At 63.4% G+C, this 56743-nt stretch carries 53 protein-coding genes (2 of these 53 only partly in view); 36 read left to right on the top strand and 17 right to left on the bottom strand.

The window, feature by feature from the left end:
• Window positions 1-1316: the 5' portion of a GMC family oxidoreductase gene (locus J3474_RS21390; RefSeq protein ID WP_207095540.1), read on the bottom strand. The gene continues 298 nt to the left of window position 1, outside the view; only the first 1316 of its 1614 coding nucleotides appear in the window; the start codon lies at window positions 1314-1316; its stop codon lies off the left edge, out of view.
• A 235-nt stretch (window positions 1317-1551) separates the two neighbouring features.
• On the opposite strand from J3474_RS21390, the gene J3474_RS21385 reads away from it, so the two are divergent.
• From J3474_RS21385 to J3474_RS21375, 3 genes are all read left to right on the top strand, one after another.
• Window positions 1552-1689, top strand: a complete 138-nt coding sequence (locus J3474_RS21385; protein WP_207095539.1) for a hypothetical protein — start codon at window positions 1552-1554, stop codon at window positions 1687-1689.
• Between the two features lie 674 nt (window positions 1690-2363).
• The gene (locus J3474_RS21380; protein WP_242528543.1) at window positions 2364-4409 is read left to right on the top strand and encodes an acyltransferase family protein; all 2046 of its coding nucleotides are present in this window, start codon (window positions 2364-2366) and stop codon (window positions 4407-4409) included.
• Window positions 4410-4828: 419 nt separating this feature from the next.
• Entirely contained in the window at window positions 4829-5353 is a 525-nt protein-coding gene (locus J3474_RS21375) for a MarR family winged helix-turn-helix transcriptional regulator (protein ID WP_207095538.1), read from the top strand.
• Window positions 5354-5460: 107 nt separating this feature from the next.
• On the opposite strand, the gene J3474_RS21370 is transcribed toward J3474_RS21375, so the two are convergent.
• Window positions 5461-6879, bottom strand: coding sequence for a PLP-dependent aminotransferase family protein (locus tag J3474_RS21370; protein ID WP_207095537.1), 1419 nt, complete (start codon window positions 6877-6879; stop codon window positions 5461-5463).
• A 65-nt stretch (window positions 6880-6944) separates the two neighbouring features.
• On the opposite strand from J3474_RS21370, the gene J3474_RS21365 reads away from it, so the two are divergent.
• Together J3474_RS21365 and J3474_RS21360 are read left to right on the top strand one after the other, a co-directional pair.
• On the top strand, window positions 6945-7415 hold the full coding sequence (locus tag J3474_RS21365; protein WP_207095536.1) for a DUF983 domain-containing protein: 471 nt from the start codon (window positions 6945-6947) through the stop codon (window positions 7413-7415).
• Window positions 7408-7713: a hypothetical protein gene (locus J3474_RS21360; protein WP_207095535.1), complete on the top strand. Its 306-nt coding sequence runs from the start codon at window positions 7408-7410 to the stop codon at window positions 7711-7713. The genes J3474_RS21365 and J3474_RS21360 overlap by 8 nt, the downstream gene beginning before the upstream one ends.
• 283 nt (window positions 7714-7996) lie before the next feature.
• On the opposite strand, the gene J3474_RS21355 is transcribed toward J3474_RS21360, so the two are convergent.
• Entirely contained in the window at window positions 7997-8290 is a 294-nt protein-coding gene (locus J3474_RS21355; protein ID WP_242528542.1) for a hypothetical protein, read from the bottom strand.
• Between the two features lie 50 nt (window positions 8291-8340).
• Here J3474_RS21355 and J3474_RS21350 point away from each other — a divergent pair, with 50 nt between their 5' ends.
• Genes J3474_RS21350 through J3474_RS21340 form a run of 3 tightly spaced genes read left to right on the top strand, consistent with a single transcriptional unit; the run spans window position 8341 to window position 14376 of the window.
• Window positions 8341-10698, top strand: coding sequence for an arylsulfatase (locus tag J3474_RS21350; protein WP_207095534.1), 2358 nt, complete (start codon window positions 8341-8343; stop codon window positions 10696-10698).
• A gap of 34 nt (window positions 10699-10732) precedes the next feature.
• Window positions 10733-12010 (top strand): TetR/AcrR family transcriptional regulator, encoded by a 1278-nt coding sequence (locus J3474_RS21345; protein WP_207095533.1) that lies wholly within the window; start codon window positions 10733-10735, stop codon window positions 12008-12010.
• A gap of 50 nt (window positions 12011-12060) precedes the next feature.
• A complete protein-coding gene (locus tag J3474_RS21340; RefSeq protein WP_207095532.1) occupies window positions 12061-14376 on the top strand; it encodes an arylsulfatase in 2316 nt (771 codons plus the stop codon).
• Window positions 14377-14495: 119 nt separating this feature from the next.
• Here the strand turns inward: J3474_RS21340 and J3474_RS21335 are convergent, their stop codons facing one another.
• Both J3474_RS21335 and J3474_RS21330 read right to left on the bottom strand, forming a co-directional pair.
• Window positions 14496-14876, bottom strand: a complete 381-nt coding sequence (locus J3474_RS21335) for a UrcA family protein (RefSeq protein ID WP_041558541.1) — start codon at window positions 14874-14876, stop codon at window positions 14496-14498.
• Window positions 14877-15032: 156 nt separating this feature from the next.
• Complete coding sequence (locus J3474_RS21330) at window positions 15033-15581, bottom strand: cupin domain-containing protein (protein WP_207095531.1); 549 nt, start codon at window positions 15579-15581, stop codon at window positions 15033-15035.
• A 266-nt stretch (window positions 15582-15847) separates the two neighbouring features.
• On the opposite strand from J3474_RS21330, the gene hisD reads away from it, so the two are divergent.
• Entirely contained in the window at window positions 15848-17179 is a 1332-nt protein-coding gene (gene hisD / locus J3474_RS21325) for a histidinol dehydrogenase (protein ID WP_207095530.1), read from the top strand.
• Window positions 17180-17275: 96 nt separating this feature from the next.
• Window positions 17276-18040 carry an SDR family NAD(P)-dependent oxidoreductase gene (locus J3474_RS21320; protein ID WP_207095529.1) on the top strand — a complete coding sequence of 255 codons (765 nt, stop codon included), beginning with the start codon at window positions 17276-17278 and terminating at the stop codon, window positions 18038-18040.
• 129 nt (window positions 18041-18169) lie between these two features.
• On the opposite strand, the gene J3474_RS21315 is transcribed toward J3474_RS21320, so the two are convergent.
• Together J3474_RS21315 and J3474_RS21310 are read right to left on the bottom strand one after the other, a co-directional pair.
• Window positions 18170-20731 (bottom strand): cation-translocating P-type ATPase, encoded by a 2562-nt coding sequence (locus tag J3474_RS21315; RefSeq protein ID WP_242528540.1) that lies wholly within the window; start codon window positions 20729-20731, stop codon window positions 18170-18172.
• A gap of 181 nt (window positions 20732-20912) precedes the next feature.
• Entirely contained in the window at window positions 20913-21998 is a 1086-nt protein-coding gene (locus J3474_RS21310) for a L,D-transpeptidase family protein (protein WP_242528539.1), read from the bottom strand.
• A 90-nt stretch (window positions 21999-22088) separates the two neighbouring features.
• Between J3474_RS21310 and J3474_RS21305 the strand changes: the two genes are divergently transcribed.
• On the top strand, window positions 22089-22718 hold the full coding sequence (locus J3474_RS21305) for a murein L,D-transpeptidase catalytic domain family protein (protein ID WP_242528538.1): 630 nt from the start codon (window positions 22089-22091) through the stop codon (window positions 22716-22718).
• Between the two features lie 128 nt (window positions 22719-22846).
• Here the strand turns inward: J3474_RS21305 and J3474_RS22830 are convergent, their stop codons facing one another.
• Together J3474_RS22830 and J3474_RS21295 are read right to left on the bottom strand one after the other, a co-directional pair.
• A complete protein-coding gene (locus J3474_RS22830) occupies window positions 22847-23557 on the bottom strand; it encodes an EthD domain-containing protein (RefSeq protein WP_242528537.1) in 711 nt (236 codons plus the stop codon).
• Window positions 23554-24105, bottom strand: coding sequence for a carboxymuconolactone decarboxylase family protein (locus tag J3474_RS21295; RefSeq protein ID WP_158511828.1), 552 nt, complete (start codon window positions 24103-24105; stop codon window positions 23554-23556). Before J3474_RS21295 ends, J3474_RS22830 begins: the two co-directional genes overlap by 4 nt.
• A gap of 247 nt (window positions 24106-24352) precedes the next feature.
• Between J3474_RS21295 and J3474_RS21290 the strand changes: the two genes are divergently transcribed.
• Together J3474_RS21290 and J3474_RS21285 are read left to right on the top strand one after the other, a co-directional pair.
• Complete coding sequence (locus tag J3474_RS21290) at window positions 24353-25840, top strand: thymidine phosphorylase family protein (RefSeq protein WP_013836753.1); 1488 nt, start codon at window positions 24353-24355, stop codon at window positions 25838-25840.
• The gene (locus J3474_RS21285) at window positions 25837-26727 is read left to right on the top strand and encodes a ribose-phosphate diphosphokinase (protein ID WP_207095526.1); all 891 of its coding nucleotides are present in this window, start codon (window positions 25837-25839) and stop codon (window positions 26725-26727) included. The genes J3474_RS21290 and J3474_RS21285 overlap by 4 nt, the downstream gene beginning before the upstream one ends.
• Here J3474_RS21285 and J3474_RS21280 read toward each other — a convergent pair.
• On the bottom strand, window positions 26718-28346 hold the full coding sequence (locus J3474_RS21280; RefSeq protein WP_207095525.1) for an MBL fold metallo-hydrolase: 1629 nt from the start codon (window positions 28344-28346) through the stop codon (window positions 26718-26720). The two genes, J3474_RS21285 and J3474_RS21280, sit on opposite strands and share 10 nt — an antisense overlap.
• A 233-nt stretch (window positions 28347-28579) precedes the next feature.
• Here J3474_RS21280 and atpD point away from each other — a divergent pair, with 233 nt between their 5' ends.
• The 13 genes from atpD to J3474_RS21215 all read left to right on the top strand — a co-directional run bounded on the left by atpD (window position 28580) and on the right by J3474_RS21215 (window position 40027).
• Window positions 28580-30010: a F0F1 ATP synthase subunit beta gene (gene atpD, locus J3474_RS21275; RefSeq protein ID WP_207095524.1), complete on the top strand. Its 1431-nt coding sequence runs from the start codon at window positions 28580-28582 to the stop codon at window positions 30008-30010.
• The gene (locus J3474_RS21270; RefSeq protein WP_207095523.1) at window positions 30007-30456 is read left to right on the top strand and encodes a F0F1 ATP synthase subunit epsilon; all 450 of its coding nucleotides are present in this window, start codon (window positions 30007-30009) and stop codon (window positions 30454-30456) included. Before atpD ends, J3474_RS21270 begins: the two co-directional genes overlap by 4 nt.
• Window positions 30453-30740 (top strand): AtpZ/AtpI family protein, encoded by a 288-nt coding sequence (locus J3474_RS21265; RefSeq protein WP_041558333.1) that lies wholly within the window; start codon window positions 30453-30455, stop codon window positions 30738-30740. The genes J3474_RS21270 and J3474_RS21265 overlap by 4 nt, the downstream gene beginning before the upstream one ends.
• The gene (locus J3474_RS21260) at window positions 30737-31021 is read left to right on the top strand and encodes an ATP synthase subunit I (RefSeq protein WP_007014696.1); all 285 of its coding nucleotides are present in this window, start codon (window positions 30737-30739) and stop codon (window positions 31019-31021) included. Before J3474_RS21265 ends, J3474_RS21260 begins: the two co-directional genes overlap by 4 nt.
• Window positions 31018-31728, top strand: coding sequence for a F0F1 ATP synthase subunit A (locus J3474_RS21255; RefSeq protein ID WP_207095522.1), 711 nt, complete (start codon window positions 31018-31020; stop codon window positions 31726-31728). The genes J3474_RS21260 and J3474_RS21255 overlap by 4 nt, the downstream gene beginning before the upstream one ends.
• The gene (locus J3474_RS21250; RefSeq protein WP_007014698.1) at window positions 31712-31960 is read left to right on the top strand and encodes a F0F1 ATP synthase subunit C; all 249 of its coding nucleotides are present in this window, start codon (window positions 31712-31714) and stop codon (window positions 31958-31960) included. The genes J3474_RS21255 and J3474_RS21250 overlap by 17 nt, the downstream gene beginning before the upstream one ends.
• 4 nt (window positions 31961-31964) lie before the next feature.
• Window positions 31965-32708 carry a F0F1 ATP synthase subunit delta gene (locus J3474_RS21245; protein WP_207095521.1) on the top strand — a complete coding sequence of 248 codons (744 nt, stop codon included), beginning with the start codon at window positions 31965-31967 and terminating at the stop codon, window positions 32706-32708.
• The gene (locus tag J3474_RS21240) at window positions 32695-34251 is read left to right on the top strand and encodes a F0F1 ATP synthase subunit alpha (RefSeq protein ID WP_242528553.1); all 1557 of its coding nucleotides are present in this window, start codon (window positions 32695-32697) and stop codon (window positions 34249-34251) included. The genes J3474_RS21245 and J3474_RS21240 overlap by 14 nt, the downstream gene beginning before the upstream one ends.
• Window positions 34244-35107 carry a F0F1 ATP synthase subunit gamma gene (locus tag J3474_RS21235; protein ID WP_207095519.1) on the top strand — a complete coding sequence of 288 codons (864 nt, stop codon included), beginning with the start codon at window positions 34244-34246 and terminating at the stop codon, window positions 35105-35107. The genes J3474_RS21240 and J3474_RS21235 overlap by 8 nt, the downstream gene beginning before the upstream one ends.
• 105 nt (window positions 35108-35212) lie before the next feature.
• The gene (locus J3474_RS21230) at window positions 35213-36538 is read left to right on the top strand and encodes an erythromycin esterase family protein (protein WP_207095518.1); all 1326 of its coding nucleotides are present in this window, start codon (window positions 35213-35215) and stop codon (window positions 36536-36538) included.
• On the top strand, window positions 36535-37191 hold the full coding sequence (locus J3474_RS21225; RefSeq protein WP_013836744.1) for a dienelactone hydrolase family protein: 657 nt from the start codon (window positions 36535-36537) through the stop codon (window positions 37189-37191). The genes J3474_RS21230 and J3474_RS21225 overlap by 4 nt, the downstream gene beginning before the upstream one ends.
• Window positions 37188-37874 (top strand): phosphoribosyltransferase, encoded by a 687-nt coding sequence (locus J3474_RS21220; RefSeq protein WP_207095517.1) that lies wholly within the window; start codon window positions 37188-37190, stop codon window positions 37872-37874. Before J3474_RS21225 ends, J3474_RS21220 begins: the two co-directional genes overlap by 4 nt.
• A 116-nt stretch (window positions 37875-37990) precedes the next feature.
• Window positions 37991-40027 (top strand): TonB-dependent receptor, encoded by a 2037-nt coding sequence (locus J3474_RS21215; protein WP_207095516.1) that lies wholly within the window; start codon window positions 37991-37993, stop codon window positions 40025-40027.
• Here J3474_RS21215 and J3474_RS21210 read toward each other — a convergent pair.
• A complete protein-coding gene (locus J3474_RS21210) occupies window positions 39946-41613 on the bottom strand; it encodes a winged helix-turn-helix domain-containing protein (RefSeq protein ID WP_207095515.1) in 1668 nt (555 codons plus the stop codon). The two genes, J3474_RS21215 and J3474_RS21210, sit on opposite strands and share 82 nt — an antisense overlap.
• Window positions 41614-41708: 95 nt before the next feature.
• Between J3474_RS21210 and J3474_RS21205 the strand changes: the two genes are divergently transcribed.
• The 3 genes from J3474_RS21205 to J3474_RS21195 are packed head-to-tail and all read left to right on the top strand — an operon-like array spanning window position 41709 to window position 45049.
• On the top strand, window positions 41709-42671 hold the full coding sequence (locus J3474_RS21205; protein WP_242528536.1) for a transferrin-binding protein-like solute binding protein: 963 nt from the start codon (window positions 41709-41711) through the stop codon (window positions 42669-42671).
• Window positions 42668-43678: a transferrin-binding protein-like solute binding protein gene (locus tag J3474_RS22825; protein WP_242528535.1), complete on the top strand. Its 1011-nt coding sequence runs from the start codon at window positions 42668-42670 to the stop codon at window positions 43676-43678. The genes J3474_RS21205 and J3474_RS22825 overlap by 4 nt, the downstream gene beginning before the upstream one ends.
• A gap of 15 nt (window positions 43679-43693) precedes the next feature.
• Window positions 43694-45049 carry a surface lipoprotein assembly modifier gene (locus J3474_RS21195; RefSeq protein WP_207095514.1) on the top strand — a complete coding sequence of 452 codons (1356 nt, stop codon included), beginning with the start codon at window positions 43694-43696 and terminating at the stop codon, window positions 45047-45049.
• A gap of 42 nt (window positions 45050-45091) precedes the next feature.
• Here the strand turns inward: J3474_RS21195 and J3474_RS21190 are convergent, their stop codons facing one another.
• Genes J3474_RS21190 through J3474_RS21180 form a run of 3 tightly spaced genes read right to left on the bottom strand, consistent with a single transcriptional unit; the run spans window position 45092 to window position 48020 of the window.
• Window positions 45092-45784, bottom strand: a complete 693-nt coding sequence (locus J3474_RS21190) for an ABC transporter ATP-binding protein (RefSeq protein ID WP_013836737.1) — start codon at window positions 45782-45784, stop codon at window positions 45092-45094.
• Entirely contained in the window at window positions 45781-47031 is a 1251-nt protein-coding gene (locus tag J3474_RS21185; protein ID WP_207095513.1) for an ABC transporter permease, read from the bottom strand. The genes J3474_RS21190 and J3474_RS21185 overlap by 4 nt, the downstream gene beginning before the upstream one ends.
• Entirely contained in the window at window positions 47028-48020 is a 993-nt protein-coding gene (locus J3474_RS21180; RefSeq protein WP_207095512.1) for an efflux RND transporter periplasmic adaptor subunit, read from the bottom strand. The genes J3474_RS21185 and J3474_RS21180 overlap by 4 nt, the downstream gene beginning before the upstream one ends.
• 304 nt (window positions 48021-48324) lie before the next feature.
• On the opposite strand from J3474_RS21180, the gene J3474_RS21175 reads away from it, so the two are divergent.
• The 4 genes from J3474_RS21175 to J3474_RS21160 all read left to right on the top strand — a co-directional run bounded on the left by J3474_RS21175 (window position 48325) and on the right by J3474_RS21160 (window position 51921).
• On the top strand, window positions 48325-48999 hold the full coding sequence (locus J3474_RS21175; RefSeq protein ID WP_207095511.1) for a TetR/AcrR family transcriptional regulator: 675 nt from the start codon (window positions 48325-48327) through the stop codon (window positions 48997-48999).
• A gap of 200 nt (window positions 49000-49199) precedes the next feature.
• Complete coding sequence (locus J3474_RS21170) at window positions 49200-50408, top strand: CaiB/BaiF CoA-transferase family protein (protein ID WP_242528534.1); 1209 nt, start codon at window positions 49200-49202, stop codon at window positions 50406-50408.
• Complete coding sequence (locus J3474_RS21165; RefSeq protein ID WP_207095509.1) at window positions 50405-50773, top strand: Zn-ribbon domain-containing OB-fold protein; 369 nt, start codon at window positions 50405-50407, stop codon at window positions 50771-50773. The genes J3474_RS21170 and J3474_RS21165 overlap by 4 nt, the downstream gene beginning before the upstream one ends.
• Window positions 50770-51921, top strand: coding sequence for a thiolase (locus J3474_RS21160; RefSeq protein ID WP_207095508.1), 1152 nt, complete (start codon window positions 50770-50772; stop codon window positions 51919-51921). The genes J3474_RS21165 and J3474_RS21160 overlap by 4 nt, the downstream gene beginning before the upstream one ends.
• 49 nt (window positions 51922-51970) lie before the next feature.
• Here J3474_RS21160 and J3474_RS21155 read toward each other — a convergent pair whose 3' ends face one another.
• Complete coding sequence (locus J3474_RS21155; protein WP_158511827.1) at window positions 51971-52429, bottom strand: VOC family protein; 459 nt, start codon at window positions 52427-52429, stop codon at window positions 51971-51973.
• 103 nt (window positions 52430-52532) lie between these two features.
• On the opposite strand from J3474_RS21155, the gene J3474_RS21150 reads away from it, so the two are divergent.
• On the top strand, window positions 52533-53303 hold the full coding sequence (locus J3474_RS21150; protein ID WP_013836729.1) for an enoyl-CoA hydratase/isomerase family protein: 771 nt from the start codon (window positions 52533-52535) through the stop codon (window positions 53301-53303).
• A 26-nt stretch (window positions 53304-53329) separates the two neighbouring features.
• On the opposite strand, the gene J3474_RS21145 is transcribed toward J3474_RS21150, so the two are convergent.
• Window positions 53330-53956, bottom strand: coding sequence for a TetR/AcrR family transcriptional regulator (locus J3474_RS21145; protein ID WP_207095507.1), 627 nt, complete (start codon window positions 53954-53956; stop codon window positions 53330-53332).
• A gap of 370 nt (window positions 53957-54326) precedes the next feature.
• On the opposite strand from J3474_RS21145, the gene J3474_RS21140 reads away from it, so the two are divergent.
• Both J3474_RS21140 and J3474_RS21135 read left to right on the top strand, forming a co-directional pair.
• Window positions 54327-54614, top strand: a complete 288-nt coding sequence (locus J3474_RS21140; protein ID WP_207095506.1) for a hypothetical protein — start codon at window positions 54327-54329, stop codon at window positions 54612-54614.
• A 250-nt stretch (window positions 54615-54864) separates the two neighbouring features.
• Entirely contained in the window at window positions 54865-55920 is a 1056-nt protein-coding gene (locus J3474_RS21135; protein ID WP_207095505.1) for a LacI family DNA-binding transcriptional regulator, read from the top strand.
• Window positions 55921-56126: 206 nt separating this feature from the next.
• Here the strand turns inward: J3474_RS21135 and J3474_RS21130 are convergent, their stop codons facing one another.
• A protein-coding gene (locus J3474_RS21130; RefSeq protein WP_207095504.1) for a glycoside hydrolase family 3 protein crosses the window boundary here: on the bottom strand, window positions 56127-56743 show its end. It continues 1072 nt past the right edge of the window; 617 of the gene's 1689 nt are visible here — the last part of the coding sequence; its start codon lies off the right edge, out of view; the stop codon is at window positions 56127-56129.

The following is a 56743-nucleotide window of genomic DNA, read 5'->3' as shown; positions in this document are numbered from 1 at the left end:
CTGGCCATCGGCTCGCTTGCGAGGATGGAACGGGCGATGCCGATGCCTTCCACAAGCTGCTCGATATCGTCATCACTGCCAAGCAGGCGATGTGCGATCACGGGATGGTCCATCGGATCGGCGGAGCGAAGCGAAACCCGCCCGCGATGGCAGGGCCGCATCAGACCGATCAAGGTCGAAACGGAAGCATTGCGCCGAAGGGCAAGCCTGCCCTTGTCGTCGAGATCGAAGGCAAAGGCCGAAAAGGCGAGCTGTAGGTTGGGCGCGGGCAAGTCCTCCCGGCTTTTCACGAAAGCCTGGGCGTGGCCGATCGCCGTGGTCAATGCCCCCTTGCGCCCGGCGGCGAAGCGCAGAACCTGCCATGCACCGCGCAGGCCGCGGGCATCGTTGTTGAGTGTGTGACCCGCGACATCGCTGACGATGTGGGTACCGACATGCTCCTGCAGATTAGCGCCAACCCCCGGCAAATCGCGATTGACGGCGATGCCCGTGGCCCCGAGATGCTCTGCCGGGCCGAGCCCCGAATGCATCAGCAGCCGCGGCGTGCCGATGGCACCGGCGGCCACGACGACCCCGCACCGGGCACGAAGTTCGCGTTCCTGCCCGGCCTGACGATAGATGACCGCAGCCGCGCGGCCGTTTTCAAAGCATATCCGAAGCACCTGGGCATCGAGAACCATGTGCGGCGCCTGTCCGGCCGGCAGATTCTCCAGATAGCCGCGCGCAGACGAACACCGCGTGCCGCGCCGCTGCGAAACCTGGACGTAATCGACGCCCTCCGTCCGCTCACCGTTCAGGTCTTCGCTGCGCTCTAGCCCGGCGTTGGCGGCGGCTTTGATCCAGTCCTCGACGATGGGGTAGGTCGCGCGGCCTTCCGAGACGGAGATCGGCCCACCAGTTCCGCGCCATTCATCGGCACCGCGTTCGTTGTCTTCGATGCGGCGGAAATACGGAAGGACCGAATCGTAATCCCAACCCAGCGCGCCGAGCCGGGCCCAATTGTCATAGTCCCAGCGATGACCGCGAATGAACATCATGCCGTTGAGCGCACTGCCGCCGCCCAGCATCCGGCCAGCCGGCCAGGTATCTGCGCGGCCACCCAGCGAGGGATCGGGCTCGGCACCGTAACACCAATCGTATTGCGGGTTCTGGACCAGGGAGCTGGTCAACGCGGGAATACGCGAGCGCACATGGCGATCGGAGCACCCCGCCTCGATCACTGCGACCCGCAGTCCCGCCTCGCAAAGCCGACCGGCCATGGCCGACCCCGCCGAACCGCCACCCACCACGATGATATCCGGAATTCCGGCATTCATGATCGAGCCTCACCTTCCCGCACTATTATATCGAACGTTATCGTTATGTCTGCCCGAAGTCGGATCGCTGCGCAAGGTATAGCTGCGAAATAGCCGACAAAGTCTCGGAGGAACGCGGACGAAAGCACCGGATCTGGCTTGCACAATATGGAGCTTTTGTTATTGTATCTATAGCAAACTTAATGGAGCCAAGAGTATCCGCGCCGGGTGAGCCATTCCCACGGAGAGATATGAGATGACTGATACGGCCACCCGAGCTCCGCTCAAGCCCGGTGCGCAAGCTCCCAAGGGCAAGACCCCGCCCATGATCGCCGTCGATCACGAAGCGATGCTGCTTAGCGAAGACCCGAATATGAATCGCCTCGACGTCTGAACCCGAAGGCAATGCCGGACATGAAGAAGAGTGATCGCGCGGCGCCCCTTTTCTTTACTTTGCCCGGATCAGATCGGCTATGTCGAGGTGCTCGATTGCGGCTGCGTCAATCCAGTGAGTTCGGCCAACAATCCGGCTGACGGCGGCATCGCATCCAGCCGCCGCCCCCCCGTGTCGATGTGCCGTGCCAATCGGGCCTCTACACCGCAGCGCGCAACGAGAACACCAACTACGTCCCGGCCCACACCCTGGTGAACGGTCGCCTGACCTGGCGTAACCCGGGCGGCGAGCTCGATGTCTCGCTGGAGGTCGCCAACCTTATGGACAAGTACTACCGGCTGACCGTGTTCGACCAGACCTCCGGACAGGGGGCGGTTGCAGAACAGCCAGGTCGCGCGCGAATGGGCCTCGAACGTGACCAAACGCTTCTATGTCCCTCCCCGGCTCCTCGAAAGCGGGGCCGAGACATTGGGCAAACTGCCGGCGGGACATGTAGGGGTGTTCCGGCGGCCGACCCGTAACTGCGCTGAACGCTCGGGGTAGGATGAACCGACCGGGTGCTGGAGACATCGTCGGCGCCGGACTGCCAACAGAGTGCTGGCAAGCGCGCAAACGAGTTATATCCGTGCCCTTCAGGGCGAATTGCGGTCTGCGGCAATTATGCGTGAATTGCTGTGGATGCACACGCGCGAATCGAAACCCGTCGCGCCGACCCGCACCGCGCTGCGACGGTAACCATGCAATACCGCAAGGATATCGACGGACTTCGCGCGATAGCGGTAGGCGGCGTCGTCCTCTACCACGCCTTTCCGGGCTTCCTTCCCGGCGGCTACGTTGGCGTCGATGTCTTTTTCGTGATCTCCGGGTTCCTGATCACGTCGATCATCGCCTCTGAAGCGCAGGCCGGAACGTTCTCCATCGGTGGCTTCTACGAACGCCGCTTCCGCCGCATCCTGCCCGCGCTCGCCTTCATGCTGGCGCTGACCACCCTGGCGTCCACCCTGATTCTGCCGCCGGGCGAACTGGAGCAGTACGGCCAAAGTCTCGTCGCCGTTGCACTGTTCGGCTCCAATGTACTGTTCTGGCATGAGGGCGGCTATTTCGACGGCCCGGCAGGCGACAAGCCGCTTTTGCATACCTGGTCTCTGGCGGTTGAAGAGCAGTTCTACATCGCCTGGCCCCTCATCGCGGCCGGGCTCATCATGCTGGGCCACCGGCGCCTGCTGCGCCACTTCATCTGGTTTGCCATCCTCGTGTCGCTGGGAGCGGCCGAATTCGTCGTGCGACACTGGCCCTCGCAGGCCTTCTACCTGATCCCGTACCGCGCGTGGGAACTGGGCTTCGGCGCCCTTCTCGCGGTTGGCGCGGTACCCGCGCTCCGCCGTCGCTGGCAGCGCGAGATGGCGGGCTGGACCGGCCTTGCGCTCATCAGTCTGCCAATGCTGTTCTACAACGAGGAAACGCGCTTTCCAGGGCTTTCGGCTGTTCTCCCATGCCTGGGCACATTACTGCTCATCCATGCCGGACAGGGCACCGAAACCACGGCAGGCAGGGCCCTGTCACGACCTGCCGCGGTATATATCGGGCTGATATCCTACAGTTTCTACTTGTGGCACTGGCCGGTTCTGGTCCTGTCGCACATTGCCTTGAACCGGCCTCTCCAGGTACCGGAGGCAGGCTTTGCAGTGATGGCTGCCTTCGCGCTCGCAGCCATTTCGCTGCACTTCGTGGAAAGACCGTTCCGAGGTCGCGGCACGCTGCTGCCGGGCCGCCGCCTTGCCCTTGCCGCCAGCGCCATCATCCTTTCACTCTTCGCCGCCGCCGGGCTTGGCGCCTGGCGCACCAACGGGCTGGCTGCTTTCGCTTCCCCGGCGGTGACGGCCGCCATGGAAGCAACGGCCAGTATCAATCCCTACCGATCACGATGTCACAGCGATGGGCACAATGCAGTCCTGTCCGCCGCGAACGACTGCACTGCGGGCCGCGGACCGGAAGCGAGTGGCTATCAGGTCCTGCTCTGGGGAGATTCCCACAGTGACCACCTCATGCCCGGCCTCGCCAGACTGGCGGAGCAAAAGGGCTTTCGCGTGCGCCAGTCGACCGTCTCTGGCTGCTCCCCGCTGGTCATGCTCTCCAATGAGGTTGACCCCTTGCTCCCCACCTGCGCCGAACTTCATCGCGAAACCTTGCGTGAGGCTGCGCGCCAGCCCGATTTGCGCGCCGTGATCCTCAGCGCACGCTGGTCGACGACGGTGCAGAGCCTTGCCCGCACGACCCTGCCTGACGGCAGCATGGTGCGAAGCGATCGCGTTGCGAGCGATGCCCTGCGCACGGAGTTGACTGCACTCGTGGCGCAGATCCGTAAAACCCTTGGCGATGGGCCGGAGATCATTCTGATCGGCTCCACACCCGAATTCGGCTTCTGGCCTGCCAACTGCTTCGCTCGGGCAGCCAAGTTCGGAAGCGATGCAAGCCGCTGCCGCAAGGCCAGTGCCGAAGACGCGCACTGGGGGCCATTGGCGGACTCGATCCTTGCCCGCATCAAGGCGCAGCGACTTACAGTCGTCCTGCCGCGCGCAACATTGTGCGCGAGGCACCAGCAGTGCTTGACGGCAATCGGTGATTCAATCCTGTTTCGCGACGATGACCACCTCAGCAACGAGGGGTCTCAATTCATAGCTGCGCAGATAGACCCGCAGCTTACGCAAGCGCTGCAATAGTCGACAGAAAAAGGCACCCCGTTCAGGCTGCCGTTGGCGCCTGACTCATCGACCCGTATACAGTTGCGTAAGTGGGTGCCTAGGCGCTTGGCACACACGAGCACGCCGGGCAGCGGCTGGGTCATTTTCGCACCAGTCAGGCGCATTGTGGTTCGTGCCGGCCCAGGCCGCGTCATAACCATTGTCATGCAGGACCGGAGCTGGCGGGAATGACCGAGATACAGCCCGGGTCGTCGACCGAACCGTTACTGACCGAGCCGGAACCGACTCCGCGATGGGCCTGGTGTTCCGGGTGCTGGCTTGATCCGGCGCCTTCAGGCCGGGTTGTAGCGATCTCTAACGGTCGTGATCGTCTTGACACGACCGGCAAGCTATGCGCTAGGCTGGCATTCGGCGAGCAATCACGCAGCGGAGCGGCCATGACGCAAGACATTTCCGACAGGAGCCCGGATGACGGGACGGGATCCCATGCTGATACCTTGCACCGTCTGCTCAAGCTCTCGAACAAGCTCCTCGCGCCATTCTCGACGCATCTCGAACGGCAGTACAAGATCAGCATCAATGAGTTTCGGCTGCTCATGCTGATCGGTCGCTATCCCGGCTGCGCCAGCCACGAACTGGTGGACATGACCGGGGTAAGCGCAATGAGCGTTTCCCGCGCCGTCTTCGCGCTGGAGCGCAACGACCGCATCCGCGTGGAGCGCGATCCGCAGAACAAGCGGCGCAAGCGCCTGAACCTGACCGAAGAGGGGGAAAGGCTGTTCCGGATAATGGAACCGCAGACCGGACAGGTGGCGGACTATCTCATGTCCAAACTGCTGCCGCATGAAGTCGCTATGTTCGATCACATCCTCAGGATCCTGATCGACACGCTGGAGGCGACCGATGAGGAAGGCAATTCATTGTTCCTCGAACGCACCCGCCCGCAGAACGACCCCGAATAGGTGCCCTCGCCCCTGTCTGGACCGGCGCGATGCGGCCATTCTGCCTGACTCCTGGGAAGCGAGCCATGCTGGTTGGACTGCCTGCCCTGCCAGCACATGCCTGCGGTCTAGACCATCGGCATGACCCAGCCGTCGCGGTGGTTGAGCATGGCATCCAGCAATTCGAGGGCGCGCTGGAGTCTTTCACGGTCCAGACTGCCTCCGATTGAAAGCCTGATCGAACGATTGCGGCCTTCGCTTCCGGCGCAAAAGCTCCGGCTCGACACGACCGACACGCCGAGCGGCTGCATCGCAGCCACTAGGTCGAAGGCATTCGCATCGGAGGCAAGGGGAACCCAAAGATGGTACCCTTCAGGAGCAGCCCGGTAGCTACCTGCCCCCAATATCCCCGCGACAAGTTTCTGCCGCGCCGCGCATTCGCTGCGCACTTCGCCGACCAGTTCGGCCCAGGTCCCGTCGAGCAACCAGCGCGTGCTGACCGCCAGGTTCAATGGCGGGGCCATGATAGTGGTTTCATGCAGGTCGGTGGAAAGACGCAGAACATCACGGACATGTGGCGCGCGCAAGTAAGCTATGCGCAGGGCCGGCGAAATCATCTTTGACAGACTGGCGACGTGCCAGGTCCGTTCCGGCGCAAGGCTTGCGACTGGGGAAATCTCCGCAGCTGCAAGACAGCTGTAGGGGTCGTCCTCGATGATTGCGACGCCGTGCCGCTGAGCGATAGCGGCGATTGCCTTGCGTCGCTCCAGTGGAAGCGTCGCCGTGGTCGGATTTTCGTTCGTGGGGACAAGATAGATCGCGCGGATCGTATCTTCGGCGCAGGCACGCGCAAAGGAATCAGGATCAATGCCATCTGCATCGGCTATGAGCGGAACGATGCGGATGTCGCGCCGCATACAGACAGACAACCAGCCCGGGTAGACATACGAAGCAGTGCACACGGCATCGCCCGGAGAGAAAAGTGAATTGGCAATGGCGTGGAGCGCCGATTGTGCGCCACTCGTGACCAGGACATTGTCCTCGGTTGCCGGGATTGCGCGCTGTGCGAGCCAGGCTGCACCGGCCTGGCGATCGGGTGGCGCCCCGCCTGCAGGCTGGTACTGCATGCGGTTGGCGGCGCTTGGACCTCGCAGGACCTCCTCGATCGCAACCGTGTAACGGTCAGCGAAGGTGCTATTCGCCGGAATAGGAGGCAAATTCATCCCGGTATCGAATGCCTCGTCCCGTGCTTGCGGTGCAGAACCTGATCCAGCTTGTCTTGCCAGGACAAAGCTTCCCCGGCGTCCTTCTGCCGCAATGAAGCCTTGGCGCCGTGCTTCGGAATAAGCACGCGTTATCGTGCCCAGATCCACGTTCAAGGCGTCGGCAAGCTCGCGCTGGGGAGGGAGGCGATCTCCCGGTGCGAGCCGCCCTGTCTCTATGTCGCGGGCAAGGGCTGCACTGATGGCCAGATAAAGAGGGCCAACATCGCCTGAGATTGCGGGCAACCACTTTTGCGACGCCTTTTGCGCTGATATTGTATGCATACAAAACCCATATAATCGGTTAATACGAGTCGCGAAACGGGAAACTGAAAGTTCGAGTTCGCATCATGGAAACCGACAGCACCGATAACAACGCCGCCAATCGCCGGGAAGCTGTGCGCCAGGACAAGGCCCGCTGGATATTCCGCTGCGGGATGAAGGGCCTTTGCCCGCGCTGCGGCGATCCCAGCATGTTTCACAAGTGGCTGAAACTGAACGACCATTGCCCCAATTGCGGGCTGGACTACAGTTTTGCAGCGCCCGATGACGGACCGGCCTTCTTCTCACTTTGCATCGTCGCCTTTCCGCTCACGTTTTTTGCAGTCTGGCTGCAGGTTGCCTACTCACCCCCGTTCTGGGTCCATCTTCTGACCTCTTTCCCCCTGCTCGCAATCGGATGCGTGTGGCCCCTACAATACATCAAGGGATGGCTTGTCGCTTCACAGTTCGTCAACAAGGCGCAGGAGGCCGGCACCGAAACGCTATGGGCGCAGCTCAATGCGCGCGCGGCAAGGGCTCGCGAGGATGGCGATGACTAATCTCATCAAGCGCGCACGCGGCGTCGCAGCAGGATACTTCGACGAATTGAAACGTCACGACCTGTCTCAGGTTGTGCTCGATGGCAGCGGCGACGACCTGCCTGAAGTCCAGATGGTAGCAAACCTGCTCTCAGGAGAGGCCGAGCGGCTACTTCGCTACGAAACCGCCCTGAAGCAATATGCCGACCCGGAGTTCTGGGATGACGCAATGCCCGGAGGAGCACTGGCCATGCACGATAGCGGTGAAATGGCACGAAACGTCCTTGCCGGCCGCACTGCATTTTTCCATCGGGACTAGGTCGACAAATGACTGGCCCGGTAACTTGACGCGTTGGTCGGACCGGTCATAGCCCGGCCATATCGACTTTCAATATCTCGCAAGTCTGCCCGACAAACGCCTGAGCGCAATCCATTCGGGCCCGCGAAAGTATTTTCGCAACGTCCATCCCTTGAATTTGAACTTGCGAGCATCCGCCATTGGCGAAGCGGATTTTGATAGCAAAAGCCGCTTCGCCCTCATGCGCTGCAGTCAGGCGGACTGCTTCAAGCCATCACGACGCGATCTTTCGAAGTCGCACTCGTCAGGCTTCCACGCGTGGCGGCTCGCTGAACACGATATCCGACGGAGTGATCGAGGCGCCTCCCGGACGGAGAATCAGAAAAAGGTTCCAGCTCTGCAATTGCTGGAGAGCCTCCTGAACCGGGACGTCCGTCAGGACCTGAGCCGCGATGGCTTCGCAGTCGTCGCCGTACCGCGTTTGGATGAAGGGGCGTGCGGGCTGAACACGTGATTCGGATTTCAGCGTGTCAAATTCCTTCAGGCGACCATTTGCAGTACTTGTATTGTCCGAAATTAAGCCGTACAGAACGCACATCGTACGAAAATAAATCGTACAAAAATTGCACTGGACTGAAGGGGCAGAGGATGAGCAAAGGGCGCTTCAAGATTTGCAGATTCGGCTCCCTTGCCCTTGTTCTAGCCGGATCCGCGCCCGCTGCGGCTCAATCGGTGCTACCAGAGCCGGCAGCCCCCTTTGCGGGCAAGATCGGCGAAACGTATGCCGACTCGGTTCCTGCATTTCCCAAGCGACCGGTTGCCCCGAAGGGTGCGCCCAACGTCCTGCTGATCATGACTGACGACGTCGGCTTTGGCGCAGCCTCGACGTTCGGAGGGCCGATCCCGACGCCCAATCTCGACCGGCTGGCCACACGCGGCCTCATCTATAATCGCTTTCACACCACGGCGATGTGTTCGCCGACTCGCGCAGCTCTGCTGACCGGGCGCAACCATCATGCCGTCGGTAACGGCATCGTTGCCAATCTCTCCACCGGATTTCCCGGCTATGACAACATCATGCCGAAAAGTGCGGCCACGATAGCCGAAGTCCTACGCCAGAACGGCTACAACACCGCCATGTTCGGCAAGCATCACAACGCGCCGGAAGCCGACGTGTCTCCGGCGGGTCCTTTCGATCTTTGGCCGACGGGACTGGGCTTTGAATACTTCTACGGCTTCATGGCGGCCGAGACCAACCAGTTCACGCCCGCCCTCTATCGTGGCACGACCTCCATCCCAACGCTCAGCGAGGGTGTGCTGGACAAGTCGCTTGCAGACGAGGCGATCCACTGGATCCATGACCAGAAGTCCGCTGCGCCGGACAAGCCGTTCTTCGTCTATTACGCGACCGGCTCCACCCATGCCCCGGTACAGGCGCCGGCAGACTGGATCGCGAAGTTCAGCGGAAAGTTCGACAAGGGATGGGATACAGTGCGCGCCGAAACCTACGCGCGGCAGCTCAAGATGGGAATCATTCCGCGCGGCACCGTCAATACGGCAAGGCCGGAAGGCATCACCGCCTGGCAAGATCTGAGCCCGGATGAACGCAGGATCAACGCGCGGATGATGGAGGCCTATGCCGGGATGCTTGCCTATCAGGACGATCAGATCGGCCGGGTGCTCGACGAACTCGACCGCATGGGCGAGAGCCACAATACGCTGGTCATGTTCATCGAAGGAGACAACGGTGCCGCGGCCGAAGCCGGCCCGAACGGCAGTACGAACCCGATGGCTGCCTTCGCCAATGGCATGCCCGAAGACTTGCAGTCGCTGCTGGCCAATCTCGACCAGGTCGGCGGTCCGCAGACCATTTCGAATTACGGATATGGCTGGGCCTGGGCGACCAACGCGCCGTTTCGTCTTTTCAAGCAATACGCTTCGCACCTTGGCGGCACCCGTAACGGCCTTGTCGTCTCGTGGCCCGACCATATACGGGATCGCGGCATCCGGTCGCAGTTCACGCATGTCACCGACATCGTTCCCACGATCCTCGAGGCAACCGGTGTGTCGGCACCCCAACGGGTCAATGGCGTGGACCAGCAGCGCATGGACGGTATCAGCTTCACCTACAGCTTCGATGCCCCCACCGCGCCCGAGCGCCATGAGCGCCAGTATTTCGAGATGATGGGCAACCGCGCCATCTATGACCATGGCTGGCTGGCGAGCACTACGCCCGTCAACAAGCCCTGGAAGCGCGGAGACGGATCGAAGCTGCCGACCGACTATGCCTGGGAACTGTACGATTTGCAGCATGACTTCTCGCAGGCGCACGACCTTGCATCGCGCGAGCCGGGAAGACTGAAGGAAATGCAGGCTCTGTTCCGCAACGAGGCCGAGAAGAACCACGTCTATCCACTGGACGACAGGTTGACGCTAGCGCGCTTCGGTGCAGCGCAGGCCCAGCACCCGCAACACAGCGATTATACGTATTGGGGTGCCGGAACCAGCATCCCTTCGGTCAATACCGCCGGGCTGCTGGCGCGCAGTTTCCGCATAACCGCACAGGTCGAATTGCCTGAAGCTGCCAATGGCGCCGTGCTGTCGCTCGGCAGCCGTTTCGGTGGCTGGAGCTTCTACCTCAAGGATGGCCGCCCTGTCGCCCTGATGGCGGCCTCGCAACTGGCCGGAGACCAATCGCGGGTAGCCGCGAAGCGTCCCCTGCAAGCAGGCATGACCAAACTCGTCTTCGACTTTGCCTATGACGGCGGCGCCAATGCAGGCGGCGAGATGCTCATTCGAGCTGACGACCGCGAGATAGCTCGGGGACGGATTACGCGGACGATCTCCAAGCTTCCGGAAATGACCGACACGCTCGACATCGGATTCGATGCCGACACACCCGTAACCGACGACTATGCGCCAGGCGGCAAGTTCACCGGCCGCATCATCCGGGTCGATGTCGAACCGGGCAAGCAGGGCATGCCGGGTCCAGTGGCAGCGCATTGACGCACGGGACAGTTTCGTTGCTAGGAACCGGCTCATGAATGAGAATCATGATCGCAAGTCCGACAGGCTGACGGCGAGCCGCGCAAAGATCCTGAAGGCGGCAGGCGAAGTGTTCCTGGACATCGGCTTCGAGCGGACAAGCGTCGATCAGATCGCGGCCACCGCTCACATGAGCAAGCAGAGCATCTACGAGCTGTTCCCGAACAAGCAAGCGCTGTTCGAGGCTGCCGTGCGCGACGCGCTCGACAAGGGCCACTCCGGGCTCGCATTCGTCGAGCCCTCGATGAACGTCGAGCAGACATTGTCCGACTTCGGCGAAAGTCTCTTCAGGGGCTTTGCCGAACCCGTGAACTTCGGACTGTTCCGGGCCAACATCGTCGCCGCCACCCATTTTCCGGAACTGGCCGACGATCTTCACGAAGACCGTATCGCCAGGTCGCGAAAGTTGGCCGACTACCTCGAAGTGCAGATGAACAAGGGCGCCCTGCAGCCCGCCGATCCGATCCTGACCGCGAGCCGTTTCGGCGGCCTCGCGGTCGAGGGCAGCCGATACTTCCTGGGAACGCCGCTACCCGCAGACCAGGCGCGCAAGGCAATCGTCCGGTCCGCGATCGAGCTGTTCCTGCACGGCTATGCAGGCATGGCCAACACCGACGACCTGGACCCTGCGATCCTGGCGGATGCATCCCGCCCCCCTGCGATCGAAAGCAACGTTGCCGTCCGGCTCTCTTCCGAAAAGGTCCAGCGCCTGATGGACGCCGTACTGACCGAGTTTCTCGAGCATGGCTTTCCGGCTGCGAAAATCAATCGGGCTGCTTCTGCCGCGCAGTCCAGTACGGCTACCGTCTACCGGCATTTCAGCAGCAAGGAGAACCTCCTGCGCCATGTCGTCGAACGCGAGATCCACGCGACGAGCCAGGTGGTATTGCAGTTGGACGTGGCGAGCGATGCGGAGACCGCCCTCACCGCGCTCGCCAGGCAGGTCCTCGATTGGCATCTCATGCCTGAAAATATCGGCCTGCATCGCCTCCTGATCCAGGAGAGCGACCTCGTCCCCGACCTTGCCGCCCGCTGGCATGACGTGCGTGTTGCCGTCTCGGGCAGGGCGCTGACGGAGCTCCTGGCAATACACGGCCTCCCTCGACCGAATTCGGCTGCAATCCGGGCCTTTTACGTCCTGGCGACATTCGCGGCACGCTTCCTGACCTTCACCACAGTTCCAGAACCCGCGAAGCGCGACATCTATTCGAACGAATGCGCAAGACTGTTCCTCCACGGGCTCGCCTCGCCGCCCAGGGCAGTAAATCGCTGAACCGGGACAGGGCGCGACAGAAATAATCAGAGGAATCATCGAGGAGAGACATGGCGACGAAGATCCACGGTGCCACGCGCCGCACGCTACCCTTCCTGCTGGCCGGCGCCTGCGGCCTCGCCCTGCCCATCGGTGCCTTCGCACAAGGTGTGCCGCCGACAGCGCCGCCCGAATTCGTGCGCCAGGTGCCCGCGGGAGCACCCAATGTCGTTGTAATCCTGCTGGATGACGTCGGCTGGGGATCGGCGAGCACTTTCGGAGGCCCCGTCGCAACGCCCGCGCTGGATGCCTTGGCGAAACGAGGCCTGAGTTACACACGCTTTCACACGACTGCGATCTGTTCGCCCACGCGCGCGTCGCTGCTGACCGGCCGCAATGCGCACGCCTCGGGCATAGGCGCAGTCATGAACTCGGCCGATGCGCGGCTCGGCTATTCGGGCTTCCATCGCAAGGACACGGCCACAATCGCCGAAGTCTTGCGCCAGCGCGGCTATGCAACCGGCGCCTTCGGCAAATGGCACCAGACCCCGGACTGGGAAGCCTCGCAGGCCGGCCCCTTCGACCGTTGGCCGACCGGCGAAGGCTTCGACACCTTTTACGGCTTCCTCGGCGGAGAAACCGACCAGTTCGCGCCCACGCTCTATGAAGGAACCGCCCCGATCGACCAGCCCCGCCGCGAAGGCTACCACCTGAGCGAAGACCTGGCGGACCACTCGATCGCATGGATGCGCGAGCAGAAGGCGCTGCGGCCCGACCATCCCTTTTTTCTCTACCTCGCAACCGGTGGCATTCACGCGCCGATCCAGGCACCGGACGCCTACATCGCGAAGTACAAGGGCCGCTTCGACATGGGCTGGGACCAGCTGCGCGAGCAGACTTTTGCCCGCCAGAAAGCGATGGGCCTGTTCCCGGCCGATGCCAGAATGCCGCGCCGGCCACCGGAAATTCCGGCATGGGATTCGCTCTCGCGCGAGCAACAGGCTTTTGCGGCGCGCACGATGGAGGCCTATGCCGGCTTTCTCGACCACACCGACGCGCAAGTGGGCCGCGTACTGCAGGCGCTCAAGAACGACGGCCAATTCGAAAATACCTTGGTATTCTACGTGGTGGGCGACAATGGCGCGAGCCTCGAAGGCGGGCTGCTCGGCAGCCTGAACTATCTTGGCGCCCTCATCGGTCTGCCACAGGACGAAGCGGCCAAGCTCGCCCGTACCGGCGACGCCGGAACGGTGCGGTCCTATACCCACATCAATTCCGGCTGGGCCTGGGCCGCAGATACGCCGTTCCAGTGGGGCAAGGCCATGCCCGCATGGCTCGGCGCCATCCGCAATCCGCTCGTCATCTCGTGGCCGGAGAAGATCGGGCCGGATGAACAAGGACAGCGCCGGAGCCAGTTCAGCCACGTCAACGACATCGCCCCGACCATTCTCGAAGCTGCGGGCATTGCCGCGCCCAAAATGGTCAACGGAGTGGACCAGCGACCAATGGACGGCACCAGTCTGATTTACAGCTTCGACGAACCCCGCGCCTTGGAGCTGCACACGCGGCAGTACTTCGAAGTTTTCGGCAGCCGCGCACTTTACGAGAATGGCTGGTTCGCCGCGGCCGATCATGGCCGTCTTCCCTGGAAAAGCTTCAATCCCATGGCGCCCTCGCCCGACAAGGATCAGTGGCGTCTGTATGACCTGCAAGCCGATCCGACCCAGGTAACTGACCTCGCCGACAGCGAGCCGGCCCGGCTGGCACAGATGCAGGCCGATTTCCTTGCCGAAGCTGCGCGCAACGACGTTCTTCCGATCGAAGGGCAGCACCTGCGATCCGGCCTCCCCGAACTGGCGGCGGGTCGCAAGAGCGTGACCTATCCCGGAACGGCGCGGGCCATACCGGAATCCGCACTCCCGAAAATGGCCAACCAGTCGTGGCGCATCGAGGCCAAGATTGAAGCCGGCAAGGCAGCGAAGGGCGTCATCGGTGCGCTGGGCGGTCATTCGGCGGGCTGGTCGCTCTGGCTGGATGAACAGTCACGTCCGGTCTTCACTTATCGCCTGTTCGACCTGCAGACGTTGAACGTTCAGGCCGACACACCGCTCAAGCCGGGATTGCGCACTATCGCGGTCGATTTCCACTATGACGGTGGTGGTTACGGCAAGGGCGGCGATGTCACGCTGACCGTGGATGGCAAACAGGTCGGGGCCGGTCGCCTGCGCGCCAGCACGACCGGGGTCTATACAATCGACGAGACATTCGATGTCGGTCGGGATCGCGGATCAGCGGTGGCGGCCTATCCGCAAGCTGATCACCTCGGCTATCCCATGACCGGCGCGGCAGTAGACGGCATCACGATTTCGCTACCGGAGAGGAAATAGGTCGATGCGGCGGGGTTTCCTGCCAACAGCATCGCTCAGGCCCACGCGGTCATCGATCCCGCGACGGGCGAATGACTTCAGCACGGCCGTCAGCCTGCGCACGCTCATGGCGGGGGCTTCTATGGTACAGTTTGCGCCTCGGCTATCGCCTGCTCGGCGGCTTTCGTGCCGTTGGCAAGGGCGCGCGTCATGCAGTCCTGATCCGGATTGAACGGATAGATCCGGTCAAGCTCGTCGCACACGTCGCGGGCGACGCTGCGCACGCGAGTCATGAACCTGTCCTGATCGTGAGGCTGGCTCAGGTCCAGATCATTGTAGAGCACCGGAATGCGCACGGTCGTGGTGATGATCGGCGCGCCGGTCGAGCTGGAACGCTCGACCCGGGCTGGCACCGAGCGCGGGGCCTCGACGACGATTTCCTCGGGCGTGGCCGGCTCCTGCGCATCGCCGGGTGGCCGCTCCTGCGCGATAACCGCCGTCGCCGACAGAGCCAGGGTCATGCCGCAGAGCGCCGCCGTACCGATGATCCGTGTCCCATACACCATAATTTCACAAACCTCCGCCCCTGCTCTTGCGCGAGGAAGTATCGCAGATCATTGATCCGTCGCAATCCTTGCCCGATCGCTGCCTTGCCGGAAAGATCGAACAAGCGGCGATCAGGGCCTGCTGGCAGCCGCGATGTAGACGGGATCGACCTGCTCGGGCTTGGCTTCATGGAGCGGCACCCCGTTGTGCAGGTAGGCGGGCGCCTCGATCAGGACAAAGGCGATCCGGCAGACTTCGTCGGTCGTGTTGCGCCAGAGATGGTTGGTTCCGCGCTGGACGATTATCCCACCCTCGCGAATTGTCTTCTTGCGGCCATCTTCCAATTCGAGCTCGATCTCGCCCTTCATCACGATGCCGTAGTCGATCGAATTGGTGCGGTGCATCGGACTCTGCTTGCCCGGGAGCATGTCGACCACCCGAATCACCGAGCCGCCCTCCAGCGTTGTCCCGGTCGCACGGGCGCGCCCCTCCGTCTCGTCGTTGTTGTCCACTGGCACCGTGGCGGTCGTCCAGATCGTCAGGAAGGAGGCATCGCCGGAAGGCACCATTCGGGTGGGCTCGCAATCCTCGGAACGGAAAACTGCGCGGCCGTTCTCGTCATGACCGGTGACCACGCGCTGCACCGGCGGCAAACCGGAATCGGAAAGGACTTCGCTCATGTTCTCATCACCTTCTGTTCAAGAACGCCGAACGGCAGGAGAGCGAGCAGATCGGCGACATCGAGCTGACCGGGGAACACATCGGTCGCATGGGCGCGGCCTCCTTTCATTCTTGCCTGGAAATCCGGTTAGCCGGGTCCGCCCCAGGCAACAACGGCATAACATCAATAGTCGCCCATCGATAACTTGCGACGGTCATGCATATTTTCGCGTCGCCAGTGAGCTATGCAAGGGCCCGGTTCACGAGATTTCCCGGGAGATAACTGATGGCCATCTGGCTCAAGCGCGGTGCATCGGCGGAAGCGAAGGCAGATGCTGACCGCAAGGTTCGCGACATCGTCGAAGCGGCACTGGCGGACATCGAGAAGCGCGGCGACGAAGCCGTACGCGAAATGTCGAACAGGTTCGACGGGTGGGACCGCGAAGACTACCGCCTCTCGCAGGCTGAGATCGACGCCTGCGTCGACAGCCTTACCGCGCAGGAGCGCAAGGACATCGAATTCGCCCAGGCTCAGGTGAAGAACTTCGCGCAGATCCAGCGCGATTCGATGAAGGACGTCGAAGTCGAGACGATGCCCGGCGTCGTGCTCGGTCACAAGAACATCCCGCTCAATTCCGCCGGCTGCTACGTGCCGGGTGGCAAGTATCCGCTCCTGGCTTCTGCGCACATGAGCGTGATCACCGCCAAGGTCGCGGGCGTGAAGCGTGTCATCACTTGCGCGCCGCCGTTCCAGGGTCGGCCCGCACGCGCGATCGTGGCCGCGCAGGCCATGGCCGGCGCCGATGCGATCTATGCGCTGGGCGGCATCCAGGCCGTGGGCGCAATGGCGCTGGGCACGCAGTCGATCGATCCGGTCGATATCCTGGTGGGCCCGGGCAACGCCTTCGTCGCCGAAGCCAAGCGCCAGCTCTATGGCCGTGTCGGCATCGACCTGTTCGCCGGCCCGACCGAGACGCTGGTCATTGCCGATGACGTGGGCTGCGATCCCGAGATCGCCGCAACCGACATCCTCGGCCAGGTCGAGCACGGCCCCGACAGCCCCGGCGTGCTCCTTACCAATTCCGAGAAGTTCGCCCGCGAGACGATGGCCGAGATCGAGCGCCTGCTGCAGATCCTTCCCACCGCCGACCATGCCCGCAAGGCCTGGGACAGCTTCGGCGAAGTGATAGTCGCCGACAGCTACGACGAGATGGTTCGGATCGCCGACGAGATCGCGTCAGAACACGTGCAGGTCATGACAGCCGAGCCAGATTACTTCCTCAAGCACATGACCAACTACGGGGCGTTGTTCCTGGGCAGCCGCACCAATGTCAGCTTCGGCGACAAGGTGATCGGCACCAACCATACGTTGCCGACGAAGAAGTCGGCGCGCTACACCGGCGGGCTGTGGGTCGGCAAGTTCCTGAAGACCTGCACCTACCAGCGCGTCACCACCGACGAGGCCTCGGCACTGATCGGCGAGTATTGCTCGCGCCTGTGCGCGCTGGAAGGCTTTGCCGGGCACGGCGAGCAGGCCAATATCCGCGTGCGCCGCTTTGGCCAGCGCAACGTCCCCTATGCTGGGCAAGCCGAACCGACCGAACAGACGAAGGCCTGACTTTTCGGCCTCTCCCCGGCAGAGAAACGAATTGCGGTGGGCAGGCCGCTTCGTCCGCGAAACAACAACGCGAGCCAAGGACCAAAGGATAGAGACATGACCTTGCCTGTAACTCCCAGCTTCAGTCTCGAGGGGCGACGTGCACTCGTAACGGGCGCGGGCCGCGGCATCGGCCTTGCCGCGGCTGCCGCACTGGCCCAGGCCGGGGCTGAAGTCACGCTGGTTGCGCGTACCGCATCGGAGATCGAGGCGGCGGTAGCCGAACTTGAGGCAGCCGGGCACAAGGCGCAGGCCGTCACGCTCGACGTCTCGGACCTCGCGGCGGTCAGTGCCTTCTTCGAGAGCCGCGATCCCTTCCATGTACTCGTCAACAATGCGGGCACCAATCGCCCCAAACCGATGTGGGATGCCAACGAGGATGATTTCGATGCCGTCCTCGGCCTCAACGTGAAAAGTGCCTTCTTCGTGGCCCAGGCCTGCGTGAAGCGCATGATGGGCACGGGCACGCAAGGCTCGCTGATCCACATGGGATCGCAGATGGGCCATGTCGGCGGCCCCAACCGCTCGCTCTACTGCGCCAGCAAATGGGCGATGGAAGGCATGAACAAAGCCTTTGCGCTCGACCTTGCCCCGCACGGGATCCGCTCGAACACGATTGCACCTACCTTCATCGAGACGCCGCTAACCAGACCCTTCTTCGAGGACGAGGCCTTCAGGGCCAGCGTCCTGTCCAAGATCAAGCTGGGCCGGATCGGCCAGCCCGAAGACCTGATGGGCGCCGTGCTATTCCTTGCCTGCGATGCCTCCGCCCTGATGACCGGCACGAGCCTTGTCGTCGACGGCGGCTGGACCGCAGAATAGAACCTGGAGATACTCGGGTCCTTTCCCGGAAACTACGTCCGGAACCTCGCCAACAATTTCACCTTGGTGTGAGGCGGCCATGAAGTGGCGGCGACGATGGGCTGGCGACGGCCACTGAACCCGGCACCGTCAGTTGGTCAAGACCCGGCCGAACCGCAGTTTTGCGAGCGACAAGGCTCCGCCAAGAAACAGCGCGGTGATCCCGACCGCCTGCATGCCAACGGGCTGAAGGACCGAAAAGCCGAGAAGCGAAGCCACGGTGGGAGAAAGGAAAACCGCCGAGAATACCCCGACCACCAGCCCCATGATGATTGCAAGTGGCAGGTTGTGTTCGACCTTGCCGCCCGGTGCCAGCGAGCGGAACGAGCGATTGGCCAGCACGAGTGCAAGTACCGCGACGATGAGACCGGCAAAGCTCGTCGTCCGCGCGGCATCTGCCGGAATGGCGCCATGGCTTGCCCAGCCGGAAAGCAGCAGCAACGAGGCCAATACGAGGAAGCCCTGCATAAGCGACCAGCCCAGCAGGCTTCGCGAGATCAGCGGGCTCTCCGGCGCCCGGGGCGGCCGACGCATGATGTCGGGTTCCTCGGGCTCTGCCTCGAAGGCCAGCGAACAGACCGGATCGATGACCATTTCGAGCAGGGCGATATGCACCGGACCCAGGATCAAGGGCCAGCCTGCCAGAAGCGGGAAAATGGCAAGGCCACCGATGGGAATGTGGACCGCAAAAATGAAGCCAACGGCCTTGCGCAAGTTGTCGTAGATGCGCCGGCCAAGCCGGACCGCGGTAACGATCGAGCCGAAATCGTCGTCGAGCAGGACGACCGATGAAGCTTCCCTGGCGACATCCGTTCCCCGCTCGCCCATCGCGATGCCGATGTGCGCAGCCTTGAGAGAAGGGGCGTCGTTCACGCCGTCCCCGGTCATTGCGACGACTTCGCCCATTGCCTTGAGCGCCCGCACGATCCGCAGTTTCTGGTCGGGCATCACCCGCGCAAAGACCGCGACGCCGCCGACACGGCGCACCAGCTCGGCATCATCCAGACGCGCAATCTCATCCCCGCTCAGGACATCGCCTTCGACGATGCCGGCCTGCCGGGCAATGGCGCGCGCTGTCGCAGGGTAGTCACCGGTGATCATCACAAGGCGGATGCCGGCCTCCTGCAACTGCGTGACTGCCGGCGGGACCGAGGCGCGGATCGGATCGGCAAGGCCGACGAGACCGCGAAAGGTGAATGCGAACCCGCTCTGGTCGTCCGGCAGGCTCCCACCTTGCCAACGGGCCTCGGCAATGCCCAGAACCCGTAGCCCCTTGCAAGCCATCTGCGCGGCGTCCGCTTCCAGGGTAGCGCGGTCGTCATCCGTCATGCCGCATAGCTGCGCAATAGCCTCGGGCGCGCCCTTCGCGGCGACGATCCCGTCGGATGTCGTCCCGTTGGTCCACACATTCGCCATCGCCAGGAGCTGTGAGGAGAGCGGATATTGCCGGTGCAGGTGCCAGCCATTGCGCTTGCGCAGCTTGAGCTCACGCTCGGGATATTCGTCGTCAAGCGCGTGGAACGCCTGTTCCATCGGATCGAACGGCTCTTCCAGGCACGCCGAGATCCCAAGGGCCGCCAGTTCGGCGAAGGTGGACCCGAGCGTGTCGTTTTCGCCATCGAGCCGCTGCACCGAACCGTCGGGCAGCCGCAACTCGGCAATCGCCATGCGGTTTTTGGTGAGCGTACCCGTCTTGTCGGTGCAAAGGACAGTGGCGGCGCCCAACGTCTCGATCGCACTGCCCCGGCGTGCCAGCACACGCCTTTGCGCCATGCGAAAGGCGCCCATCGTCATGAACAGGGTGAGGACGACCGGAAGCTCCTCCGGCAGGAGCGACATGGCGATCGCGATGCCTGAAAGGAAGGCTTCCAGCCAGCCTCCCCGCAGCAGGCCGTAAAGCAGGATGGCAAGGACACTCACGCCAAGGCCGAGCACGGCCAGCCAGCGCACCAGCCGCTTCGTCTGAAGAGTAAGATGGGGCACTTCGGTTTCCAGCGAGACCAGAGACTGACCGATCCTTCCGATTTCACTGTGCAGCCCGGTTGCAGCCACTTCGACCGTCCCTGCCCCGCGAACGGCGAGAGTGCCCGCAAAAAGATAAGGCAGGTCCTCACCTCCCGGACGGGGCGGCTGCGCGGCAGGCTCGCCCTCCAGAGGCGGCTTGGCGACCGGTACAGATTCACCGGTCAGCAAAGACTCGTCGGCCTGCAGTCCAGAGCCTTCGATGACCCAGCCGTCTGCAGCGACCCGGTCTCCTTCCCCGACAACCATCAGGTCACCGCGCACCACTTCGCGCGAGGGTATTCGCTGCCTGTGGCCATCGCGAATGACCAGTGCCTGCGGCATGCTGAGGTCGCGCAGGGAATCGATTGCCCTTTCCGTCCTGGCTTCCTGAACGATGGCAATGACGACGGTGAGCCCGGCGAAGGCGAGCAGGATTAGCGCCTCGTGAAGATCGCCAAGCAGCAGGTAGATTCCGCCTGCCGCAAGCAGCAGCAGCAACATCGGCTCACGCAGCACGTCACGTACGATGCGCAAGGGAGAGCGGCTGCGCGCGCCCGGCAGGGCATTTGGGCCTTCTTCGCGAAGGCGCGCTGCTGCCACCTCGCTTGGCAGGCCCCTTCGCATCGAACCTGAGGCCTGGCCGTCCATGATCTCCTTTCGGGAACGTCTATTGCCCGGAACCCAATATACCGGCTTTGGCGGGAAATGTGACCCGCAGTATCATGTCAGACAAACCAGGATGGCCCCTTGATCGAGATCATCGAACGCATGCGCGTATGGTGGACAACCTCGGCCCGCTTCGAAAAGAGACGCAAGCGCCCCTCCCTACTCAGCCATTGCAGGCATTCCCTCCCGAGGTCGGATCGCCGGTGCGACGGTCGCGCTTGTAGAGATCGGGATAGAATCGGAGCCGGCCCTCTGCATCGGTGCCCGCTGTGAAGTAGGTGATGTAGACCGGCAGCGCCTTTTCGAGAGTCAGACGCGTCGTCTCTTGCTTGGCGACGATGGTATCGACCTTCTCTCGATCGTGTTCGCCGCCAAGCACCTTCGCTGCGAAGCCGAGGGCATCGCCTATACGAATGCAGCCGTGGCTGAATGCGCGCACGTCTTTTGCGAAAAGATCCTTGCTGGGCGTATCGTGAATATACACGGAGAAGGAATTGGGCATGTCGAGCTTCATTTCCCCCAAGGCATTGCCCGGCCCCGGCTTCTGGCGGACCTGCCCGCCGCTTCGAACGTAGCCGAGGCGAGCAGGAAATACGCCATGCTTCTCGCGCACGATGCTGGCGGGCACCACCCACCAGGGATTGAGGATCACGCCGGTTATCCTGGCGGAGAACACCGGGGTTGGCGTCGAGCGCTTGCCGACGATCACCGGCCATGTGCCCTCCCGGCGGTCTTGACGCCACAACTCGGCTTCGAACGCGGCTGCATTGACAAGCACGTAATCGGACCCGAGCGACTGGGGCATCCAGCGCCAACGTTCCATGTTGCGCGCAAGGGTCAGGCGGCGTTCCGGATCGGCCTCGCTGGCATAGGCCCGGCGCAGGGCCTCGTATTGACCGCTGTGCGGCTGCAGCCCTGAAAAAAAGGAATCCAGGACATCGAGCGACACCGCGCGAGCCAGCCGTTCACGCAAGTCGACGGCCCTGTCGGTATCGACGATGTGCCAGCCTGCACGCTGACCCGCGCCAGCCGCCCCGAGCAGCTGCATACGCGCCAGGTCCAGGGCGAGGGCCGTTGCAGCCTGCGACACGGCATGAGCGTCACCTCGGGCCTGCGCCTTCTGCAAGGGGCCGGTGTCGAGAACCGGCAGCGCATCTTCCGGAGCCCGCGCCACCCAATCCTTGAGCCTTGCCAGCGTGGCGGGCGTCCAATCGACCGGGTCCTGCGCGCGCGCGGCGCCTGGCGTCAAAAAGAATGCCGTGAATACAACCGGTATTGACCGAAGGAGAGCGGCAATCGCGATGAACGGTTTGAAATTGACGCCCGATGACCTTACGTCATGAACAACGGTATCGAGGATTTCCACATCATGACTCTCAGTCGGCGCCATATCATTGGCGGCGCTCTTGTGGGTACTGCGGGGCTGGTCGCGCCGCGCGCTTTCGCCGCGGTCCGATCTACGGAAGAATCAGACCTGCTGCCACAGGCAAAGGCCGCTCTTGATGTCCATGCATCCCGAATCCGCCACCGCGACGTGGTCGGACTCGTCGATTTTTCGCAGCCTTCGCGCAACCCGCGCTTCCAGATCGTCGACTTGTCCAGCGGTCGGATACTGCAGACGTACTTTGTCGCGCACGGGCGCGGCTCCGATCCGGGCAACAGCGGATTCCTCGAGCGGTTCTCCAATCGGCCGGGTTCCAATGCCTCGTCCCGCGGCAGCTTCCTGACGGCCTCCACCTATTACGGGAAGCACGGACGCTCGGGCCGTCTCGTCGGGCTCGACCCGGACAACAGCAATGCGGCCAGTCGCGCCATCGTGATGCACGGGGCCGACTATGTGAACCCGCATATGGCGCGCCTCAGCGGCAGGATCGGACGCAGCCTGGGATGCTTCTCGGTGCCGGTTCACGACATCAACGAAGTGCTCGGCCATCTGGGCGAGGGCCGCCTGCTCTTTGCCTGGAAGTAGGCGTCGTTTCACCGCTGCATCACCCTTGGCCGATCCGGTCCTTCTCGTGGCCGGCTTCACGCCGCGCGGCATTGATGGCGATCAAGAAGGGTTATGGGCGCATGCAGACCATGCGCCCGCATTCCTGGTCACGATCGCCAGAGCGTCTCGTAGAGCGCGAACTGGGATGTGGGGTGATGAATGAAGCGCTTTTCGTCTTCGATCGCCCCAACCGCCACATCCTCGCGGCTGAGAAGCGCGAGCGCGCCATCCAGTGCGTCGAAGTACGACTCGGTGAGACCATCCATCGGCGGGAAGGACAAACCGACCCGCCCGGCCAGATCCGCCGTCGCTGTCGCATCGACATGGTTCTGGCGATAGCGCACGCCCTCCACCTTCTCGCCAAGTGCGGCATGGCGACCGAACCATTGGTCCATGAAGTCGTCATGGCTGAGCGAGGGAACACGGCGTAGCGGCATGACGACGAAAACAGGCCCGTCACCGGCCGTGATCGCGATTTCGGTTCCGGCGAAAACGGCGGCCGTCTGCCTGTCGATGCGATCGCCCAGAACGCGCGCCATGCCTGCAATCGCGACCTGCAAGGGCTCTGCCGCCGCGTCGCCAGCGCCGCTGGCCTCGAAGACATAATCGAACGGGGCCGGACTGTCCGCCATCAGCACTTCGTGAGGAAGCGGATCGTAGCCGGTGAGCCTTCGCCCTATGCGCAGGTCGGTTCCGGGCGGCAGATCGGCCAGCAGCGCCGCCGCGGCCTCCTTCATTTCCGCCGGCAGGCCCTCTTCCCCACCGCGCGCGGCGCTGAAATAAAGACCCGCCTTAGCCCGTTGGTGACTCTGGCTCATTCCGCGGCCATCGCCGGAATGGCGCAGGCCGTGTTGGTGGCGTCAAGCACCGCGAACATGCGACCGATCCCGATGAACTGGGCGACATCGAAGCAAAGCTCGACGATTTCTTCCTCGCTAAAATGCTGGTGCAGCCTGATGAAATCGTCATCGCCGACGTCGAAGTGGTTGAAGGCCATCTTTTGCGCGAACACGATGGCCGCACGCTCCCGTTCGGAGAAGAGCGGCGAAGTCTCAACCCCGGGCAGCGCCGCGATCAGTTCCTCGGTCAGGCCTTCCTCGATCGAATCCTGATACCGCGACTGCAGGCAATTCGCGCACTGGTTGATCTGCGCGATCGCAAGCCGGACCAGTTCGACGAGCTTGCGGCTGAGCAGTCCCTGCATCTGCAATTGGGCATAGAAGGCACCGAAAGCCTTCACGATATCGGGGCGGTGGGCCACGGCTCGCATGGCCGTTCCATCGCCGACCATCTCTTGCATGTTGGTGGCGATCTCCGCCATTTCCGGATCCATCTCTGAAAGCTCAAGCAGCCGAATCCTCGACATCTTCATTCTCCCGGTATGTTCTATCCTGCAGACAATACTACCCGCGCAGGCTGCAGTCTCCAGTTCTCGACGCGACTCACACCTATCGAAAGTCCTAGTACGATTGCGATCCCAGGGTATTGCGCCTCGGCATCCCTTTACTTCAGCAGACTGCAGCGACCGGGCCAAGCGACTGTAGGGAAGAGCAGAATTGCATTCCGCACCCGCCGGGGCCAGAACGTGCAAAGGCAATGCAAGGTCGTCGTGGATGCTCAAGATAAAACGCCTGGCCATCGACACTCACCCCGAGAACACCGCTTTCCTGCTGCGTCACGGCAATGGCTACTCGGCTGAGCAGTTCCAGGCCCTGCGCAAGATCCGGATCAGCAGCGATACCTCGGAAATCCTCGCCACGCTCGCAGTCGTCGACGAAAGCGCCTGGATCACGGCGGGCGAGATCGGACTGGGAGAACAGGCCTTCCGCCGGCTCGGCCTGCCCGAAGGCGCCGAAGTCGTGATCGAACAGGCCCGCCCGCCGGTCAGCCTCGAATTCGTGCGCCGCAAGATCGACGGGGATACGCTGGAAGACAGCGAAATCGTTGCCATCGTGCGCGACATCGCCGCCCATCGCTATTCGCCCATGGAAATCGGCGCCTACCTCGTCGCCTGCGCCGGATTCATGAGCACGCAGGAGACGCTGTCGATCACGCGCGCCATGGCCGACGTCGGCGAGAAGCTCGACTGGAAGTCGCCGCTGGTGGTCGACAAGCATTGCATCGGCGGCATTCCCGGCAATCGCACCTCGATGATCGTCGTCCCGATCGTGGCCGCGCACGGCCTGATCATGCCCAAAACCTCGTCGCGCGCGATCACCTCGCCCTCGGGTACCGCCGACACGATGGAAGTGCTCGCCAATGTCAATTTGTGCGCGAGGGACATGCAGGCGATCGTGTCGAAGGAACATGCCGTCCTGGCCTGGGGCGGCCAGGTCAACCTTTCACCCGCCGACGACATCCTGATCTCCGTCGAGCGCCCGCTGCGCATCGATACCTTCGAACAGATGGTCGCCTCGATCCTCTCCAAGAAACTGGCGGCAGGATCGACCCATCTCGTGCTCGACATCCCGGTAGGGCCGACCGCCAAGGTCCGCTCGCAAAGCGAAGCCGTGCGCCTGCGCAAGCTTTTCGAATATGTCGCAGGCAAGTTGGGCATCGAGATCGACGTCGTCATCACCGACGGTTCCCAACCGATCGGGCGCGGCATCGGGCCGGTGCTGGAGGCACGCGACGTCATGGCGGTGCTGCGCAACGATTCCGATGCGCCCGAAGACCTGCGCGACCGGGCGCTGCTGCTGGCCGGGCACATTCTTGATTTCGATCCCGAACTCAAGGGCGGAAGAGGCTTTGCCAGGGCGATGGAAATGCTGGCGTCCGGCGCCGCTTTGCAGGCCATGGAACGGCTGATCGCTGCGCAGGGCCCGCAGACCGAGAAATTCGCGCCTGGGCAATTCACGCATGAAGTCTGCGCGCCGCTCGATGGTCGCATCAGCATGATCGATTGCCACGTGATCGCTCGCATCGCCCGCCTTGCCGGGGCGCCGATGGACAAGGGCGCAGGCATCGACCTGCTGCACAAGGTCGGCGAACAGGTCCGCAAGGGAGAAGCGCTCTATCGTATCCATGCCCAGTCCGAGACGGGCCTGGGCTTTGCCCGCGATCTGGCTGGCGAGGACAGCGGTTACGAGGTCCTGCGTTGAACGCCCTCGTCCTCGGTTTTGCGCATTCCCTGTCCAGCGCGCAAGCACTGGCAGCGCAGTTGGGACTGCCTTGCGACAAGGTCGGTGTGCACCGCTTCCCCGACCTCGAAAGCCTCGTGCAGGTGCCGCGAAGCGCGCCAACAGTCGTTCTTCACCGCTCGCTGAACGACCCCAACGCCAAGCTCATCGAACTGATCCTTGCCGCATCGGCAGCGCGCGACGGCGGCGCGCGGCGCGTGGTACTGGTCGCGCCTTATCTCGCCTACATGCGCCAGGACATGGCCTTCAAACCGGGCGAAGCGGTAAGCCAGCGCGTCATCGGGCAGCTCATCGCCGCGCATTTCGACGGCATCGTCACCGTCGACCCGCACCTTCACCGCGTGGCCACCCTGGCCCAAGCCGTGCCGGGCATTCCCGCGATAGCCCTCTCGGCCGCCCCGGTTCTGGCCAGCGCGATAGAGGCCGGGCAAGACCCGGTCATCGTCGGACCCGACAGCGAATCGCGTCAGTGGATCGAGAGCATCGCCCGGCCGCTCGGCCTCGACATGCTGCTCGGCAGCAAGGAGCGCTTCGGCGATCGCAAGGTCGCGCTTTCCATTGCCGGGATCGAGAAGGCGAAAGGGCGCAGTGCGATCCTGGTGGACGACGTCATTTCCAGCGGAGAGACGCTGATCGCCGCAGCAGGTGCCCTACGCAAAGCCGGTGCGCAGCGCATCGAGGCGCTGGCAACGCATTGCCTCGCCAGTAGCGAAGACCTTGCCCGCATGACAGCCAGCGGGATCGCGCGCATCGTCTCGACCGACAGCATTCCCGGCCCGACTTGCGGACCGACGCTGGCGCCGCTCCTCGCCGATGCCCTCAAGTCCTCGGGCCTGCTTCAGACCTGATCGTTATCGCCCGGCGCGTGGCGGCGCTTTTGCCGTTCGCGCGCCTCGTTGTAACTGTCGAGAACACGGCGCATGTCGGCGAGCGCCTGCTTGCGCGCCTTTTCGTCGCGGATCTTGCCCAGATGCGCCTTGAGGTTCGAGACGAAGTCCGCGTATTCGTTCTGCCAGTCGGTGCCGGCCATCTGCTCCAGATCGAGCCGGCCGGTCTGCGTACGCCGCGCCGGTTCGCCTGCGCCCAGCGCATAGACCTCGCCAATCTGCGGCTTGATCACGCGCAGCTTCGGGTCATCCTTTTCCACCTGCGCCTTGAGCGACGCGATCGCCTCGCTCTCGCCATGGCTCAGGAACAGGCTGCCGACTATGGGCCGCCGCGCCGCGATCCAGGCCAGCAGCTCGTCGCGGTCGGCATGGGCAGAATAGGAATCGATGCGCCTGATCTGCGCGCGCACATTGATGTCCTCACCCGAAATGCGCACCCGCTTCGCTCCCTCCAGGATGACACGGCCCAACGTGCCCTGCGCCTGGAAGCCCACGAACAGGACTGTCGATTCGCGCCTGTGCAGGTTGTGCTTGAGATGATGGCGGATGCGGCCTGCCTCGCACATGCCCGAGGCGGCCATGATGATCGCCCCCGACAGTGTGTTGATCCGCATCGATTCCTTCACATCCTCGACGTAGTGGATCGCGGGATGATGGAAGATGTCGTCGCCGCAGATGTCTTCCAGTTCATCGGCATGGGCTGCAAAGACCTTGGTCGCCCGGCTTGCCAGCGGCGAATCGACGAAGACCGGCACATTGGGAATGCGGTTGGCATCGGCAAGGCGCGCAATGTCGAGCAGCAGTTCCTGCGTTCGTTCCAGCGCGAAAGTCGGGATCACGAGGTTGCCGCCGCGTGCAATGGCGTCCTTGATCTCGCGCTCGAGCTGGCTGCGGCGCTGCGCCATTGTCAGCTTCTGGCGCGCGCGGTCGCCGTAAGTGGATTCGCAAATGACGTAGTCGAACTGCGCCGGCGCTTCCGGATCGGGATGAAAGGCCTTGTGCTCGGGGCCGAGATCTCCCGAACACAGAATGTGTACGCCGCCGATCATCAGTTCGACCGAAGCAGAACCAAGGATATGGCCGGCATTCCAGAGGCGGGCACGAAATCCGGGCACCGGCTCGAACCACTCTTCGCGCTCGACCGGCTCTGACATGCGCCAGGCCTTCAGGGCATCTTCCGCGGTATAGATCGGCACGAAGCGCTCCTCGCCCGCCCGGTCGCGCCTGCGGTTATGCCTCTCCGCCTCGCTTTCCTGGATGCGCCCGGCATCGCCCAGCATGTATTCCAGCAGATCGGAAGTTGCCTGAGTACACCAGATCTTTCCCTTCCAGCCCTGTGCGACAAGCTTGGGCAACAACCCGCAGTGATCGATATGCGCATGAGTGAGGACCACGGCATCGATCTTGTCGATGTCGAAATCGAAGGTCCCGTGATTGAGCGCTTCGAGACTGCGCGAGCCCTGAAACATGCCGCAGTCGACCAGCAGGTGCCGTCCGCCAAGCTGGAATTCCATGCACGATCCGGTGACGGTCCCGGCCGCACCATGGAAACGGAGCGATAGCGTGTCTTCGTCGGCCATGGGCTGGCTCTCCTCTCATACGGGCCTCTCCCATGCCTGCCACGTGCAATCGGCTGCGTAATTGCGCTGGATCATGGATCGCCCGCCCGGTCCCGGACATAGCCTTTACAGCAGATGGCGGAAAGGCTGTGCTTTTGGAGCAGTTTGCGCCATCCTGTGCCCAGCCTGTCGCGGCAGCGGCCTTTCGGTCTCGGGCCAAGCGGCGCCCTGACCAGTCTCGGAGGTGACCTTCGATGGCAGTACCGGATCGTACCGAGCACAGCGATGGCGCGGTCGTGGCGGTTCGCGGGGCTGTGGTCGATGTCCGTTTCCAGCCGGGCAAGCTCCCCGCGATCGAAGAGGCCGTGCTGATCGAAGAGACCGGCGGGACCAGCATCATCGCCGAAGTGCAGGCCCACCTCGATGTGCGCACGGTACGCTGCATTGCCCTGCAGGCGACTGCCGGCCTCAGGCGCGGAGAGCGCGCAAAGTCGCTTGGCGGTCCGCTTACCGCTCCGGTCGGACAGGCCGTGCTGGGCCGGCTCATCGACGTGGTCGGAAACCCCGGCGATGACGGACCGGCGATACCGCCTGCCACGCCGCGCCGTCCGATCCACCGCCCCCCTCCGCCGATAGCGATCCAGGGCCCATCGACAGAGCTGTTCCTGACCGGGATCAAGGCGATCGACCTGCTGACACCGCTTTCCCACGGCGGCAAGGCGGCGATGTTCGGCGGGGCCGGCGTGGGCAAGACCGTGCTGGTCATGGAACTGATCCACGCCATGGTCAGCGGCTATCAGGGCATCTCGGTCTTCGCAGGCGTCGGCGAGCGTTCGCGCGAAGGCCACGAGATGTTGCTCGACATGCGCGAGTCCGGCGTTCTGGAGCGCACCGTCCTCGTCTACGGGCAGATGAACGAGCCGCCCGGCGCACGCTGGCGCGTGCCGATGACCGCACTTACCATCGCCGAGCATTTCCGCGACGAGGAACACCGCAACGTCCTGCTGCTCATGGACAACGTGTTCCGCTTCGTCCAGGCGGGCGCAGAAGTGTCCGGCCTGCTGGGCCGCCTGCCCTCTCGCGTGGGCTACCAGCCGACGCTGGCCAGCGAAGTGGCCGCGCTGCAGGAACGCATCGCTTCGGTCGGCGAGGCCGCAGTCACGGCCATTCAGGCCGTCTATGTCCCTGCCGACGATTTCACCGACCCGGCCGTCACCACGATTGCCGCCCATGTCGATTCCATGGTCGTCCTGTCGCGCTCGATGGCTGCAGAGGGCATGTATCCAGCCATGGATCCTATCGCTTCGTCCTCGGTCCTCCTCGACCCTGCCATCGTCGGACATGAACATGCCCGCGTCGCCATCGAGGTTCGCCGGGCGATCGAGCATTACCGCGAGCTGCAGGACGTCATCGCCCTGCTCGGCATGGAGGAACTGGGCAGCGAGGACCGCCGCATCGTCGGGCGAGCGCGCAAGCTGCAGCGGTTCCTGACGCAGCCCTTCTCAGTGACGGAGGCATTCTCCGGCACCCCCGGCAAGTCAGTGAAGCTGGAAGACACCATCGCCGGCTGCCGGGCGATCCTCGATGGCGAATGCGACGACTGGCCGGAAAGCGCCCTGTTCATGATCGGCCCACTCGAGGAAGCCCGGGCGAAGGAATCCGCCGCAAGGGAGGCCGCCGCATGAACGACGGGCTCCACCTCTCCATCGCGACGCCTGAAGCCTCGGTGGTTTCGGTCGAGGGTGTGCGCTCGGTGCGGGCAATGGACGAGAGCGGCAGCTTCGGATTGCGGCCGGGCCATGCCGATCTCCTGACGGCGCTGCCCGCCTCGGTCGTGCGCTGGTGCGAGGCCGATGGAACCATGCGTTATTGCGCGGTACGCGGCGGCGTCCTCACGCTGAGCGGCGGCAGGCACCTTGCCATTGCCTGCCGCGAAGCCTTTTGCGGCGAGCGGCTCGACAGATTGGAAGCGCAAGTTGCCGCCATGCGCGAAAGCCAGGGCGAGGCGGAGCGCAAGGCGCGGGTCGCACAGACGCAGCTTCATGCACGCGCGGTTCGCCAGCTCATGCGCTATCTGCGCCCGGGTAGCGGCGATCCGCTGCGCGCCATCCTCGAAGGAGAGGTGCCATGACCGCGGACCCGCCCGACGACCGCCTGGCCGAAGCCGCGCGCACGGAGGAACGACGCGCCCGCCTTGGCAAGGATGTGCCCGAACCCTCGCTCGGCGCGCGACTGGGCCAGATTGGCGTGCTGGGTTGGATGATCGTCCTGCCCATGCTTTTCGCCCTGTTCGTCGGCCGCTGGATCGACCGGCACCTGGCCACCGGGATCGTCTTTTCCGCCGCTTTCCTGATGCTGGGCGCAGCCCTTGGCTTCTGGTCTGCCTGGCGCTGGATGCATGGACGCATCGGATGATGCAGCTGGCCCCGATCGCTCTTGAGGCTCTGGCCGGTTTCGCAGTGGGATTGCTGCTCGGCCTGATCCATTTCCGCTCGCTGCTGCAGGTCAGCGGCGATTACCTGCAAGGCAGGGCCATGCGCGCCGCCCTGCTCCAGCTTGCCCGGATGACCGTGCTGGCCGCCGCGCTCTACGTCATGGCGCGGGTCGGCGCGGGCTGCCTGCTGGGCGGCGCGGCCGGAGTTCTCGTCGGACGCAGGTTGGTCATGCGAAGGGTTGGCAAGGAGGAAACGCCGTGAACGCCTCTCCGCTTGCCATCGAGCCGGTCTTCCACATCGGGCCCGTGCCGATCACCCAGCCGGTCATCGCGACCTGGGCGATCATGGCGGTCATGACGCTCGGCTCGGTCCTGCTGACCCGCCGCCTTGCACTGCGCCCCGGAAAGGTACAGGCGGCCGCAGAACTGGTAACCGGTGCCATCGACCATCAGGTTCGCGAAGTCATGCAGTCCGATCCGGCGCCCTACCGCGCCCTGATCGGAACGATCGCACTGTTCATCCTGATTGCCAACTGGTCCGGCCTGCTCCCCGGCGTCGAACCGGCGACAGCCCATCTGGAGACCGACGCCGCGCTGGCACTGATCGTGCTGGCCGCCACGCTCTTTCACGGCGTGCGGGTCAACGGCCCTGGCGGCTATCTCAGGACGTTCGCGCAGCCCAGCTGGATCATGATACCGCTCAACATCATCGAGCAACTGACGCGCACGTTTTCCCTGATCATCCGCCTTTTCGGCAATGTCATGAGCGGGGTCTTCGTGATCGGCATCATCCTTTCGCTTGCCGGCCTCTTCGTGCCTATCCCACTCATGGCGCTCGATCTGCTGACGGGCGCCGTGCAGGCCTACATCTTCGCCATTCTCGCCGCAGTCTTCATCGGCGCCGCGATCAGCGAGGGCTCCCCATCCAGAAATCCAACGACCAGCCAGGGAGATGTGCATGACGATTGAGGAAATCAGCATCCTTTCAGCCACCATCGCCGTATCGTTCGGAGCGATTGGTCCGGGGCTTGGCGAAGGCCGCGCAGTCGCGGCGGCCATGGACGCCATAGCGCGCCAGCCCGATGCAGCGGGCACCATTTCCCGCACGCTTTTCGTCGGCCTCGCCATGATCGAGACGATGGCGATCTATTGTCTCGTGGTCGCCTTGCTCGTGCTCTTCGCCAATCCCTTCGTGAAGTGAACTGATGCACCTCGACTGGTGGACACTGGGCCTGCAGACCATCAATCTGCTGGTGCTCCTGTGGCTGCTGGGACGCTTCCTGTTCCAGCCGATGGCGCGCATTGTGGCCCAGCGCCAGCAAGCGGCGGCAAAGCTGCTAGGCGACGCCGAAGCAGAACGTGCGAAGGCGGCAGAGGCCCTTGCCGGGACGCAGCGCGAGCGCGGCGCGCTGGAAAGCCAGAAGCGGCAACTGATCAAGGAAGCACAGGCCGAGGCGGAGGCCACTCGCACCGCAATTGTCGGGGCCGCCCGCAAGGAAGCCCACCGCATCGAAGAGGACGCGAAGAACGCGAGCACGCACTTGCGCGCGCAAGCAGCCGAGCAGGTAGAACACGATGCCAGCCGGCTGGCGACGGAAATCGCCGCAAGGCTGCTGCAAGGCCCGGCAAAGCAGATCCCCCTCACCGGGTTTCTCGGCGGCTTCGAAAATGCCCTCGCCTCGCTGCCCGCCGAAGTGCGCGAGCGGATCGGGCTGCAAGGCAAGCCGCTCACCGTCAGCCTCTCGCGCACGCCTTCGCCGGACGACCGCGAAGCGCTGCTCGCGGCCCTAACGCGCGCATTGGGCCGGGAGGTCGAATTCGACACGGTGGTGGACCCCGAACTTATTGGCGGCCTTGCCCTGGAAACGGACATGGCCGCTATCGAGAATTCGCTGCGGTCAGACCTGAGCCATGTGCTGGACGGACTGGATGACCATGACCGGCACTAGGCCATCCCAACCCGGCGGCGCGGCAGCCGACGATCCGCTTGCGCACGACTGGCTGGCGCGCCAGCGCGAACGGCTTGCCGGGATTGCCTTGTCCGCAAAGGCCGAAACCTTCGGCCGGGTCACCCATGTCGCCGACGGCATTGCCCGGATCCAGGGCCTGCCTGAAGTCCGCCTCAACGAACTGCTTCATTTCGAGGGCGGGCAGACCGGGCTCGCCCTTGCCCTCGACGAAGACGCGATCAGCGCCGTCCTGTTCGACGACCTGACAGGCATAGAGGCAGGCACGCGCGTGTCGGGAACGGGCGATGTCGTCCGGGTGCCGGTGGGGCCGGATCTGCTTGGCCGGATCGTCGACCCGCTCGGCCGCCCGCTGGACGAAGGCGATGCCATCGCCCCGGCCGATCATTGGCCGGTCGAGCGCCCGGCCCCGGCGATCATCGAGCGCGACCTTGTGTCGCAGCCCGTCGAGACCGGCGTCCTGGTGGTCGACTCCCTCTTCGCATTGGGCCGCGGGCAGCGCGAATTGATCATCGGCGACCGGGCGACAGGAAAAACCTCCATCGCCGTCGACGCCATCGTCAACCAGAAGAATTCCGGCGTGGTGTGCGTCTATGTCGCGGTCGGCCAGCGCGCTACGGCGATCGAGCGGGTGATCGAGGCGGTGAAAGTCCACGGCGCGCCGGAACGCTGCATCTTCGTGCTCGCCTCTGCCGCGGCCAGTCCCGGCATGCAGTGGATCGCGCCCTTCGCCGGTATGACCATGGCCGAATATTTCCGCGACCGGGGACAGGACGCGCTGATCGTCATCGACGACCTGACCAAGCACGCCGCCACGCACCGCGAACTGGCCCTGCTGACGCGTGAGCCTCCCGGCCGCGAGGCTTATCCCGGCGACGTCTTCTACCTGCACGCTCGGCTGCTGGAACGCGCGGCGCATCTCTCGCCTGCGCTTGGCGGCGGCTCGCTCACGGCCCTGCCGATTGCGGAGACTGATGCAGGCAATCTTTCAGCCTATATCCCGACCAACCTCATTTCGATCACCGACGGGCAGATCGTCCTCAGCACGAACCTGTTCGCGGCCAATCAGCGCCCCGCCGTCGACGTTGGCCTGAGCGTCAGCCGCGTGGGCGGCAAGGCACAGCGCCGCGCGCTGCGACAGGTCTCGGGACGGATCAGGCTCGACTATGCCCAGTTCCTTGAACTGGAGATGTTTACCCGCTTCGGCGGAATGTCGGACCAGCGCTTCAAGCCGATTCTCATACGCGGCGAGCGCATTCGCGCGGTTCTCACACAGGACCGCTTCGCGGGCCTGTCGGGCGCAGCGCAAGTGGCGCTTCTTGCCGCTCTCAATGCCGGAAAACTCGATACAGCGGCGCCCGAGACGATCCCCGCCTTGCAGAGCCGGGTGGATAGCGCACTGGCCTCCGGCGCCCGCGATCTGGTCGACAGGATCAACGCCAATTCCGAGATCGATGATGCCGACCTGACCCGCCTTGCAGACATCGTCGGTGCATTGGCCGACAAGGCACAGGACCATGGCTGATCGGCTTGCCGAAGTCGAAGCGCGGATCGAAAGCGTTCACCAGCTCTCATCCGTCATCGGCGCCGTGCGCGCCATAGCCGCGGCTCGCTTGCGCGAAGCCAAGGCAAGGCTTCCCGGTATCCAGACTTATGCCCGGACAATCGGCGAGGCGATTGCCCAGGCGCTTGCGCTTGTCCCCCAGGCGCCCGTCAATGCCGCTAAAGGCGGGAACCGGAAATCCATCGTTCTGGCAATCGGCGCGGAGCAGGGGTTCGTCGGCAATTTCAACGGCCGACTTCTCGATGCCCTTACCCCGCTGACAAGGTCGAGCCGAACTCCGAGCTGCGAACTTCTCCTCGTCGGCAGTCACGTTGCTTCGGCCGCGTCGGAACGCGTGCTTACCGTCAACTGGTCCGCCCCGATGGCGACCCATGCGCAGGAGATCGCTGGACTCGCCAACCGCATCGCCGATGCCCTGTTCGATCGTATTGCGAACGGCGAGGTCAGTGAGGTGCTGCTCGTTCACGCCGCGACCGACGCGCAGCAGCCCGAGAGCCCGGTGCAAGTCCGCCCGCTCCTGCCCTTCGACTTCTCGCGCTTCGCCCCTCTCTCCAAGGCCCAGCCGCCGATAATTCAGCTGCCGCCGGAAAGGCTGCTTGCACAGCTGGCCGACGAATACGTTTTCGCCGAGATCTGTGAAGCGCTTGTCCTTTCTTTCGCAGCAGAGAACGAGGCGCGCATGCAGGCCATGGTCGCGGCGCGCGAAAACGTGGCCCGCCGCAGCGACGAACTTGCCGCCAGGGCGCGACTCATGCGGCAGGAACAGATTACCGAAGAAGTCATTGAACTTGCCTCCGGTGGGGCGTCCCTGCGCTGATAAGCGCCAGCGCCGCCAGCCCTTTTGCAGCCAGATTGCTCTGGATCAATGCAAGAGACAGGCGCATGATCCTATCCAGACCGTACGCTTGCTGGGAGTCTCACCATGACGATCCAGAACCGAATAACGGTGAACGAGGCCGACTTTCTGGACGGCCTGCGCGACGCGGCCCGGATACTGCCGAGCCCCGACGCGCCGCACTTCGCCGATGCGTTCGAAAATTTCGGCGATGCGCGGGTCGTGCTGCTGGGCGAAGCGACGCATGGCACTCATGAATTCTATGCCGCGCGCGCCGCGATTACCCGGCGCCTGATCGAAAAGCATGGCTTCAACATCGTGGCGGTCGAAGGCGACTGGCCGGACGTGGCCCGGATCGATGCCTATGCCCGGCACCGCGCCGCCCGCCCGCGCAAGGGCGAGCCCTTCGTGCGCTTCCCGACGTGGATGTGGCGCAATGAGGAAGTCTTGTCTTTCGCCGACTGGTTGCGCGGCCATAATGAAGCTCTTCCCGATAAGGAGCGGGCGGGCCTCTATGGTCTCGACGTCTATTCGCTGGGCGAGTCGATCCATACCGTGATTGCCTATCTCGATGCGCATGACGAGGCCGCGGCGGCCGAGGCGCGCCGGCGATATGCCTGCCTCATGCCCTGGCAGGATGAACCGCAGCACTATGGCCGGGCGGTAGAGCATGGGACCCTGCACGGCTGCGAGGACGCGGTGGTCGCGCAGCTCGAAGGCCTGCTTGCCGAGCGGATGGACTATATCCGACAGGACGGCGAGGCCTTTTTCGATGCAGAACAGAACGCGCGCATCGTGCGCGCCGCCGAGCAATACTACCGCGCGATGTATCGCGGTTCCGCGGCAAGCTGGAACCAACGCGATCGGCACATGTTCGATACGCTGCTCAGGCTGATGGCCCATCGCAAGGACGCCCGTGCCGTGATCTGGGCGCACAATTCGCATGTCGGCAATGCTTCGGCGACGGCGATGGGCTGGCACGGCGAATTCAACATCGGGGAACTGTGCCGGGCGGCCTTTGGCAACGAGGCAGTGCTGATCGGTTTCGGCACGGATCGCGGCACCGTCGCGGCGGCTTCGGACTGGGGCGCGGACATGCGTGTGATGCAGGTTCGCCCGGCGCGCGACGATAGCTGGGAAGCCGCGTTCCGCCGGACGGGTCATGCCCGAAGTCTGACCGATTGGCGCAGACGCAAGGATCCGCGGCTTGTCGAGATGCTGTCCCAGACCCTCCTCGAGCGGGCAATCGGGGTCGTCTATCGTCCCGAGACCGAACGCGCGAGCCACTATTTCGAAGCCATCCTGGCCGACCAGTTCGACGCTTTCGTCTGGTTCGAACAAGCCAGGGCGGTCACGCCCCTGGGGCATGAACGCCCGCACGGCGCGCCGGAAACCTGGCCCTTCGGACTATGATCGCGCCGCTCCCTTCAACCGGGCTCAAGGAAGTTCAGATTGGCCCGCATGCGCTAGCCGCTATCCTGGGCGTACCGGCAGGGGCGCGAGGTCTCGTCATCTTCGCGCACGGCAGCGGCAGCGGCCGGCTCAGCCCGCGCAACAATTACGTCGCGGCCCGACTGCGCGATGATGGACTGGCAACGATACTGCTCGACCTGCTGACGCCGGAGGAGGAACACGATCGCCGCAACGTCTTCGACATCGCGCTGCTGGCCGAGCGCTTGAGCGGCGCTGCCGACTGGACCCGCGATCATCCCGAAACAAGCGACCTGCGTCCCTGCTACTTTGGCGCCAGCACCGGTGGCGGCGCGGCGCTCAGGGCCGCTGCCGACGATCCGCGCATTGCCGCCATAGTCTCGCGCGGCGGTCGTCCGGACCTTGCCGGGGCGGACATGCTTCCTCGTGTGCAGGCCCCGACGCTGCTGATCGTCGGAGAGCTGGACGGAATAGTCATCGATCTCAATGCCGCCGCCTACGATGCCCTGAGGTGCGAAAAGGACATGGCCATCGTTCCGGGCGCCGGACATCTTTTCGAGGAACCCGGCACCCTCGATCAGGTCGTCACACTCGCGAGTCTGTGGTTTCGCCACCACCTTGGAAATGTGCTATGACTGGTCGGTCCGGATTTGCCGATCGCGAGGATGCCGGAGTAGCATTGGCGAAGGCTGTCTCAACGCTCGACCTGAAAGACCCGGTCGTGCTCGCCCTGCCCCGCGGCGGCGTGCCGGTGGGTTTCGAAGTGGCGAAGGTCCTGGGCGCACCGCTCGACATCCTGATGGTGCGCAAGATCGGCGCGCCGGGTCACGAGGAATACGGCATTGGCGCCCTTGTCGACGGGGCATCGCCGCAAATCGTCATCGACGAGGCTATGGCCCGCCTGGTCGGCGCAGACCGCGACTATATCGACATGCAGATCGCCCGCCAGCTTGCCGAGATCGAGAGGCGCCGCGCGCTCTACCGCACCGGCCCTCCAGTGACGCTCTCCGGCTGCACGGTTATCCTTGTCGATGACGGGATCGCCACTGGCGGCACCGTGCGCGCCGCGCTCAAGGCACTCGCCAAGGCAGGTCCCTCGCAGATAATCCTCGCCGTTCCCCTAGCCCCTGCCGACGTCCTCCCCGAGTTGCGGGAAATGTGCGACATGGTGATCTGCCTCTCCTCACCCACGCCATTTCATGCGGTTGGCCAGCATTACCGCAACTTCGACCAGACCGGAGACGAGGAAGTCATTCGCCTGCTGGTAAAAGCCAAGGCCTGGGAAAAGCCGGGCCTGCGCGAGGCCAGCGATATCTGAAGCCTCGCTGCGGCAAGGAGAAGCCCCCCGACGGCACGATGGCGCCAAGCGCAAACTTGCTCTACAAATATCCCCCCGGGTCCGGCCGGTAGAGGGGGCTTGGCTTTCACTCAATTATGCTGGCTGCACTATATCTCGCTTCGGCTTCCGCTGCTGCGCTGCCCCCGTCGGAACCTGCTTCCGGAGACGAGATCATTGTTACAGGCGAGCGGATCGCCCGTTCGGTCCAGCATACGGCTTCAAGCGTCAGCGTAGAGACCGCGCGCACGATCAAGGACAAGGCCGCGCCCGATCGCATTGAGCAACTGCTCCAGTTTGTGCCGAACGTCCAACTTGGTTCTGGTGGCGAGGGGCCAGTCATTCGCGGACAGGATTCGACGGGCGTCGTGCGCGATCTCGCCGCCTTCCTGAGTGGCTCTCGCCCGCGGGCCACGATCCAGGTCGACGGTCGCCCGGTGAGCTATTACGAACTGGCCTTCGGGCTGACGCCGCTCTGGGATGTCGAGCACGTGGAAATTTTCCGCAGTCCCCAGTCCACTACCCAAGGACGCAATTCGATAGGCGGTGCGATTTTCATCGAGACTGAAGATCCGGATTTCGCTTGGGAAGGGAAGGCGCGCCTGATCGCAGGCGAGGCGATGACACGTCAGGCTTCCGCGGCCCTGTCCGTGCCTCTCGTCAGCAATGAGGTCGCCCTTCGGCTTTCCGGCGACGTGCGCCGTAGCCGCACATCCAGCCGTATCACCAACCCGGCGGCGGGAATCGATCCGAACCGTGACGATTTCGACCTCCTGCGCGCCAAGCTGCTGGTTCAACCCGAAACGCTTCCCGATACCAGCCTGCTCGTCACTTATGGACATGGCCGGTCACAGATGCCGCAAGTGGAAGGCGTAGAGGCCCCCTATCGAGAACGGCGCAATCCCAATGCAAATTACGGGATCTTTGCGATCAGGACGAATTCGCTGACCGGGCGCCTTGCCTATCTTCCGGACGGCGCCTTCGATGCCCATGCCACGTTGAGCTATGGGGACGTCAAGGTACACCGCTACGCGCCGCCGGGTCTGGGGCGTGCCAGGATCGGCACGCATGATTTCTCGATCGAACCTTTCCTGGGATGGCGTGCACAATCGGGACTTCGCCTGAATGCAGGCCTCAATTTCACCCGTGCGACGCTGGGCCAGACCATCGACATATCTGCGCTTCAATTCGGATCAGGCACCTTCATGGACCTGCAGAGAAGTCTGGGTCTCTTCGGCCAAGCCGAACTGCCGTTGACCGGCACCCTCACGCTGACGACCGCTCTGCGGTACCAGCGCGACAGCCAGCTGCGGACCGGGGGTCTCATCGGCGGCCTGAGGACCATCCAGGTAGACTTTGATCGCAGCTTTTCGGCCTGGCTGCCCCGCGTCTCCCTCGCCTGGGATGCCGCCCCGAACCTACGGTTGGGCCTGCAGGTACATCGCGCCTACAATCCAGGCGGTCTCTCGCTCAATACGCAAACCGCACGCATCGAAACATTCGAGGCCGAACGCCTGTGGGACTATGAGGTTTTCCTGAGGGCAAAGCTGGACGACGGCCGGTTGACGATTGCCGCCAATGCCTTCGTCTACGACATGTACGATGCCCAGCGCACCGAAACGATCGTCTTTCGTACCCCCAACGGGGAGCTGGTGACGGCTGTCCAGGTCGGCAATGCGCCGCGCGCCTGGTCGAGGGGCATGGAACTCGAAGCCGACTGGAAGCCATCGCCGCATTTCAGCCTGAGTGCGGGCCTCGGTCTGCTCGATACGCGCATTACGCGGACAATCGAGGTTTCCGACCCGATTAGAGGCAAGCAATTCCAGCGATCGCCGCATCTGAGCGGATCGGTTGCGATCAGCTGGAATCCTGCCAAGACCTTGCACTTTTCGGCGCAGATGCGGCACAATGGCCGATACTTCAGCGATGACACCGAGGATTACGAGCGGCGGATAGCTGCATCGACCAGCGTCGATGCCAAAGTCTCGTGGACTTTCTCTCGCTTCACCGTCTTCGGTTACGCCCGCAACCTCCTCGATGAATTCCATCTGACCTACAAGTTCTCGGCCGGATCCGGGCTGGCGACTGCAAGCGACCCACGCGAACTGGGGCTGGGCCTCGAGGCCAGTTTCTGATCTGGCATGAGGAAGGCATCCGGACCGACACCGCGAACCTTCCAGTACCGCGTTAGACCGATACCGTCGCAGAGCGATGCGAAACGGGGATCGGCTCGCATCGGTCGAGTCGCGGGCGTGAACAGGTTCATCGTGCGCCGCCAGAGATCATCCGGCGATATCATCTGGTTCCGCACCGGCCAGATCGAGCCGACCAGCGGCCCCTTGCGCAGCAGGAACCCCTGCGCGACATCGAATGCGGCATCGAGCTCGCCCATGGCCGAAAGGCACATGACCGCCTGAACCGAGAAGCCCGGTGTGACCGCCTGCGCCAGAGCACGGCGAGCCTCGGCCAGGTTTGCAGAACTGGGCGTGTCCAGTGCAGTGAGCGCGATGCGCCAGCGTTCCTCCTGCTCGCTGGTGAACTTGGCGGGGCGCAGGCTCACGTCGTCCAGCAAGGTCAGCGCGGCCCTAGTCCTGCCGGTAAAGGCGAAGATATACAGCCGCGCGCTCCAGATTGCCGGATACTTCGGCCAGAGCTGCATGGCGCGGTCGATCGCCAGATCGGCTTCGGCGATCCTTCCGAAAATCCAGTATTTCAGTGCCCTGCGAAACTGATGTGGCGGCGATAGAGGCTCCAGTGCAATCGATCTTTCATTGTATTCCCACGATTGCCGCGCATACCCTACCGATTGCAGCAGAGTGACCAGATGAAGCAGCACATTGGCGTTGTCGGGAGCGACTTTCAGGACATCTCGCATGCGGTCCTCGGCTGCCTGCCAGTCGCCAAGGTAAGGGCGCAGGGTGGCAAGGGCGGCCAGGGCATTGCCTTCGTTCCGGTCGAGCGCCAGTGCCTGCCTTGCCGCTTCCTCGCATCCGGTCACGGCATCGCTGACCTGGTCGGGCGGCGCGCCTTCCGCGACATTGCGCCACGCCATTGCGAGCAGGCCCCAGGCTTGGGCATTGTCGGGATCGAGTTCGACTGCCTTGCGCAGCACTTCGACGCCGCGCATATCCTGGTCGGGCCATAGCTCGCGCAGGATGCGGCGCCCCTCGGCGATTTGCTGCGCGGCAGAGCCGCCGGTGTGTCTTGCAGCCAGCCACCAGGCCGATCCGGATGCCGCGACCAGAACCGCCAGGCCGCCGGCTAGCCAGGCGCGCCTTTCGAAGCCGCGCGGTGCATTACCCTCAACAGGGACGGCAGCATTCGGCCCGGCGACAGGGAGTTCTTCGATCTGTCCTACCAGTCGGTAGCCGGTGCGCGGAATCGTTTCGACCACGAACCCGGCTCCGGTTTCACGGGCCAGGCGCCGCAATTCGGCAATGACGCGATTGACAGCGTCGTCACCGACGATCCGCCCTCCCCAACAATTGAGCAGCAGGTCCTCGCGGCTCAGCACTGCACCCATGGCATCGGCAAGGGCAAGCAGGACCTGCATTACGCGCGGTTCTGCCGTAAGCAGGGCCAGGGGCCCTTCTATCGTTCGAAGAGACGGACGCACGATCGCCTTGCCCAGGCGGAAATCCTCGCGGTGGGCAAGCTGTTTTGACCCGGGCGATCGCGGATCGACCGCGATTGGCTCGTTTATCGGCAAACCATCGGCCAAAAATCATGCCCCCCTCATTCACTGATCCCTGGCTTGATAGCACTTTGGAGCCATTCCGGGAAAGCACCTGCCAGCATCGCACAGGAGTGCTGCACATGAGACCATTACCCATCGCGTTCGCCCTTACGGTCTCGGCCACATGTATGGCGCTCGGCGCCTGCGGCGGCGGCGGCGGAGTGGCCTCCACGCCCGCACCATCGCAGGCGCCAGCCCCATCCCCCACGCCCAGCCCGGAACCCGTCCTGCCACCGGACCAGATCGGCCTCATGAGCAGCGAGCCCTTCAATGCCCTGGGGCTGGGACACGAATACAAGCCGGCTGACGGGACCGAAACCACTGCCGCCTCCGCTGCGCAAAGCGTGGAGATCAGCTACGACGATGCCGAAGGCACCTATCAGATATCGCTGCCCGGCTTTCAGCCAGGCACTTTAGTCACGCAGGATTACAATGGCAGCGCCGGGCAGACGGCCACATCCACCTGGAACAGCATCGAGCCAAAATCGGGTAATACCGCGCAGAGCGTGAGGGTCACGCTGCAGGTACCGGGCAGCAATTTCTCGCCCTATACCTACACCAGCTTCGGTTCCTGGTATGACGAAACCACGGATAGCCAGGGATTTACCATCCGGCGCGAAGGGGTCTTTGCCTATGGCATCCCCACCGGCCCATCAGACATGCCCCTCAGCGGATCGGCAAACTATGGAGCGGATTTGCTCGGCAATACTTCCGACGGCAATTACGTCGGCGGCTCTGCCTCGCTGCAATTCGATTTCGGCAACGGCATCCTGACCGGTTCGATGCATCCGCTCCTGTCGGATGGCTGGGACCTCTCGATCGACCTGGGAACATACAGCTTCAGGGACACCACCTTCGCGAAAGGCAGCACGACCTTCGCAGGCAGCTTCGACGTGCCCGGACTCCCGGATGCGTCTTCGTGGTTCGAAGGTGCATTCAATGGTCCGCAGGCGGCAGAAATCATGGCGCGCTGGCAGGCCCCCTATCTCCGCGAGGGCAATCAGGGCGCAATGTTCGGAATCATGGTCGGGAGGAAGCAATGAAACTGCGCACATCTCTGGTCCTGGCCGTGGCCCCGGTCACGCTTCTGGCTGCTTGCGGCGGCGGCGGCAGCGGCGGCATTGCGTCGACGCCCACTCCAGCCCCCGCGCCTGCCCAGAGTCCGCCCGCCGATCCCGAACCGCCGGTCGCGCAGTTCGCGCCGAAGCCTGCGCAGATTTTCACGGCTCCACTCTACAACGACAATCTCGCCGTGCTGGGTCAGGCCTGGGAACATGAAGCCTTGCCCAACTCCAGCGCCAGCCTTTCCAATGCCAGAAACGTGCGGGAAGCAGGCGGCTTCGCTGTCACTTACGATGCGACCGGCGGCAACTACGTCATGACCGCGCCGATTGCAGGGTCCGGAACCGTGTACCAGATCAGCGACGGCGGCGAGTTCGAACCGGGCGCCAGTTTCGCTGCCGTACTGGCCGACAACGCCGCAGAAGCCGCCGGCAAACCTGGCGAGATGCGCATCTGGCCGGCAGGCGGGAGCGCCAGGGACTTCAGCTATGTATCGTTCGCCGAATTCTATGCCAGCGCGCCTGCAGGTGCCAGTCTGGAAACCGTGGCCTACGGCAGCATGGCGATCATCCAGCCGACGAGGCCCGGTGAAGTGCCGACGACCGGAAGCGCCAGCTATCATGGCTTTCTTGTCGGCTTTTTCGGCGGAGATCCCGGCGGAAGCTGGGTGGAAGGCAGAAGCAGGCTGGACTTCGACTTTGCCAAGGGATCGCTGTCCGGCGAACTGACCGCCAGAATGGTCTGCATGATGGGCTGCGCCTACGATGACCAGCTCTATACCCTGGCCGACACACACTTCGCGCGCGGCGCGACCGAATTCGGCGGTAGCCTCATGACAGCGGGCGCCCCTTCGGCAGGAACGTTTGCGGGCATGTTCGCCGGCCCCGATGCCAGCGAGCTGGCGGCCCAGTTCCAGCTTCCCTTCTTCAATCAGGATTTCCACAAGTGGGTGCCGGTCTCGGGCGTCATCATCGGCAAGGGCCCGTAAAGCAGGAGAAAGCCGATGGCCGGTTCCGGCTGTTCCCCTGCGGCGTGCGCCGGCGCTGTTTTGGCGCTCGCTATCGCGGGCTTTTCGCCAACTGTTAAGGCACAGACCGCCGAGTCGCAGGGAGCGGCACAGACGGCCCGGCTTTCCAGCACCCAATTGCTTGCCTTTGCCAATCGCGCTCGCGATGAGGGGCGCTTCGAGATTGCCGAAGCGGCCTATCGCGCGCTGTTTGCAGATCCTTCGGTACAAGTCCGCAGTGAGGCACGATTCCGACTGGCGATGCTTTATGTAGGCGCGCGTCGGCTGTCGCAGGCTGCAGTGCTGTTTCGCGAAATCCTCGACGAACAGCCCGACGCGCAGCGGGTCCGCCTCGAACTGGCGCATGTTCTGGATCTCATGGGCGATGAGGTGGGCGCACGGCGTGCCCTTCGCGAAGCACAGGCGGGCAAGCTTCCCCCGGAAGTAGCACGCTTCGTCGATCGCTATTCCGCCGCGCTCCGAGCGCAAAAGCCCCTTGGTGCCAGCTTCGACTTTGCCTTGGCACCGGACAGCAACATCAACCGTGCCACCCGGTCCTCGACGCTCGGAACCGTGTTCGGCGATTTCGTCCTCGACGACGAAGCGCGTCAGCGCTCGGGTATCGGGCTTGCCCTGCGCGGGCAGGCCTATGCACGTCTGCCAATCGGCGCCAGCGTAAACATGCTCGCAAAACTGTCCGGTTCCGCGGACCTCTATCGCGCCCACGACTTCAATGACATTGCCGTTGCAGCGACGGTCGGTCCCGAATTGCGGCTGGGTGCCGATCGCCTTTCCCTGGATGGCGGAGCGCTCCGGCGCTTCTTTGGCGGCCGACCCTATTCACGCGCGGTCACGGCAGAGGCGACGTACCTGCATCCCCTGGGCCGCAAGGCCCAGCTGCGCGCCGTGGCCAACGCGGCCCTTATCGACAATCGCCGCAATTCCTTGCTCGATGGCCACAGCTTTTCGGCAACGCTCGGCTATGAGCGAGCGATTTCAGGCCGGTCCGGCGCGGGGCTGACCGTCAGCATCGACCGGCAGGCGACGCGCGATCCCGGATATGCCACCTGGGGCTGGCAAACATCGGCCTTCGCCTATCGCGACCTGGGCGCGCTCACCCTCGTCGGGACGCTGGGAATGGGCAGACTGAAGGCAGATCGCAGGATCCTGCTGTATCCCGACAGGCGATCCGACCGCAATTACCGCGCCAGCCTGGGAGCGACCTTTCGCGCCTTTCGAATTGCAAGCTTCGCGCCTTTCATCAGAGCCACCTTCGAACGGAACCGCAGCAGCCTGGAAATCCATGACTACCGCAGATTGCGAACGGAGTTCGGCTTTACGCGGTCCTTCTAGCCCACGGCCGCCAAATTCTACCCCCTGGCAACCGCCAGCATCCTAAGCCCTGCGATCGACAATGTTCTCGATCCGGCCATCGAGCATTTCGATCTGTACATCGGAGATCTCGGCAATGCCCGGGTCATGGGTGACACACGCCACGGCCCGGCCCCCTTCGTGCGCGAGCGCTCGCAAGTCTTCAACGACGCGGGCGCTGTTGCGGCTGTCCAGGTCCCCGGTCGGTTCGTCACCGAGGATCAGCACCGGATCGTTGGCGAGCGCCCGGGCAATCGCCACGCGCTGACGTTCGCCGCCGGACAGGCGATCAGGCGTATTCGCGCTCTTTTCGTCCAGGCCCACCGCAGCAAGCAGCTCGAGTGCCCGCTGACGCGCGCCGTCGTGGTCCAGCCGACCGAGACGTTGCATCGGGAGCATGACGTTCTCCAGCGCGGAGAACTCGGGAAGCAGAAAATGGAACTGGAACACGAAGCCAAAACGCGCGAGGCGAATGGCCGCCCGCGCGTCACCCGAAAGCCCGCTGACTTCGCGCCCCTCGAACAGCAGTTCGCCTGAATCGGGCCGGTCGATGAGACCGAGCAAATAGAGCAACGAAGACTTGCCACAGCCCGATGGGCCAACAATGGTGGTGAAGCTGCCCCGCTCGATCGTTAGGCTCACATCGCGCACCAGATGCACCGGCTTGGGACCGGCCAGGGTGCGTGTAAGTGACCTTGCATCGAGGATCGCGGTCACAACGCCCCCCTCAGTATATCGACCGGATCGACGCGCGCCGCCTTTCGTGCCGGCAGCCACGCTGCCAGCGAGCCTGCGAGAAGCGACACCAGAGCCGCAATTGCATACTGGCGCGCGGACCGATCCATCGGAATGCGCTCGACATCGCCTCCGATGGGGAACCGCAACGTTCCCAGGATCGTCATCAGGCCATAACCGAGCAGCCATCCGAGCAGGACGCCAATCACGGCCAGCACCAACCCTTCGACCACGAAGATGAACTGCAGGTCGCCTTCTGAAAAGCCCATCGAACGCATGATCGCGATGTCGCGCCGCTTGTCCGAAACATTGTTCGAGACGACGGTATAGATGCCGAAACTCGCTACCAGCAGGATCGCGGAGACCACCGAATACATGATGACATTGCGGGTCAGGAGCAGGGAAAGGATATCGGCCGATCGTTCCTGCCAGCTTTCCGCCTTGTAGCCGAAGCGGGATTCCAGCCGAGCGGCGACGGCCTCGGCAGCATAAGGATCGACCAGCTTGACGCCGATGCGGTTGATGATGAACGGTCTGCCAAGCAACGATTGTGCCTCGCGCAGCAGCACGTAGCCGGTTCCCGAAGAAAGCTGGGTCTGCCCTTTCTTGAACAGTCCCACGACCCGCATCGAGCGCCCGCTTGAGGAGGACGAGGTTGCAGCGACGATGTCGCCCACCTGCACGCCCAGGCGTGCGGCGAGATCCTCACCAATGATAATGCCCCCTTGCGTCGTCTCGAGATCGTGAAGGTGGCCGACGCGCAGCTTGTCTTCGATGGTACTGATCTTTTTCTCGATGTCCGGCTCCACGCCGACGATCCCGATTGCCTCGTCATGCCCGCCCAGACGCAAGGTCACGCCGCCGGTCAGGCTGGGCGACGCAATCGCGCCGGGCACTGAATTGGCGGCAGAGACGACGGCCTGCCAATCCTTGATTCCGCGCACTTCGCTGCGCACCTTGTAGCCATACAGGGCGACCGCGCCCTTGCCATAAGCGCGCGCGCCGGGTTGGGGCGATGGACTGCGCAGCTCGTCGGAAACGATGATGTGCGGGGCGGCATTGATAAGCTGTTCGACGAAGTCGTTTTGGCTGCCCACCATCAGCGCTGAAACCGCAAGGAAGAATCCGACACCCACTGCGACCCCGCTGACGGCCACCGCCGTCTGGCGGCGGCGGCGCGCAAGGTGTCTGAGCGCAATCGTGACAAGAAAGCCGGCGCGCCCGATCATGACCGCACCCGGTCCCTGTCCTCGAGCCCGGCGGGTGGATCGACGACGACCCGGTCCCCTTCGGCGAGCCCCGACACCACTTCCACCTTGTCGGCCCCGATGATCCCCGTGCGCACCTTGCGTCGCTCCACCCGGCCATCCCGGACGCGCCAGACATGGCCATCGATCAATGCACCTGCGGGCACTAGCAGGGCCCCCTCATGTCGGTTGGTGACTATGTTGACTTCAAGCGTCAGGCCGAAAGGAAGGTCCTTCCTGCCATCGAGGCCGATGCGAACGCGAAACGCGCGTTCTCCGGGATCGCCGCCGGGGGTGATTTCGGTGACATGACCACGGATCACTTTGCCCGGGAGCGCGTCCGTGGACAGCAGGGCTTTCTGTCCAACCCGCACGCGCGGAATATCGCGTTCATCGACAGTGGCGGTCACCCGCGCCCTGGCCGGATCTCCGAGCTGGAACAGAGTCTTGCCCGGGTTCGCCAAATCGCCGGGCTCGACATCGCGCTTGAGCACGACGCCGTCGATACCCGCGCGCATCGTCAACTGGTTCAGCCGCGCTTCCAATGCCGAGGCAGCGGCACGCGATGCCTGTCCAGCGGCAACCGCCTCGTCGCGCGCGGCACGGGTCACCCAACCCTTCGCATAAAGTGCGGCGACGCGGTTTTCGGCCAGCGACTTGCCACGAGCATCGGCCCGGGCCTGCGCCAGGAGAGCACGCTGTTCGCTGTCATCGAGGCGCACAAGCGCTTGCCCACGCGTCACTCGCGCGCCCTCTTCGACCAGAACGGCAATGACCGGCGCAGTCAGACGCGAAGAAACCGCCACCGGATGCTCGGCTTCGACGAAGCCGGTAGCATAGACCAGTTCGACCGCCGGACCGCGCCCCACCGGTGCCGTGACTACCACCAGGGGACGGCCATTGAGCAGCCACCAACCGCCTGCGGCAGCGAGCAGGATTGCAATTGCAAGCAGGACGATGGGCTTGCGCATTGCCGGGTCAGCCTCTCTGTTTCGGACGGACACCCTATGCCCCTGACCGGAGCGGAGATCATTGATCGCCGACAACCTTGTGGCAAGACAGGATTTCCCGAATGAATGGCCGGTTCAATTCAGCCACCGGCAGAATACCTGGACCGCAAAACCGGAAGGCACGACAAGGTCACCGACGCGCCAATAAAAAACAGTCTTGACTGATTATATGGTGATGCTGGACAGTGCCGGAGTTGTCGCACGAAAACCATAGATTGCAGACAGATGAAGACGTGCTGCAGTTCTCGAACCGGGGGAAAACAGTTTGGCCGTCAATTCAGCCCGCAAGGCCATCGCTCCTGTCGCCGGTCGCAAGCCTGCCGATGACGGCAAACCGACACGCCAGTCGCTCAAGAGTGCGCAGACACGCAGCCGCTTGATCGAGGCTACGATCCAATGCCTTGTAAAGGTCGGCTATTCCGGGACCACCACACCCCTCGTCGCATCGGAGGCTGGACTTTCGCGCGGGGCCATGCTGCACCATTTCGAGAACAGCGCGACCCTGATACGGGCGACGATCGTGGAACTGCACGAGCGACGTCTCCGGGCCTTTCGGCGTTCATCGGAAAACAGCCAGCACGATCCCTCGACCATGGTCAGCGCTTACTGGCGACAGGTACAGAAGCCGGCTTTCATCGCCTTTCAGGAACTGGCCATGGCAGCCCGCACCAATTCCGAACTCGCCCAGATCATGCGGCCGCTGCAGATCGAGTATCGCGAACGCTTCAACGCCGAAGCGATCGCCCTCTATCCCGAGTGGCATTCCGCCCCAGAGAATTTCGCGCAGGCCATGGCGCTTTCGCAAACGCTCATGGAAGGCATGGCGATGAGCTTGCTTACAGGCGCCCTGGATGAAGCCATGGTGCCCTCCCTGCTGCACATGCTGGAGGACAAGATCCGCACCATGCGGCCAGGCGCGGGAACGGCATCGGCCGCCTGAGACAGCGGCGAAGCAGTGTATGTCAGCATTCGCGTGGCGGGCCGAAGCCGCCCGCGGGTACAAACTTACAGTCAATCATGTTTGTCTTTTTTTCTTCCCCGTCTTGAGCTACGAAAATTGCGAAACAGGTTCGCAGAAGGAATTTGCGACCGGGCATGACAGGCCCGGCGAGGGAGAGCGGGATTGAAAGGAGCGAGCGAGTGAGCGGTCGAGGCAAGGGCCCACTGTCCGGTGTGAAGGTCATCGATCTCACCAGCGTGCTGATGGGACCATACGCAACACAGATCTTTGCCGACCTTGGCGCGGACGTCATCAAGGTGGAAAGCCCCGATGGCGATACGACCCGTTTCATTCCACCAGGGCCGGACGCGTCGCGTGGAGGCATGTTCCTCAACGTCAACCGGGGCAAGCGCAGCATCGTCATCGACCTCAAGCAGCCCGAGGGGCGCGATGCGCTGCTTCGGCTGGCGAAGGATGCCGATGTGTTCATCCATTCGATGCGCTCGCGTGCGATCGGTCGACTGGGGCTCGACTACGAAGCCTTGCGGGCAGTCAACGAGCGGATCATCTACGCCAACCTGTACGGCTACGCGCGCAACGGGCCCTATCGCGATTACCCGGCATACGACGATATCGTGCAGGCCGCCTCAGGCATCGTCGACCTGCAGGCCCGCCTCTCCGGCGGCAAGCCGACCTATGCCGCCACGGTTATCGCCGACAAGGTAGCAGGTCTGACGGGAGCCTACTCGGTGATCGCCGCGCTTTTCGCACGCGAACGCTCCGGACAGGGGCAGGAGATCGAAGTCCCCATGTTCGAGACCCTAGTCTCGTTCACCATGGTCGAGCACTTGTGCGGATCGCTGTTCGATCCACCGCAGGGGCCGCCTGAATATGTCCGGGCCACTTCCGAAGCGCGCCGCCCATACCAGACCGCCGACGGTTACATCGGCGTGATGATCTACAACGACCGGCACTGGCGATCCTTCTTCGATGTCCTGGGGAACCCCGAATGGTCGCGCGATCCGTTGTTCGCTTCGATGCGTTCGCGCACCGAGAACATCGGTGCAGTCCTGACCAAAGTCGCGGAAGTCATCGCCACACGCACGACCGACGAATGGGTCGCGCTTTTCCGCGAGGCGCAGATCCCAGCCACGCCCATCGCCAGCCTGACCGAGCTGCTTCACGACCCCCACCTTATCGAGACCGGCTTCTGGGAAGAACGCCAGACCGACAGCGGCACCCTGCGATTCCCGGGCATCCCGACCTTGTTTTCGCAAACGCCGGGCGAAATCGGCGATCCCGGACCGGCCCTTGCCGGTCAGAGCGAAGAAGTGCTGCGCGAGGCGAATTTCTCAGAAACGGAGATCGCCGCGCTTCTCGATAGCGGCGCGGTCAGGAAGTCGGCGTGAGCGGCCCCGAACTGCATTGGCGCACGGCGCTTGGCGAAGGGAAGTTCCTGCTCCAGCGGGCACCGGACGGCACCGCGGTATTTCCGCCCCGGATCGCCGTGCCGGGAACCGGGTCCGGTTCGCTTGAATGGTTCGAGGCCTGCGGACTGGGAACGGTCTATTCGCTCTCCTGGATCAATCGGCGCGCGCCGGCCGAGCCCTATAACGTCGCACTCATCGATCTCGACGAAGGCGCCCGCCTGATGAGCCGGGTAGAGGCCACCGACGCCGATTCCCTGACGATCGGAATGCGTGTCGAGGCCTTTATCGAAGGCACAGGCGATGACGCGATCCTGCTGTTCCGCCCGGCCGAAGGTGGCGCATGAGCGACGCTTTCCCCCGGGGCAAAACGGCCATCGCAGGACTCGCTACCTTCGGCATCGGAGAAATGCCGGGCTACAACGCCATGGAGCTGACCGTACAAGCGGCGAGCCTTGCAGTTAAGGACGCCGGCCTGACGTTCGAGGACATCGACGCGCTCTACATTTGCCAGCCGGACGACTTCTTTGCCGGTCTCACCTTCGCCGAATATCTGGGACTTCATCCCAAATATACCGACAACAACCGCACTGGCGGCTCGGCATTCATGAGCCATATGGCCAGCGCAGCTCTGGCACTGGAGGCCGGGTACATCGACTGCGCCCTGATCGCCTACGGATCGAACCAGCGCAGCAAGGGAGGAAAGCTGTCCACGCCCATGACGAGCAATGCATGGGATGCACCATATGCGCCGCTTTTCCCGCTAACATCCTATGCCCTCGCCGCCGCCCGGCACATGCATGAGTATGGCACCACGCGCGAGGATCTCGCCGCCGTAGCATTGGCCGCCCGGTCCTGGGCGAACACCAATCCGGAAGCCTTTGCCAAAGGGCCGCTGACGATCGAAGACTGCCTGACATCACGCATGATCAGCACGCCGATCTCGGTGCGCGATTGCTGCCTCGTCACCGACGGCGCCGCCGCCGTGGTCATGACCCGCACCGAACGTGCCCGTGACCTGCAACGCCTGCCGGTGCCGCTCTTGGGAGCCGCCGCCGCGACATGGTGGAACTCGATTACGCAGGCCCCTGAGGTGACCGTTACCGCCGCCCGGGAATCGGGTGCGCGCGCCATGGGAATGGCCGGGGTCGAGCCCCGCGATATCGGGACCTTGCAGCTCTACGACGCTTTCACCATCAACACGATCCTGTTCCTCGAGGATCTTGGCTTCTGCCCGAAAGGCGAAGGCGGCCGGTTCGTGTCCGACGGAACGATCGCCCCCGGGGGCAGCCTCCCGGTCAACACCAATGGCGGCGGCCTCTCCTGTTGCCATCCGGGCATGTACGGGCTTTTCGCAATCGTCGAGGCAGCGCGGCAAATCCGCGGCGAAGCTGCCAACCAGTTGCCCGGAATCGACCTTGCACTCGCCCATGGCAATGGCGGCACCCTGTCGAGCCAGGCGACCGTGATCCTGGGCAGCATGGCGACCTTGTGATGCCGCAGAGCCGAAGCCTGCAAAGCTGATGTCTGCCTGCTCGAGGAATCTAGGAGCCGATCCACTCTTCGATCATCGGCCGGATCGGCTCTCCGACGAGTTCGAGAACCGGTCCGTCGCCCTCAACCATGTAGGCCATTTGTCCATAGCGATGCTTGGGAGAGGCACCGGCGGCGATCAGGCGCCAGCCCTGCGCCAAGAGCGTGTCCACTTCCTCGCCGACATCGTCGACCCATGCACCGACATGCGCCTCGGAGACTGCGAGAAGACCGTCATAGGCACCGCCCGGAACCGCCTCGATGAGCTCGAAATGGATCGGCCCCTGCCGCGAATAGGTAACGGTGAGGTGCGCCTCGGACCAACCGCCTTCGGGTGTCCAGACGCGCAGGGGATCGAATTTGCGAACCGGCGCCCAATCGAGGCCGAACTGCGCGGACATGCCGTCCATGGCACGGGCGATATCGGGCACGATCAGGCCATGATGATGAAGTCTACCGAAGGCTTTCACGTCTTGCACTCCAAGGATGAACGGGTTCGCCGCCAGCATGCAGCCTACGGCCCGCAAGGCTGAATGCAACGGGCGCACGGGCGCCGAAAGAAAGGGAACTGCGATGACCGGTCTCAAAATCGAAAGACACGCCGCCATCTGCCTGCTCACCATCGACCGCACGGAAACGCGCAACGCCCTCGATGCCGCGACCTCGCATGCGCTCGACGTGGCGATCACGGCGGCCGAGGACGATCCCGAAATCGGCGCCCTGGTCATCACCGGTGCCGGTGACCGTGCCTTCTGCGCCGGAATGGACCTCAAGGAAGCGGCGCAGATCGGCGCGGGCCACGGCCTCGTGCCCGGCCGCGGTTTTGGCGGTGTGACCGAGCGCAAGCGCAGCAAGCCGCTGATCGCCGCGGTCAACGGCACTGCGGTTGCCGGCGGCTTCGAGATCATGATGGCCTGCGACATGGTCTTCGCCGCCGACCATGCCCTTATGGGCCTGAGCGAGGTAAAGCGAGGGCTCTTCGCCTTTGCAGGCGGCATACAGCGGCTCGCCCGGCAAGTGCCTCGTGCGACCGCGCTGGCGATGATCATGACCGGCGAACTGCTCCCCGCGCGCCGTCTGTACGAATTGGGCATCGTCACCGAAGTGCTCCCCGGCCCCGAATTGCTGGCGCGCACGCTGGCTGTCACAGGCGCCATGCTGGAGAACAGCTGGGAGGCGATCCGCAACGGACGCGAGCTTTACGAACTGGCGAGCGGCATGGACATCGACACAGCGCTTGCCGTGGGCAATGCATGGGGCAAGGCGACGCTTTCGAGCGCCGACAGCCGTGAGGGTGTGGCCGCCTATACCCAAAAGCGAGAGGCCCGGTTTACCCGCGATTGAACCGGAGATGGGCGGGCACAGGCTACTCATCGTCGCCGCAACCCATCGAGCCCCAACATCACAGCATGCTCGCAGATGCGGCGGATCGAGTGGATGCCATTGGGGCGCACCCACAAGTGAAGCGAATTGAGAAAGCCGAGCAGGCACAGCGCTGTCAGCTTGGGATCGAGGTCAGGGCGCAGTGCGCCTTCCTCCTGCCCGCGGACGATCAGCGCCTCGACCCGCAAGCGGTAGTCCCTCTCATCGGCCGCGAATTCCGCCGCGCGCGCCGCGGGCAAGTGCTTGCGCGCTTCGAAAAATCCGGCCGTGAAAATCCTCTCGGTGCAGACGTAGCGTCCATGGGCGACGATGATCGCTTCCAGTCGCTCGATTGCCGGCCCCTCCTCTCGCGCAAGCGCAGAGATCGAGCGCAGGCCCCGATGGTGAGCCTCGCGCATAACGTGAACAAGCAGGTCACTCTTTCCCGAAATGTAGTGATAGAGGCTGCCCTTGAGCATACCCATCCTTTCGGCAATATCGCGCAGCGAAGTGCCGTCGTATCCTTTTTCAGCGAAGAGTTCCGCCGCAACTTCCAGCAATTCCGGCCAGCGCTCGGTGCGGTCCCTGCTCCCGCTCCGGGCTGGCGGATCGACGGTCTCGAGTGACTGATCCATGTCCCGCATCCGCACCTTCTACCTGTTGCCGGCAATTCACCAAACGGTCGTTTGGCTTAAGCTTTAGATGAAACGCCTCTTCACTTCCAGTCACCGTTGACTGTTTGGCTCTCCGCGCGGTCATGAGGCAAGCACCGCTTCGACGAGCGCAAACAATGCTGGCTGTCTCCAAGCCGATCGTCGTCTGCGCCCGGAACATGGGTGGCCGGGACCGAAGGGCGGAGGGAAAGATGCGCGATTGAGGGCTCAGGTCCTGCTGCGCGAGTGTGCCGCGCTCAAACTCGAAGACGCGACTAGGGCGGTTATTGGCTGGTTCACAGTGTTGCGAATGCGGTCGTGCTTCCCGCACCGTATTCTGCCGAACTGGCTCATGACGGATCGGCTGACAGACATGGATTGCGAAATCGCTGCTGCATCCGCAATGACCGAGTATCTTATCGCAGATGGCCATCGCCAGATCGGCTTCGTCACCGCCCCCGAGGCTTGCCGGCAGCCGAGGCGCGCCTCAGCGGATTTCTTTCAACTTGTGACAGGCACGCCATTCTTCTCGATCCCAAGTGGATCATCGAAGGCGATTTCTCCTTCGATTCAGGTCACGCTGCCGGCAAGGTCCATTACAAATGAGGCCGTTCACGCCGCATCGAATTTGTCCAGATAATCCGCGAGGACGAGATGTCGGGTCTTGCAGCGCTTTTCAAAAAGGCCAACGCCAAGCGAGAGTACTCTCCCTTTCTTCTGCATCGCGCCGATCGAGCCCGGATTATTTATATGGGCCGATGAAAAGCATGTGATTGCCTATAGGGTTCGGCGCAAATCTTGGATAGGCTGCCTGTTAACGCTAAATCAAAATCCGGCACCGAGCAGGTCGAGCTTCGACTGCCGCACTTCGCCAATTGAAATGGAAGTCTATGACCAGCAGCACGAACACGCGAAAACGGCGACGCGGACGCAGCGGCCCCACAATTACGGCTGTTGCCGAATTGGCCGGCGTATCGGCAATGACCGTTTCGAATGTGCTCAACAATCGACCTGTAGTGCAGCCTGCGACGCGCGAGGCCGTTCTCAAGGCGGTAAAGACACTCAACTACACTCCGAATTCTGCTGCACGAGCTCTGGCAAGCGCGGCTACGCTGCGCATTGGACTGATACATCACGGCGCTGAGAGCGCGCTTTTGAGCGCAATTCTGGTAGGCACCCTGAGGGCCGTCTCAAGACTGGGCGCACAGCTGGTGATGGATACGTACGATTCGGCCGATCCCATCGCGGGAGTTGAGCGCTTTCTCAAGATGGATCTCGATGGCCTGCTGTTGCCGCCTCCGCTGTGCGAGATGGTCAGCGCAGCCGGTCTGCCGGAAAGGTACGACACAAAGATGATTGCCCTCGCCCCTGGCGGCGAACTGCCCAACATGGATTGCGTGCGTATCGACGACGAACAGGCCACCTATGAGATCACGCGCATCCTGTTGGAAAAGGGGCATCGTCGCATCGGCCTCGTCACTTTGCCGGGCGCTCTCGTCGCAGTTTCCCGTCTGCGCGGATATCTTCGCGCACTCGGAGAGTTCGGCATCGCACCGGACATGAATCTGGTGTGGGAAGCACGACCTACTTTCGATGCAGGGCTGGAACTGGCCGAACGCGTGCTGGTCGAAGATCGCGATGCAACTGCCGTCCTGGCCGGCAACGACGATATGGCAGCAGCGTTTGTAAACGTTGCCTTGCGCCAGAACCTGTCGATCCCCGACGATATTTCGATCATCGGATTCGACGATTCGCCGATTGCGGTAAAAATCTGGCCATCATTGACTACCGTCCGCCAGCCCCTTGCGCAGATCGCCGAACAGGCGACTGATCGATTGGTCGATGCCTTGCGAAATCCCAATAGCGCCAACCAGATCTCGGCCAAGGCGATCTATGTCGACTTCGAGGTCATCGAGCGCCTCTCCGTGGGTACTGCCCGGTCGTGAGCCAGAAGAAGCAATCGGCGTCTGATCCGCACTCATCGCCGCACCGAATGTTCCTGCGCACGGGAGTTCTCGGGATGCCTGTGCGTTCTTGATCCAGGATCTCGTTCGCAGGCTTGACGCCAAGACACACCGGCGAGCGCCGCTCACTGACAACCCAAAGTTGCCTGGCGCCGTTGCAACGGAGTGCGCCTATCGCCTGTTCGACCTTACCACTTGAGCTGTTCGAGGCCACAGAACGCATCGACAGGGCTCACGCCAGTAAACGGTGCTTCGCCAACGAGGCGCCGCGCCGTTTCGCGCTGGACCGATTCAATCGAGCTGTAGGCATTGATACTGGTCTTCATGTGCGGCGCATCGAAGAGATAGTAAGGCTGACCGAAGGAAATCAATGCTGTCGGAATTTCCTGGGCAAACTGCGTCATTGCCTTGCGATTGGTCCCGTGCAGCTTCACGAAGTCGAGGTAGATGTGCGCGGCGCTTGGCGTCGCTTCCTGCCCCACGAGGTAGAGCACGAGATCGGTATCCTCGCGTGTTGGCATATTGTCGGGATCATAAGACCGAACCTCGAAGCCGCGCTGCGTCAATTCCCCGATAATCGGGTCATATCCACGGCCCAATGCGCCATCCCAGAAGCTGAACCCCTCCTCCATGACTGCCACGATGCGACGGTGGCGAATGGGATCAAGCGGCAGGAGATCCTGCACATCCTTGACCAAGGTTATGCTCTGGCCGGAGGCCGCATTGGCCTTCCGGACATCTGCAGACTGCTGCAACCCCGCGCGCATCTGCTCGAGGGGCGCGAGGCGTTCTACCGGCTCGCGCA

The sequence above is a fragment of the Novosphingobium sp. PY1 genome, from assembly GCF_017312445.1.
Classification (GTDB): Bacteria; Pseudomonadota; Alphaproteobacteria; order Sphingomonadales; family Sphingomonadaceae; genus Novosphingobium.
This window is presented reverse-complemented; position numbering and strand designations above follow the sequence as displayed.

What these genes read in the sequence shown, in the direction of transcription:
- J3474_RS21375 (WP_207095538.1), top strand. Translation starts at nt 4,829, where the DNA reads ATGACGCAAGACATTTCCGACAGGAGCCCGGATGACGGGACGGGATCC.
- J3474_RS21350 (WP_207095534.1), top strand. Translation starts at nt 8,341, where the DNA reads ATGAGCAAAGGGCGCTTCAAGATTTGCAGATTCGGCTCCCTTGCCCTT.
- J3474_RS21240 (WP_242528553.1), top strand. Translation starts at nt 32,695, where the DNA reads ATGACCGGCACTAGGCCATCCCAACCCGGCGGCGCGGCAGCCGACGAT.
- J3474_RS21180 (WP_207095512.1), bottom strand. Translation starts at nt 48,020, where the DNA reads ATGCGCAAGCCCATCGTCCTGCTTGCAATTGCAATCCTGCTCGCTGCC.
- J3474_RS21280 (WP_207095525.1), bottom strand. Translation starts at nt 28,346, where the DNA reads ATGGCCGACGAAGACACGCTATCGCTCCGTTTCCATGGTGCGGCCGGG.
- J3474_RS21160 (WP_207095508.1), top strand. Translation starts at nt 50,770, where the DNA reads ATGAGCGACGCTTTCCCCCGGGGCAAAACGGCCATCGCAGGACTCGCT.
- J3474_RS21385 (WP_207095539.1), top strand. Translation starts at nt 1,552, where the DNA reads ATGACTGATACGGCCACCCGAGCTCCGCTCAAGCCCGGTGCGCAAGCT.
- J3474_RS21295 (WP_158511828.1), bottom strand. Translation starts at nt 24,105, where the DNA reads ATGTCGAGGATTCGGCTGCTTGAGCTTTCAGAGATGGATCCGGAAATG.
- J3474_RS21235 (WP_207095519.1), top strand. Translation starts at nt 34,244, where the DNA reads ATGGCTGATCGGCTTGCCGAAGTCGAAGCGCGGATCGAAAGCGTTCAC.
- J3474_RS21360 (WP_207095535.1), top strand. Translation starts at nt 7,408, where the DNA reads ATGACTAATCTCATCAAGCGCGCACGCGGCGTCGCAGCAGGATACTTC.
- J3474_RS21195 (WP_207095514.1), top strand. Translation starts at nt 43,694, where the DNA reads ATGGCCGGTTCCGGCTGTTCCCCTGCGGCGTGCGCCGGCGCTGTTTTG.
- J3474_RS21355 (WP_242528542.1), bottom strand. Translation starts at nt 8,290, where the DNA reads ATGTGCGTTCTGTACGGCTTAATTTCGGACAATACAAGTACTGCAAAT.
- J3474_RS21340 (WP_207095532.1), top strand. Translation starts at nt 12,061, where the DNA reads ATGGCGACGAAGATCCACGGTGCCACGCGCCGCACGCTACCCTTCCTG.
- J3474_RS21185 (WP_207095513.1), bottom strand. Translation starts at nt 47,031, where the DNA reads ATGATCGGGCGCGCCGGCTTTCTTGTCACGATTGCGCTCAGACACCTT.
- J3474_RS21260 (WP_007014696.1), top strand. Translation starts at nt 30,737, where the DNA reads ATGATGCAGCTGGCCCCGATCGCTCTTGAGGCTCTGGCCGGTTTCGCA.
- atpD (WP_207095524.1), top strand. Translation starts at nt 28,580, where the DNA reads ATGGCAGTACCGGATCGTACCGAGCACAGCGATGGCGCGGTCGTGGCG.
- J3474_RS21245 (WP_207095521.1), top strand. Translation starts at nt 31,965, where the DNA reads ATGCACCTCGACTGGTGGACACTGGGCCTGCAGACCATCAATCTGCTG.
- J3474_RS21370 (WP_207095537.1), bottom strand. Translation starts at nt 6,879, where the DNA reads ATGCATACAATATCAGCGCAAAAGGCGTCGCAAAAGTGGTTGCCCGCA.
- J3474_RS21225 (WP_013836744.1), top strand. Translation starts at nt 36,535, where the DNA reads ATGATCGCGCCGCTCCCTTCAACCGGGCTCAAGGAAGTTCAGATTGGC.
- J3474_RS22830 (WP_242528537.1), bottom strand. Translation starts at nt 23,557, where the DNA reads ATGAGCCAGAGTCACCAACGGGCTAAGGCGGGTCTTTATTTCAGCGCC.
- J3474_RS21270 (WP_207095523.1), top strand. Translation starts at nt 30,007, where the DNA reads ATGAACGACGGGCTCCACCTCTCCATCGCGACGCCTGAAGCCTCGGTG.
- J3474_RS21205 (WP_242528536.1), top strand. Translation starts at nt 41,709, where the DNA reads ATGAGACCATTACCCATCGCGTTCGCCCTTACGGTCTCGGCCACATGT.
- J3474_RS21150 (WP_013836729.1), top strand. Translation starts at nt 52,533, where the DNA reads ATGACCGGTCTCAAAATCGAAAGACACGCCGCCATCTGCCTGCTCACC.
- J3474_RS21265 (WP_041558333.1), top strand. Translation starts at nt 30,453, where the DNA reads ATGACCGCGGACCCGCCCGACGACCGCCTGGCCGAAGCCGCGCGCACG.
- J3474_RS22825 (WP_242528535.1), top strand. Translation starts at nt 42,668, where the DNA reads ATGAAACTGCGCACATCTCTGGTCCTGGCCGTGGCCCCGGTCACGCTT.
- J3474_RS21140 (WP_207095506.1), top strand. Translation starts at nt 54,327, where the DNA reads ATGACGGATCGGCTGACAGACATGGATTGCGAAATCGCTGCTGCATCC.
- J3474_RS21315 (WP_242528540.1), bottom strand. Translation starts at nt 20,731, where the DNA reads ATGGACGGCCAGGCCTCAGGTTCGATGCGAAGGGGCCTGCCAAGCGAG.
- J3474_RS21320 (WP_207095529.1), top strand. Translation starts at nt 17,276, where the DNA reads ATGACCTTGCCTGTAACTCCCAGCTTCAGTCTCGAGGGGCGACGTGCA.
- J3474_RS21250 (WP_007014698.1), top strand. Translation starts at nt 31,712, where the DNA reads ATGTGCATGACGATTGAGGAAATCAGCATCCTTTCAGCCACCATCGCC.
- J3474_RS21230 (WP_207095518.1), top strand. Translation starts at nt 35,213, where the DNA reads ATGACGATCCAGAACCGAATAACGGTGAACGAGGCCGACTTTCTGGAC.
- J3474_RS21305 (WP_242528538.1), top strand. Translation starts at nt 22,089, where the DNA reads ATGAACAACGGTATCGAGGATTTCCACATCATGACTCTCAGTCGGCGC.
- J3474_RS21220 (WP_207095517.1), top strand. Translation starts at nt 37,188, where the DNA reads ATGACTGGTCGGTCCGGATTTGCCGATCGCGAGGATGCCGGAGTAGCA.
- J3474_RS21135 (WP_207095505.1), top strand. Translation starts at nt 54,865, where the DNA reads ATGACCAGCAGCACGAACACGCGAAAACGGCGACGCGGACGCAGCGGC.
- J3474_RS21290 (WP_013836753.1), top strand. Translation starts at nt 24,353, where the DNA reads ATGCTCAAGATAAAACGCCTGGCCATCGACACTCACCCCGAGAACACC.
- hisD (WP_207095530.1), top strand. Translation starts at nt 15,848, where the DNA reads ATGGCCATCTGGCTCAAGCGCGGTGCATCGGCGGAAGCGAAGGCAGAT.
- J3474_RS21335 (WP_041558541.1), bottom strand. Translation starts at nt 14,876, where the DNA reads ATGACCCTGGCTCTGTCGGCGACGGCGGTTATCGCGCAGGAGCGGCCA.
- J3474_RS21145 (WP_207095507.1), bottom strand. Translation starts at nt 53,956, where the DNA reads ATGGATCAGTCACTCGAGACCGTCGATCCGCCAGCCCGGAGCGGGAGC.
- J3474_RS21330 (WP_207095531.1), bottom strand. Translation starts at nt 15,581, where the DNA reads ATGAGCGAAGTCCTTTCCGATTCCGGTTTGCCGCCGGTGCAGCGCGTG.
- J3474_RS21365 (WP_207095536.1), top strand. Translation starts at nt 6,945, where the DNA reads ATGGAAACCGACAGCACCGATAACAACGCCGCCAATCGCCGGGAAGCT.
- J3474_RS21345 (WP_207095533.1), top strand. Translation starts at nt 10,733, where the DNA reads ATGAATGAGAATCATGATCGCAAGTCCGACAGGCTGACGGCGAGCCGC.
- J3474_RS21215 (WP_207095516.1), top strand. Translation starts at nt 37,991, where the DNA reads ATGCTGGCTGCACTATATCTCGCTTCGGCTTCCGCTGCTGCGCTGCCC.